This window comes from Pilimelia anulata, from assembly GCF_014647895.1.
Lineage (GTDB): Bacteria > Actinomycetota > Actinomycetes > Mycobacteriales > Micromonosporaceae > Pilimelia > Pilimelia anulata.
The window spans coordinates 114,746-170,061 of sequence record NZ_BMQB01000005.1 but is presented as its reverse complement, the minus strand read 5'-3'; the positions used below and the strand labels follow the sequence as shown (position 1 = coordinate 170,061).

The following is a 55,316-nucleotide window of genomic DNA, read 5'->3' as shown; positions in this document are numbered from 1 at the left end:
GGCCGGGGAGTGCCGCAGAACATCTGGCAGTGGTCGGTGCTGGCCGCGGCGTTCGCGCCGTTCGGCCTGGTGGTGCTGCGCCAGCACCCGGGCCACCGGATCGGCCGCGGCCTGGTCGCCGCGGGCGCGCTGGCGGCCGTCGAGGTCGTGGCGCTGTGCGGCAACGCGTGGGGACCGGCGGCGTGGCTGAGCCAGTTCGCCTGGTTCGCGCCGTACGCGGCGCTCGGCCTGACGCTCCTGGCCTTCCCGGACGGCCGGCTGCCGTCGCCGCGCTGGCGCCCGCTGGCGTGGCTGATCGCCGGAACGGCGGCGGTCGTGACGGTGGCGCTCGCCGGTGCGGCGCTGGACCACCCGCACGACCTGCTCACCGGCGACCCGGCGCTGGCCGGGCGCGCGGGGGTGCTGGTCGACGTCGCCCGGTACGCCGCGATGGCCTTCCTCGCCGGGCTGCTCGGTGCGGTGGCCAGCGTGGGAGTGCGCTGGCGCGGGGCGGCGCCCGAGCTGCGCCGGCAGCTCGCCTGCCTGCTCGCCGGCGGGCTGGTCCTGCTCGCCGGGATCGCGCTGGACATCTTCGCCGTCCCGTGGGCGGGGACCTGCGCCGCCGTCGCGCTGCCGCTGGCGATGACGGTCGCGGTGCTGCGGTACCACCTGTACGCGCTGGACCAGGCGATCAACCGCACCCTGGTCTGGCTGATCATGAGTTTCCTGGTGGTGGTCGGCTTCTTCGCCCTGGTGTACGTCCTGCGCGACGTGCTCCTGCGCGCCTGGGCGCCGACCGCCGCCGGGCAGTCCGACCTGCTCGCCACCGTGGCCGTGGCGCTGTGCTTCGCGCCGGTCCGCCGGCGGGTACAGCGGGGCGTGGACCGGCTCGTGTACGGCGACCGGGACGACCCGTACCACGTGCTCACCCGGCTCGGCGAGGTACTCGGCCGGACCGTCGAGCCGACCGCCCTGCTGCCGATGCTCGCCGACACGATCGGCCGGTCGCTCCAGGTCGGGTACGTCGCCGTCGAGCTGGCCGGCGCGCCCGCCCCGATCGAGTACGGCAGCCGGACCGCGCACGTCGAGGCGTTCCCGATGGTCGTGCACGGCGAGCGGGTGGGCCGGCTCGCCGTGGCCACCCGGCGGCCGGGCAGCCGGTTCACCGCCCGGGAGCGGCACCTGCTCGCCGACGTCGCCACCCAGGCGGCCGTGGCGGCGGAGTCGACCCGGCTGACCCGCGACCTCCAGCGCTCCCGGGAGCGGCTGATCGCCACCCGGGAGGAGGAGCGCCGCCGGCTGCGCCGGGAGCTGCACGACGGGCTCGGGCCGACGCTGACCGGGATGGCGATGCAGGTCCGCGCCGCCAGCCGGCTCGCCGGCCCGGCCGACCGGGTCACCCCGCTGCTCGCCGCGCTGGCCGACGACCTGCGGCTGTGCAGCGCGGAGGTCCGCCAGCTCGTCGACGGGCTGCGCCCGCCCGCGCTGGACCGCGGGCTGATCCGGGCGCTGCGGGCGCAGGCGGCCCGGTTCACCGGGCCGGGCCTGGCCGTGGCGGTCGAGGCGCCGCCGGACGACACCGAGCTGCCGGCGGCCATCGAGGTCGCCGCGTACCGGATCGTCGCCGAGGCGCTGCACAACGTCGCCAAGCACGCCCGGGCGACGCAATGCACGGTGACCGTCCGGTGCGGGCGGGTGCTGGAGCTGACCATTCGCGACGACGGCGCCGGCCTGCCCCCGGCCGGGGGTGACCGGGCGGATTCGGCTCCGGTACCGGCGGCGGCGCGCGACGATACGACCATGGCGCGCAACGACACGACCATGGTCCGCAACGACACGACCATGGGGTACGGCGGCGCGCTGCCCGCCGGCGTCGGGCTCGCCTCGATGTGCGAGCGGGCGACCGAGCTGGGCGGGGACTGCACGGTCACGTCCGGCCCGGCGGGTACGACGGTCGCGGTCCGGCTGCCGACGGTGCTGACGGCGCCGGCGCCGGAGCGGGCCGCCGGGTCGGCGGAGCGGGTCGCGGTACCGGTACCGGAGTGGGGGTAGCGGGATGCTGGCGGCGCGGCGGGTCCTGATCGTCGACGACCACCCGGTCGTCCGCCGCGGTCTCGGCGCGCTGCTCCAGACCGAGCCGTGGGTGGCCAGCGTCGCCGAGGCCGCCACGGTGGCGGAGGCGCTGCGCGAGGCGACGGCCGGCCGGCCGCACGTCGTGGCGATGGACCTGCTGCTGCCCGACGGCGACGGCCTGGACGCCGCCGGGCGGATCCTGCGCCTGGTCCCCGGCGTCCGGATCCTGATCCTGACCATGACCCGCGACGACGGCGCCGCGGCCCGGGCGCTGCGGGCGGGCGTGCACGGGTACGTGGTCAAGGACGCCGACCCCGACCTGGTCGTCGAGGCCCTGCGCACGGTGGCCGGCGGCGGCAGCGTGCTCGGGCCCGGCCTGGGCCCGGCGCTGATGACCGCCCCCGCCGGCCTGCCGCCGCCGCTGGACCGGCTGACCGCCCGCGAGCGGGACATCGTCGGCCGGCTCGCCGCGGGCAGCTCCAACGCGCGGATCGCGCACGCGCTGGGGCTGAGCGAGAAGACGGTCCGCAATCAGCTTTCGGCGATCTTCGCCAAGCTGGGCGTGGGCGACCGGGTGCAGGCGGCGCTGCTCGCCCGCGACGCCGGCCTGGTCGCCGCGCCCCGCTGACCGCCCTCGCCGCCGCCCGCCCGCCCGACCACCGCCGCACCGGACCGCGGTCCGCCGAGGCCGAGGAGCAGGCCCGCGGCGACGACCGCGATGCCGACCCAGACCAGCGGGCGCGGCGCCGGTCCGCCCAGCGCCACCCCCGCCGCCGCGGCCGCCACCGGCGCCACCCCCGTGAGCAGCCCCGCCCGGCCGGCGCCGAGGCCGTGCACGCAGCCGTACCAGAGCACGAACGCCGCCGCCGTCACCCCGACGGCGAGGTACCCGACGGCCAGCAGCTCCGCCCGGCCGAGCCGGGTCACGGCGCCGACCCCCTCGACCGGCAGCGCCAGCGCCCCGAACACCGCCGCCGCCAGCCACGTCGTGTGCACGGACACCCCCCACGGGCCGTGCCGGTCCAGCAGCGGCACGGCGAGCAGCGTGAACGCCGCCTCGCCCGCCAGCACCACCGCGGCCAGCGCCAGCCCCGCGGCGTCCGCCCGCCCGACGCCCTGGACCAGCGCCGCCCCGGCGGTCACCACCGCCGCCGCGACCAGCAGCCGGGCCCGCGGCCGCCGCCGCTCCAGCACCGGGCCGAGGGTGGCGAGCAGCACCGGTACGCAGGCCACCGCCACCCCGAGCACCGCCGGCTCGGCGTGCGCCGCGCCCCGGACCAGCGCCAGGTTGAACACCACCAGCCCCGCCCCGGCCACCCCGAGCAGCCACAGCCACTCGACCCCGCGCGGGGCGACGACCCGCCGGCCGGCGAGCCGGGCGAGGGCGAGCAGGAGCAGGCAGGCCCCGGCGTACCGGACGGCCTGCGCGGTCAGCAGCGGCGCCGCGGCGAGCACGCCGGACACCGCCACGCTGCCGCCGACGAGGACCATGGCCGCGGTACCGGCCAGCGCGGGGGTTGCCCGGCGGGGCACTCTGGGGTTCATGGGCCCATGCTGCGGGGCATGATGGTCCACGGACAGGGCCACTGGACGCGCAAGGAGGCGGACCAATCCGCGGCGCCGACTTCCTCCACCTCGACCCCACCGCGGCCCCCCGCCACGGCCTGGCCGGCTGGCTCGTGGCCGCCCTGCGCGCCGCGATCGCCGACGGCCGGCTCACCTCCGGCGCGCGGCTGCCGGCCAGCCGGGCGCTGGCCGCCGACCTGGGCGTGTCCCGCGGCGTGGTGGTCGAGGCGTACCAGCGGCTCGCCGACGAGGGCCTGGTCCTCGGCCGCACCGGCGACGGCACGATCGTCACCGCCACCCGCCCGACCGCCCGGCCGGTCCGGCCCCCGGCCGCCGTACCGGGCCCGCCGCACCCCGCCGCCGACCTGGACCTGACCCCCGGCGTCCCGGACCTGTCCGCCTTCCCGCGCGCGGCCTGGCTGCGCGCCGAGCGCGCCGTCCTGGCCGCCGCGACCGGCGCCGACCTCGGCTACGGCGACCCGCGCGGCAGCCCCGCCCTGCGCGCGGCCCTGGTCGCCTGGCTGGCCCGGGTCCGCGGTGTCCGGGCCGCCGCCGACGACCTGATCGTGGTCGCGGGCGTCGCCCAGTCGCTCGCCCTGCTCGCGCACACGCTGCGCGCCGCCGGCCGCCCGGCGGTCGCGGTCGAGGACCCCGGCTCGCACGGCGCCAGGGAGGAGCTGCGGTACTGGGGCCTGCGCCCGCAGCCCGTCCCGGTCGACACCGAGGGCGTGGACGTGGCCGCCCTGGCGGCGACCGGCGCCCCGACGGCGCTGCTCACCCCCGCCCACCAGTTCCCCTCCGGCGTGGTGCTCAGCCCCGCCCGCCGGCGCGCGCTGGTCGCCTGGGCCGGCGCCGGCAACCTGCTGATCGAGGACGACTACGACGCCGAGCACCGGTACGACCGCGCCCCCGTCCCGGCGGTGCACGCCTCGGTCCCCGGCCACGTCGCGTACACCGGCAGCGTCTCCAAGACGCTCGCCCCCGGCATGCGGCTGGGCTGGCTGCTCCCGCCCCGCCACCTGCACGACGACCTGCTCGCCGCCAAGTACGCCAGCGACCTGGGCAACCCCGCGCTCCCCCAGCTCGTCCTGGCCCACCTGCTCACCACCGGCGAGTACGAACGCCACCTGCGCCGCGTCCGCACCCGCCAGCGGCACCGCCGGGACGCGCTGCTCGCGGCCCTGCGCGCGCACCTGCCGGCGGCCCGGGTGGCCGGGGTGGCGGCGGGCCTGCACCTGCTGATCCTGCTGCCCGAGGACGGCCCCGACGACCGGACGCTCGCCGACCGGGCCGCCGCGGCCGGCGTGGTGGTGCAGCCGCTGTCCCTGCACCGGCAGCGGCCCGGCCCGCCCGGCCTGGTGCTGGGGTACGCGGCGCACCCGCCGAACCGCCTGCACGAAGCGGCCCGCCGGCTGGCCGCCGCCCTGCCCCGCCGCTGACCGGAGGGTGCCGCCGATCGCGCCGCCGCGTCCACGACCAGCCGCTGCGCCGGGTCGGCGGCCTCAGGTGGTCAGGGCGGCGGGGAGTGGTTCGGTGTGCAGGACGGTCAGCCGCGAGACCGCCCGGGTCAGCACCACGTACAGCCGGTGCAGCCCCCGCGGCTCCGCCGCCACGATCGCCGCCGGCTCCGCCACGACCACGTGGTCGTACTCCAGGCCCTTGGCCACCCCGGCCGGTACGACCGCCACCGGCCCGTCCGTCGCCCCCTCGGCGACCGGCTCCCCCGCCGCGGCCAGCGCCGCCCGCAGCGGCCCGGCGAGCGCGTCCGGGACGATCACGCCGACCGACCCCGGCAGCCCGCGCGCCCGCCGCACCTCGGCCACGACGGCGGCCGGGAGGTCGGTGACGGCGGTGATCGTCAACTCGCCGTCGCGGCGCAGCGACACCCCCGGCGGGACGTCCACGCCGAGCGCGGGCAGCAGCCGGTTGGCCAGCCGAACGACGGCGTCCGGCACCCGGAAGCCGGTGGTCAGCGGGATCACGCCGGCGTCCGGCTTGCCGAGGTGGGCCATCGTGGCGGACCAGTCCGCGGCGGCCCACGGCGTCGTCCCCTGGGCGAGGTCGCCGAGGACGGTGACCGAGCCGTGCGGGGTGCGCCGGGCGAGCGCCCGGCACTGCATCGGTGACAGGTCCTGCGCCTCGTCCACGATGACGTGGCCGAGGGTCGCCGGCCGCTCGACGAGCCCGGCCAGCTCGTCCAGCAGGACGGCGTCCGCGGCGCTCCACCGGGCGGTCCGCGCGGTGCGCGGCGGCTTCGGCCAGCCGATCGCCGCCTGCTCGGCCGGGGTGAGCACGCCGTCGGCGGCGGCGGCGAGCGCCGCCGGGTCGGCGAGCAGCCGGTACAGCACCGACTCCGGGGTGGCCGCCGGCCAGCAGTGGTCGACCAGCTCGGCGACCGGCTTGCCCCGGCCCATCCGCCGCTGCCACGCCTCGCCCGGCGACTCGCCGCTGCGCGCCTCGGCCTGCCGCTGGAGCAGCCCGACGATCCGGCTGCGGACCCGCTCGCGGCCGATCCCGTACGGCAGGTCCTCCCGCCGGACCTCGTCCACGATGCGGCGCAGCACGCCCTCGTCTATCCGCCACCGGTAGGCGCCGTCCGAGACGCGCAGCGAGCCGGGCGGCCGGGCCACGCCGGCCCACAGGGCGCGGCGCAGCACGTCCGCCATCCGGGCGTCGTGCTTGACGGCCGCGGCGGCCGCCGGGTCGGTACCCCGCACCGGCCCGCGCGCGACGACCTCGTCGATCGTGGCCTGCGCCACCTCCAGCTCGCCCAGCGCGGGCAGCACGGCGGCGATGTAGCCGAGGAAGGCGGCGTTCGGCCCGACGATCAGCACGCCGGCGCGGCGCAGCCGCTCCCGGTGCCCGTACAGCAGGTAGGCCGCCCGGTGCAGCCCCACCGCGGTCTTACCGGTGCCGGGGGCGCCCTGGACGCAGATGCTGACGTCGAGCGGCGCCCGGACCAGCTCGTCCTGCTCGGGCTGGATCGTCGCGACGATGTCCCGCATCGGCCCGACCCGCGGCCGCTCGATCTCCTCGGTCAGCAGCCGGCTGGCGGTGCCCAGCTCCTCGCCGCGGTCCAGCCGCTCGTCCTCGAACCCGGTCAGCTCCCCCTCGTGGAACCCGAACCGCCGCCGCACGGTCACGCCCTGCCGGTCGGCGGCGCTGGCCCGGTAGAACGCGCGGGACAGCGGCGCCCGCCAGTCCAGCACCATCGGCTCCCCGGCGGCGTCGGCGACGTGCCGCCGGCCGAGGTGGAACCGGCCGGCGACGACCTCCCCGTGGTCGGTCCCGGCGTCGTCGGCGACCGCGGCGCCGTCGAGGTCGAGGCGGCCGAAGAACAGCGGCGTACGCGGGTCGTCGGCGAGTTCGGCCACCCGGCGGGCGAGGGCGGTGCCGAGGGTCTCGGCGGCGAACGGGTCCCCGGCGATGAGGTGGCCGGAGTCGTACGCCCGCTCGGCGGCCAGCCGCATGGCGTGCAGGGCGGCGCGGGCGGCGGCGAGGTGGGCGCGCTCGGCGGCGAGTTCGGCATCGAGCGCGGCGGGGTTGGCGGGGTTCATCCGGTGGGCACCTCCCGGTCGGAATGTCCTGACCCGGGCCGCCCGGCCACCCGAGGCGGTACCGGCAGTGCCCGGCGCGGGCGGCGAGCCCGCGCACGAGCCGACCAGCATACGGCGCAGCGCCCGCGCGCTCGACCCGATTCCCCGCGGACCACCGGCTCCGGTCGCCTTGCACGTGCAGTCTGCTTATTAAGGTTTATGCGTTAAGTTTCAACAAGAGGGGGCGGACGTGGGTAGTTACCGGGCGGCAACCTGGCCGGGCGATCCGGCAGGCGGCACGCGCGCCGAGCGCACGCCGTGCCGCTACCGCGCCTACGTGCCCGACCCCATCGCCGACCTCGACCTCGACCTGCCCGCCGCGACCGTGGCCGACCTGGTCGATGTCGAACAGGCGGTCCGCCGCCTGAACGCCGACCACCCCGGGCTGGCGAACCTCGAACCGCTCGCGCGCTTCCTGCTGCGCGCCGAGGCGGTGGCCAGCTCCCGGATCGAGGGCCTGGTGCTCAACGTCCGGCGGCTGGCCCGCAGCGAGGCCGCGGAGCGGGCGGGCCTCGAGGTCGACGACGCCCTGGCCCGGGCGGTACTGGGCAACATCCACGCGCTGGACGCCGCCCTCACCCTGGCCGCGGACCCCGCCCGGGCGGTCACCGTGGACGACCTGGTGGCCATTCACGCCGCGCTGCTGGCCGGAACGCGGGACGCGGCATGGGCGGGCATCGTCCGGACCGAGCAGAACTGGATCGGCGGGATGTCGCCGTGCGCCGCGGCGTTCGTGCCGCCGCCGCCGGACCGGGTGCTGCCGTTGCTGGCCGACCTCGCCGCCTTCCTGTCGCACGATCGGCATCCCGCTCTGCTCCAGGCCGCGCTGGGCCACGCCCAGTTCGAGACGATCCACCCGTTCGCCGACGGCAACGGTCGTACCGGGCGGGCGCTGATCCAACTGGTCCTGCGCCGCCGCGGCCTGGCGACGCGGATGGTGCCCCCGATCAGCCTCGTGCTGGCCACCCGGGCCGATGAGTACATCCGCGCGCTCGACGGCACGCGGTCGACCGCGCCGCCGGCGGCGGGGCTGCTGCCGTGGCTGGAGCTGTTCCTCGCCGCGACCGGGCGGGCTTGCCGCGACGCGGACGAGTTCGCGACCGACCTGGTCGCGCTGGAGCAGCAGTGGCGCGTACGGCTCGGGTCGGTCCGGGCCGGCTCGGCCACGGACCTGCTCCTGCGCGCCCTGCCGACGCTGCCGGTCCTCACCGTCACCACCGCGGCCGCGGCGCTCGGGCGCTCCTTCCCGGCGGTCAACGAGGCCGTCCGGCGCCTGACGGACGCCGGAGTGATCCAGCAGGTCAAGCTGGGTCGGCGCAATCGGGCGTTCGAGGTGGTGGGGCTGTTCGAGGCGTTCACCGGGTTCGAGCGGGCGCTGGCGAGTCCCGCGGCCGACACGGCCGTCGCCGCCCCGACGCGGCAGGTGCCGGCCCGGCCCGCGCGGCGGGAGTAGCGGGCGTACGCGGGTCGCCGGCGAAGCCGCGGGAACGCGGCGGTGTCGCGGCGGTATGGGATGGGTGGCGGATTCGGTGATCGGCCGATCCTGTCGGGGGTCGGTGCCAGGATGCGGTGGGAGGGGCCGGCGGGGACCGGTCCGGCCCGCCGCGCCCCGGCGGGCACCCCCTGCGACCGGGAGCCACCATGACCGCCCGCACCGCCCACCTGCCCATCTGGGTCGACCTCGCCACGCCCGACCCCGCGGCCGCCGCCGACTTCTACGGACCCCTCTTCGGCTGGACGAGCCAGCCCGGCGCCCGGTCGCCGGGGTACCTGGTGTTCCGCAAGGACGGCCGGGCCGTGGCCGGCGCCGGGGCGCTGGCCGCCCACGGCGAGCCGGCCGCCTGGTCGACGTACGTCGGCACCGAGGACATCGACGCCACCGTACGCCGGGCCGAGGCGGCCGGGGCCAAGCTGCTCGCCGCGCCCGAGCCGGTGGCCGGCGAGGGGTCGGCGGCCGCGCTGGCCGACCCGGCGGGGGCGCCGTTCGCGCTGTGGCAGCCGGCCGGGATGGCGGGGGCGGAGCTGTTCAACGCGCCGGGCGCGCTGTGCTGGAACGAGCTGGCCACCCGCGACGCGGCCGGGTCGGCGGAGTTCTACGGCGCGGTGTTCGACTGGGTCGCCGTCGCGCAGCCGATGGGCGCGGGCAGCTACACGACGTTCCGCCGGCGGGGCGAGGAGCGGCCGGTCGCCGGGATGATCGAGATGGCCGGCGAGCAGTGGCCGGCGGAGCTGCCGGCGCACTGGCTGCCGTACTTCGCGGTGCTGGACACCGACGCCGCCGCGCAGCAGGTCGAGGCGCTGGGCGGGATGGTCTGCGTGCCGCCGACCGACATCCCGGAGCAGGGGCGGTTCGCCGTGCTGGCCGACCCGGCCGGCGGCACCTTCTGCGTGATCACCGCGGCGGGCTGACCCCGGCCGCCGCACCGCACGACGAGACCGCACACCGATTCCGAAGGAGCACACCGTACCGATGAGCAGCGTCAACGGCACCCCGATCTGGGCCGACCTCGGCACCTCCGACCCCGCGGCGTCCCGCGAGTTCTACACGAACCTGTTCGGCTGGACGGCCGAGGCCGACCCGGACCCGCAGTTCGGCGGGTACACCACGCTGCTCAAGGACGGCAAGCGGGTGGCCGCGCTCGGCCCGCTGAACAGCCCGGAGCAGCCGGTGGTCTGGTCGACGTACTTCGGCAGCGACGACCTCGACGGCACCGGCAAGGCGGTGGAGGCCGCGGGCGGCAGCGTCGTGGTCCCGCCGATGGCGATCCGGGACCTGGGCCGGATGGCGTTCTTCGCCGACCCGAGCGGCGCGGTGTTCGGCGCCTGGGAGCCGGGCACGCACACCGGTTTCGAGCTGACCGAGGCCGACGGCTCGTACTGCTGGACGGAGCTGTCCACGACCGACCCGGCCGGCGCCCGCGCCTTCTACCCGGCGGTGTTCGGCTGGGCCACGCACGACAACCCGATGGCGGGCGGCGGCACGTACACCGAGTTCAAGGCCGGCGGGAAGTCGCTCGCCGGGCTGATGGACGGGCCCGACGGGCCGCCGGCACCGCCGCACTGGCTGGTGCACTTCGCGGTGGTCGACGTGGACGGCGCCACCGGGCGGGCGCAGGGGCTGGGCGCGGCGACGATCGTCCCGCCGACCGACTTCCCCGGCGGCCGGTTCTCGATCCTGGCCGACCCGCAGGGGGCCGCGTTCGCGCTGGTCTGGATGGACGAGGCGCCGAGCGCGCACGCCTGAGCACGCGCGTGGGGCGGGCGCCGCGGCGCCCGCCCCACGACCGGCGTCACTTGCAGTACTGGTCCTGCTTGTTGATCGCCCGGTACGGGCAGTCGGCCAGGTCGCCGAGGATCAGCGCCGACTCCCGGTTGCGGGCCGTCTCCTTGTCGATGTACGTGTCGGCCGGGTAGAAGCCGCCCGAGCCGCCCCACATCTCGAACGTGTAGCCGAAGATCTTGTGCTCGGCCCACAGCCAGTCGAGGCTCGACCCGTCGGTGATGTACAGGCCGGACGCCTGCTTCGGGTCGTACTTGTTCGTCGCCGCCATCTTCTTGCCGATGGTGGAGAACGTGCTGACGTCGTCCTGGGTCATGCCCGGCTCGACGGTCTTGTTGGTGTAGCCGTACGGCCAGAGGATCAGCTCGCCGTACGTGTGGAAGTCCAGGTTCACCGTGATCTGCTGCTTGCCGTTGATCTTCCGGCTGTTCACGAAGTCGCGGATCCGCTGCGTCTCCGGGGACGAGAACGCCGCCGTGCCGCGGTACGTCTCCGAGCCGGTGCTGCCGGACGAGCCGTTGCAGCAGCCCCACTTGTAGCCGTAGTTGCGGTTCAGGTCGGTGCCCGCCTGGCCGCCCTGGTTGGGCTGCCGGTTCTTGCGCCACATCGCCAGCTTGCTGCCGGAGATGTCGAACTCGCTGCCGTCCGGGTTCAGCGACGGGATGACCCAGATCTCGCGCTCGTTGACGAGCTTGGTGACCCGCTCGTCCTTGCCGTACTCGTTGATGAACATGTTCAGCAGGTACAGCGCCATCTCGACCGTGAGGTGCTCGCGGGCGTGGTGGTGCGCGCTGATCAGGTACTCGGGCTCCTGCTCGTCGTCCTTGACGTTGTCCGAGATCTTGATCAGGGGCAGGTCCCGGCCCTCGTACGACTTGCCGATGCTGAGCTTCTGCGCGATCTCCGGCTTGCTGGCGACCAGCTTGTTGATCGCGTCGGTCATCTCGGCGTAGTCGTGGTACTTCTGCATGTTCGCCGGGAAGCCGGTGAGGAACGCGTCCATGCCCGGTTCGGCCGGCGGCGCCTCGACCTTGGTGGTGAGGCCCAGCCCGTGCACGGCCGCCAGCTCGGCGGGCGTGGCGGAGATGTAGATCTTGCCGTGCTCGACGTAGTCCACGGCGGCGCCGGTGGCGGCGACGGCGTTGGTCTCCTCCCAGGTCTGCGCGCCGAAGACGACGTACCGCTGGGTGGTCTCGGTGGGGGTTCCGGTGGCGGCGACGGGACCGACGGCGGTGAGGGTACCGCCGAGCGCCAGGCTCAGGGCCAGCGCGATCACGACCCGACGCCCCGGGTGGGTGGGGAGTCTCATGAGGGACCTCCGGACTGGGCACGGCCGGAAAGTGAGCAAGCTCACGCCTGTGCCGGGAGGGCTCAATATAGATGTCGGTCGCTGTACTGCCAAGCATCGAACAGGTTCGATACTCGACTCGGCGCGACATCACCGCAGGTCAACGGCGGTACGGCGGGAAAATCCACGCCGCCGGGAAGCTAAACGCCGAACGGGCGTTAAGGTCGGTCCCCCGCGGCCGCGCGGGCCGGCGGCTCCTCGCCGGCCAGCGCGGCCCGCAGGTCGGCCTTCTGCGCCCGCCGGCGCTCGACGCCCGCGGCCAGGCTCGTGGCCATCGCGTCGCGCAGGCGGCGCAGGAGGAAGTAGGACAGACCGCCGGAGATCGCCACGGCCAGCAGCAGCGTGACGAACAGGTTCAGCCCCAGCGGCAGCAGCGCGGCCGTGATCGCCACGAGCAGGCCCAGCCGGGCCAGGGTGTACTTGACCGACGCGCTCATCCGTTGACCCTCTCGCCGTCGCGGGCGCTCGCCGCCCGGACCCCGTGGAACCACAGCGGCGCGTACACCGCCGCCGCGACCGCCGCGCCGAGCGCCCCGCCGGGCAGCGGCGGCCAGTCGACCAGCCCGGTGGCCAGGATCCCCGCGCCGACGCCGACGACCGCGGCGCCGGTCGCGGCCAGCACCCGGCCCCAGCCGGACCACGCGCGGAACTCCTCGACCGCGACCATCACCGGCAGGATCAGCGCCAGCCAGCCGTTCAGCCGGCCGAACTCGCCCAGCCCGGCCACCGCGAACAGCCCGTCGAACAGCACCAGCGCCGCCACGCCGGCCACCACCCCGGCCGCGAACAGCCCGGCCAGGTCGGGCAGGGCCACGATGCGGCGCCGGTCGTCGCGGCGCGGGAACGGCTCGCTCACGCCCACACCCGCTGCGGCTCGGCCCGCCGCTCGGCCAGCGGCTGCGGCGGGTCGTACTCGCGGACCACCTCGTACCGGGTGTTGCGCTCGACCGGCTGGAAGCCGGCGTCCCGGATGAGTTCGAGCAGGTCGTCGCGGTGCATGGTGGCCGGGGTGCCGTACTCGTCGGCGTCGTGGGTGATCTTGTACTCGACCACCGAGCCGTCCAGGTCGTCGACGCCGAAGTTCAGCGAGAGCTGGGCGACCGACAGGCCGTGCATGACCCAGAAGCACTTCACGTGCGGCACGTTGTCGAACATCAGCCGGGACACCGCGAACGTCTTCAGCGACTCCGCCGGCGACGCCATCGTGGTGCGCGCCTGGATCCGGTTGCGCACCTTGCCGTCGCGGGCGTCGTGGAAGTCGTGCTGGTACCGCAGCGGGATGAACACCGCGAACCCGCCCGTCTCGTCCTGCATCTCGCGCAGCCGCATCACGTGGTCGACCCGGTGCCGGGGCTCCTCGATGTGCCCGTACAGCATCGTCGCCGGCGTCCGCAGCCCCTTGGCGTGGGCGAGCCGGTGGATCCGCGACCAGTCCTCCCAGTGGCAGTGGTGGTCGACGATGTGCTGCCGGACCTCCCAGTCGAAGATCTCCGCGCCGCCGCCGGTGAGCGAGCCCAGGCCGGCGTCGATCAGCTCGTCCAGGATCTCGTCCGCGGACAGCCCGCTGATCTTCTCGAACCACTGCACCTCGGTCGCGGTGAACGCCTTGAGCGTGACCCCCGGCAGGACCGCCCTCAGCTCGCGCAGCACCCGCGGGTAGTACCGCCAGGGCAGGGTCGGGTGCAGGCCGTTGACGATGTGCAGCTCGGTGAGCTGCTCGCCCTCCATCTCCCGGGCCTTCTGCACCGCCTGCTCGATCCGCATCGTGTAGGCGTCCTTCTCCCCCGGCTTGCGCTGGAAGGAGCAGTACGCGCAGCTCGCCGCGCAGACGTTGGTCAGGTTGAGGTGGCGGTTGACGTTGAACATCACCCGCTCGCCGTTGTCGGCCACCCGCTTGTGGTGCGCCAGCCGGCCGAGCCAGGCCAGGTCGTCGGCGGCGTACAGCGCCTCGCCGTCGGCGCGGTCCAGCCGCTCGCCGGCGTACACCTTCGCCTCGATCTCGCGCTTGAGCCCGGGGTCGATGCCGCCCGGCGCGGTGGTCACCGTCATCCGTGGAGCCTCCTGCCTGCCGCCCGCGCGGGGCGGCGCGCCCGCGGGCCGGCGCCCGCGCCGCGGCGGTCCGCCGGGCCGCCGCCGGGTACGAGCGTACGTCGCCGGTACGACCGTCCCCGCACGCCGTCCCGGTCGACGGACAAACCTCGATTTCCGGACAATCACCGGTCGCCTGTGGACGGGCGCACCCGGCTTTCCCCATAGTGTCAGTGACCCGGCCCCGCTCCTGCCTCCTCGGGCACCCCGCGGCAGGGGTGAGGTTGCGAGAGTGGGGAATGCAACGGCGCGCGATCGGGCGGGGTCGCCGGCGGGTCGATCCGGGCGAAAGACGGCACCGGGGAACCGCGGCGGCGATCGGCGCGTCGCAGCGGGTACCGGACAGCGAGGGGGTTTGCGCAGTGGCGAGGCGAGGCAGGCAGCCGTGGCGACGGCTCCACCCGTACCCCGTCGGCATCGCGCTCGGCGCGCTCGCGCTGGCGCTGCCGGCGGTCGCCGCGCCCGTCCGGCCGCCCGACCGCATCCCCGACACCGGCAGCCGGCCCAGCTCCACCGGGACCGTCCAGTTCCCCGGCGGCACCGACGCCGGGCTCGCCACCAACCCGCCCGGCGCCCAGCTCGGCCCGCTCGCGGCCCAGCTCGTCAGGGCCGAGGCGGACATCCAGCGGCTCGGCCAGCGGCTCACCGCCGTCACCCTGGACCGGGACCAGGCCGCCCAGGAGATCGCCACGCTGACCGCCACCGTCCGGGACACCCGGCGCGCGCTCGACGCCGCCCGCCGGACCGGGCAGGTGGTGGCCGACCGGGCGTACAAGAACGCCGCCGGCCTGCCGCCGGGCATGCGCGACAACGACCTGCGCGACCTGGGCACGCTCAGCGGGCCGCGCGGGGCCGCACCGGGCTCGCTGGCCGCGGCCGGGCAGCTCTCCCGGACCCTGCGGACCGCGACCGCCGCCGAGGCCGCGCTCGCCGACGCGACCGCGCGGCACCGGACGGCGAGCCACCGGTACGTCCGGCTCACCGCCGACCTGGGCCGGGCGGGGGCCGCGCTGGCGGCGCTGCGCCGGGACAACGCCGCCCGGATCGCCGCCGCCGACCGCCAGCGCGAGCAGCGGGACCGGGTGATCGGGCAGACCGGGTACCGGGACGCCGCCGGCCTGTCCCCGCACGCCCGGGTCCGGGCCGTGCTCGGGTACGCGATGGCCCAGCTCGGCAAGCCGTACGAGCTGGGCGCCGAGGGGCCCGACCGGTTCGACTGCTCGGGGCTGGTGATGATGGCGTTGCGCGCCGGCGGCTACACGCTGCCCCGGGTCGCCAACCAGCAGTACGCGGCCACCTCCGGCCTCCGCGTCGACCGGATGGCGCTGCTCCCCGGCGACCTGCTGTTCTTCAACCTCACCACCAACCCGGCGGACGTGCACCACGTCGCGCTGTACGTCGGCGGCGGCCGGATGCTGCACGCGCCCCAGCCGGGTGAGGTGGTGAAGGTCTCACCGGTGTCCTGGGGCACCCTGTACGCCGCGACCCGGGTCTTCACCGGCGTCACCGGCAGCGGCGCCAAGCCGCACAAGCCGTGGGAGCCGTCCACGCCGGCGACGATCCGGCCGACCGTCATCCCCACCGCGAAGCCGGGCGGCGACAAGCCCGGCGGTACCAACCCGGGCGGCACCAACCCCGGCGGGACCAAGCCGCCGGGCGGGACGACCAAGCCCCCCGGCGGGACCAAGCCGCCGGGCGGTACCAACCCGGGCGGCACCAACCCCGGCGGCGACAAGCCCGGCGGCCCCACGAGCCAGCCCTCGACGCCGTCCGGACCCGGCCAGGGCTCGCCCGGCGGGTCCGCCACGCCGACGCCGACGGCCGCGCCGACGGCCGGGCGCTCCGCCCGCGATGCCCGGTACGCCACCCCTTCGGTTGGCGGATAGCGCCGGGTGTCACACAGCACAGGGGCGAAAATCCACCCTTGACCCGACCCAGCGCCCGATTGACGTGGCACGGTACAAAGAGCAGGCATCGGCGGGGCAACCGTCGGACGGGCGGCGGCCATGGGAGGGCGCATGCAGCAGCAGGACGGCACGGCCGGCGGACGGAACCCCACCTCCCTGGCCGAGCCGCCCGCCCCGGCGGATCGGCCGGCGTCGGGGCCACCGAACCGCGGACGGGCCACAGTCGACCAACCCACCCCACCGCGCCAGGGCCGCGTGTACGGCGGCCCCGCCGGCACCACTGACGGCAGCGGCGCGAACAGCCCGAACGGCGGCGCGGCCAGCGCCGTGAACAGCAGCCCGAACGGCGGCCCGGCAGGCGGCGGCGGCAGCGCGAGTGCCGAGCCGCGCTCGCCCGAGCCGCCGGAGCCCGCCGAACCGCCCGCCCCCGCCGAACCGCCGAGGCCCGCGGAGCCGCCGGAGCCGGCCGAGCCCCGCAAGCCCGCCGAGCCGCCGGAGCCGGCCGAGCCGCCGTCCCCCGGCCCGGGCCCCGCCCCGGCCCCGCCCATCCCGACGCCCCCGCCGCCCGGACCGGCCCCCACGCCGCCCCCCGGCCCCGGCCCCACGCCGCCCGGCCCCACGCCGCCCGGCCCCACGCCGCCCGGCCCCACGCCGCCCGGCCCCACGCCGCCCGGCCCCGGACCGACGCCGCCCGGACCGCCGACCCCGCCGGGGCCGCCGTCGCCGATCCCGCCGTCGCCCGTACCGAGCCCGCCGCCCTCGCCGATCCCGCCCGGGCCCGCGCCCGTGCCGCCGGGGCCCGGCCCGATGCCGGCGCCGCCGTTCCCGCCGCCCCCGCCGACGATGAACCTGCCGCCGCGGCCGCGCGGCCGCGGCACCATGTACGGCGGGACGACCGGCGTCAACCCGCGGCTGCCGGTGTTCGGCAACCCCGCGGTGGAGAACACCGGCTCGCTGACCGGGCACATCCTCGCCCACGGCAAGCTGGACCTGCCGACGCCCGAGCGGCAGACCCGCAAGGTGGTCATCGTCGGCCTGAGCATGCTCGGCGCGATGATCGTCATCGGGCTGATCGTCGGGCTGCTGGCCGGCAACCAGGTGGCCGATTTGATCAACGCCGTCATCAGCGGTTAGGCGCTGCGCGGGTTCCGCCCGTACACTCGCGGGGTTGTTCGTGTGCGGACCCGCCCCGGCGGCGCCGCCGCCCGGCGACCGCGCCGCGCGCGGGGTCGCCCGGGGCACCCGCCGCCCGGCGGTCGCCCGGCGGTGACGCCCGACCCCCGGTACCGGTGTGGCCGCGCCACCGCGCCCGGCCCGCCGCCGGCACTGCGCGCCCTGCCCCGAGAGGTTCCCGTGTCGACGTTCGCTGCTGCCTGCGCGTACCCGTCCGTGCTGACGCCCACCGAGGCCCAGCTCGGCGCGGTCGCCGAGCCCGCCGCCGCCCCCGCCGACTTCGCGGCGCTCGGGCTGCCCCGGCGGCTGGTCCGCGCGCTGGCCGGCGAGGGGATCGACCGGCCGTTCCCGATCCAGGCCGCCACCATCCCGGACGCGCTCGTCGGCCGGGACGTGCTCGGCCGCGGACAGACCGGCTCCGGCAAGACGCTGGCGTTCGGGCTGCCGCTGCTGGCCCGGCTGGCGACGTTCGGGCGGTCGCTGCCGAACCGGCCGTTCGGGCTGGTCCTGGTGCCGACCCGGGAGCTGGCGTTCCAGGTCGCCGACGCGCTGCGGCCGCTGGCCCGGCAGCTCGGCGTGTACGTCACGACGCTGATCGGCGGCGTGCCGTACGACCGCCAGGTGGCCGCACTGGAGCACGGCGTGCACCTGGTCGTGGCCACGCCCGGCCGGCTCGGCGACCTCGCCGAGCGGGGCGCCTGCGAGCTGGACCGGATCGAGATCACCGTGCTCGACGAGGCCGACCAGATGGCGGACATGGGCTTCCTGCCGGACGTGACCAAGCTGCTGGAGCGCACCCCGGCGGTCGGCCAGCGGCTGCTGTTCTCGGCCACGCTGGACGGTGACGTGGACGCGCTGGTCCAGCGGTTCATGGTCGACCCGGTCACGCACTCGCTGGACCCGGCCACCGCGGCCGTCGACACGATGGACCACCACCTGTTCGTGATCCCGCCGCAGGAGAAGTTCGCGGTCACCGCGTCGATCGCCGCGCGGCACGGCCGGACGATCCTGTTCGCCCGGACCCAGGCCGCCGTGGACCGGCTGGTCGGCCAGCTCGCCGAGGTGGGCGTGACGGCCGGCGCGCTGCACGGCGGCAAGACCCAGCGGATGCGCACCCGGACGCTGGCGGAGTTCCGCGAGGGCCGGACCAGCGTGCTGGTCGCCACGGACGTCGCCGCCCGGGGCATCCACGTGGACGGGGTGTCGCTGGTCCTGCACGTCGACCCGCCGCGGGACCCGAAGGACTACCTGCACCGCGCGGGCCGGACGGCGCGCGCGGGCGAGGCCGGCGCGGTGGCGACGCTGGTGCTGCCGAAGCAGCGGGCCTCGACGCTGCGGATGATGACCACGGCCGGCGTGGCGCCGACGGAGACGAAGGTGCGGCCGGGCGACGCGGCGCTGGCGACGATCACCGGCGCCCGGCCCCGGCCGGCGGCCCGCACGTCGGCCGCCGCGGCGGCCGACCGGGACGGCCGGACCGGCGGCGACCGGGCCGGCGGCGCCCCGCGGGGCGAGCGGAACGGCCGCCCGGAGCGGGACGGCCGTCCGGACCGGGCCGGGCGGGGCCAGCGGCCCGGCCGGGCCGAGCGCGCACAGGCGGGCGACCGGGCCAACGCCGGCGCCGGCGGGTGGCGCGGCGGCCACCGGGCCGAGCGGGCGGACGTGCGGCCCGGCGCCGACGCGACGCGCGACGCCGCTGCCGGCCGGCGCGGCCGGGACGCCGGCGGACGGCGGCCGCGGCACCGCGCGGGCGCCCACCCGGTCGGCCGCGGCTGACCGGAATTCTCCCGACCCGACCCGCCCGACCCGCTCCATCCCGGCTCGGTTCAGCCCGGCCCGGCTCGACTGGTGACGACGGCGCGGTCGATGCCCGTTGCGCCCGGCGGGGTCCGGGTCGTCGCCTCCGGCGGGGCTAGGTCGTCGCCTCCGGCGGGGGCGGCGGCTCCCGGGGCGGGCGGGGGCGGTACTCCCACTTGGTGGACAGGGCGATCGTCGTCTTCGTGGACGCGACGCCCGGTACCCGGTTGATCCGGCCGATGAGCTGCTCCAGCTCGGCGATCGTCCCGAGCCGGGCGAGCAGCAGGAAGCTCTCGTGCCCGGCCATGAACCAGCACGCCTCGATCTCGGGCTGCGCGCGGAACCGGTGCGCCATGTCCTCGATCTCGTGCCCCGACTCCTGCACGATCATGATCATCGCGGTGACCCCGAGGCCGATGGCCTCCGGGTCGACGTCGGTCCGGTAGCCGCGGATCACGCCGCTCGCCTCGAGCTTGCCGACCCGGTCGTGGACCGAGGGTGCGGAGAGGCCCACCTGACGGGCCAGCTCGGCGTACGAGAGGCGGGCGTTGGCGCGCAGGAGATCGAGCAGCGCGCGGTCGATGGCGTCCACGGAGTGTGACCCTATCGGGACGGGGAAATCCGCTTCGAGCGCCCCGAGCAGAGGCGAATAAAGCTCACAAATGATACACAGCGATAGTACAAGATAGTCGTTTTCTGCGTTTGTCGGACATCTACTAATCCCGGTGCTCTAATGGGCGTACATGCCTATGGACGGCCCGTGTCATCACCCGAACGGGCGTACCTGACTTCTGACAGACCTCATCGACGCGAGGAGGGGACCGTGGACACGGGAGATCGTCTGCTGACGCCTGGCGAAGTGGCCGCGTTGTTCCGCGTCGATCCGAAGACGGTGACGCGGTGGGCGGCTGCCGGCAGGATCGGCAGCATTCGCACGCCGGGCGGGCACCGGCGCTTTCGGGAGTCCGAGGTACGCGCGCTCCTCGAGGGCGAGGCCGACTTCGACGCGCTCGACACCGACTTCAGCGCCAACGGCACGTACTGACGCACCGGGCGCCGCCTCCGACGGCCGCGCCCCCGGCACCACCCCGCCCGCGGCCCCCGACCGCGCTCAGGCCGGGCCGGCGCCCAACCCGCCGCGCCAGCGTTCCAGCAGGTCGTGCGGCACGCCGAGCGCGTCCAGCACCTTGCCGGCCACGAAGTCCACGAGCTGCGCCGCGCTCGCCCGCGCCCCGATGCCGTAGAAGCCGGGGCTCGCCGGCAGGACCACCGCCCCCGCGTCGTGCAGCGCCAGCAGGTGCTCCAGGTGGCTGCGGGTCACCGGCGTCTCCCGCGGTACGACGACCAGCGGCCGCCGCTCCTTCAGCGTGACCTCGGCCGCCCGCTGGAGCAGGTCCTTGGACAGCCCGATCGCGATCCCCGCGCAGGCCGCCGTGCTCGCCGGGACCACCACCATGCCGCGGGTCGGGTACGTGCCGCTGCTCGGCCCGGCGGCGAGATCCCCGGCGGGCCAGTAGCGCAGGTCGCCGTCCGCCGGCGCACCCAGCCAGGCGGCGAGGTCGGCCCGCCAGTGCCCGTCCCGGAACGCGCCGCCGGTCTCGTCCAGGATCGTCAGCCGGGCCGCCCGGGACACGACGAGGTCGACCGGCAGGCCGGCGGCGAGCAGGGCGCGCAGCACGGCGGCGGCGTACGGGGTACCGGACGCCCCGGACACCCCCACCACCCACGGCCGCCGCTCACCCACCCCGCCATCCTGCCACCGCCCCGCCCGCCCGCGAGCGGCGGCGGCCGGTCGGCGGCGCGGGCCGTCGGGTCGGGTCGGGCGGAGCCCGGCCGACCCGCCGGGCAGCGCTCGCCGCGCACCGCCGCCGGCCGGGGCCGAGCGGTCAGGACAGTCGGGTGACGCCGTCCACGCCGATCAGCGGCCGGCCGGCCGGCGACGAGTTGACGATCTTGATCGTGTGCCGGCCCGCGGTCGGCCAGGTGCGGGCGAAGACCTGCTGCCGGACCTGCGACGACGCCGCGTACAGGTTGACCGTCCCCGCGCTGACCCCGTCCACGTACACCGTCGCCGTGCCCCGGGTCGGGCCCTTCGCCGCGACCCAGGCCAGCGACCGGGCCGTCGCGGTGTAGGTGAAGGCGCCGCCGCGGACCCGGCTCTGCCACTCGGTCCCGCCGAGGTACGCCGAGCTGCGCGCCACCGCCCACCGCCCGCCGTACCGGGTGCCGAGGCTGCTCTGGTAGTCCAGCGTCGCGGTCGCCGCGGTACCGGCGGCCGTCCGGACGTTGTACCGGCAGTCGTACGCCGCCAGCGACCACGCCGTCGCCTCGCCCACCTTCACCGTGCCGCTCGTCGACCGGGCGCTCACCGTCGGCCAGGTGCTCACGCCGGGCAGCCGGGTCAGCGTCTGCTGGCAGATCCCGCCGGTGTCGGTCGCGCCCCAGCCCACGGCCACCGGCACGCCGGCGGTGCTGACCGTACCGGCGCGCAGCGAGACCCGCGGCGCGGTGACGGTCGGCGGCAGCGCGTCCACGGCGATCGGCACGTCCGCGCTGGTCGCGGTGTTGCCGGCGCCGTCCTCGGCCCGGACCCGCAGCGTGTGCGCGCCGCTGGCCACGCCGCTGACGGCGACCGAGGTGGGCATCGTCGCGCCGTCGCGCACGACCTCCTCGACCGGCTGCCCGTCCACCTCGACGGTCACCTTCTCCACACCGGAGTCGTCGCTGGCCGACCAGCTCGCGGTGAAGGAGCCGCTGAGCTGGGCGTTCGCCGTCGGGTACGTCACCGCGACGCTCGGCCCGGTGACGTCGGCGGGCCGCAGCACCGTGACGGTCGCGCCGGTGGCGTCGGCGGCGTCGACCCGGAAGCCGAGGCCGCCGTCCGGCGACAGCCACATCTCGCCGAGGCCGAGGCCGCGGACGTCGGCGGACCAGAGCGGGTGGAAGTGCAGGACGGCGTACATCTCGTCCTCGGGGTCGGTCAGCGCGGTGTCGGTGCGCCGGACCACCAGACCGCCGCCCGGGTACCGGGAGCCCTGGCCGGCGCCGCTGCCGAGGTACTGGAGGTCGTCGGTCCACGCGTCCAGGCCGGTCGGGGTGCGGTACTCCAGGTGGTACGTGCTGGTCCCGATCGGCACGGTCACGCTGCGCACGCCGGCGACCGCGCTGACCGGCGCGAGCTGCACCTGCGCCCCCACCGTCACCTGCCGCTGCGCGGCCGACGGCAGCGCGCCGAGCTGGGCCAGCCGGGCGGTGGACAGGTGGCCCACGTGCCCGTACGGGGAGCTGCCCATGATGTCCCACGGGTCGTCGTACGCGTCGATCGAGCAGTCGGCGGAGAGCGTGACCTCGATGCCGTCCTCGTCCTGGCAGCGCAGCCCGCCCGAGTGGTGCAGGCCCATGTTGTGCCCCAGCTCGTGCGCGAACACCCGGACGTCGCTGTAGCTGTTCAGCCACATCATCCCGTACGAGCCCCAGCCGGACCCGATGGTCGCGAGCCCGGCCCAGCCGCAGCCGGCCGCGGGCGGGAAGTAGGCGACGAGGTGGTGCAGCGGGCTGCTCGTCATGCTGCCGGCCAGCCGCAGCGCCTCGGTCTGGGTCCGGCCGATCTGGGTGTTGCAGTTGGCCCCGTCCGGCATGGTGATCTTGGTCCAGGGCAGCGTGCGGTGCGCGTTGACCCGGATCGCGCCGTGGCTGACCTCGTCGTAGTACGCGTCCACGTCCCCGACCGCGGCGGTCAGCTCGGCGGTGGTCGGCTCGCCCCCCGGCACGGACGCGGTGGCCCAGTACATCGGCACCAGCGTGATCTGGTGGGTCCCGGTGGCGCCGGTCGCGGCCGCCGCGGCGACGACCCGCACGCCGGTCACCCGGGCCGAACCGGTGGCGACCGCGGCGGCGAGCGCCCCGCCCGTCCGGCCGGCGCCGGCGCGCACGGTGACCTCGACGGTGCTGGCGGCCGGCACGCCGGCGACGGCGGCGGACGGGACCGGGACGTCGGCGCCGTCGACCCGGACGGTCGCCTGCTCCCGCGCGTGCCCGCCGTCGAACGCGTCGGCGACGGTCCGCTGGAGCGGGCCGCGGGCGGTGACCTCGGCCGCCGCGGCCGCGGCGGCCGGCGGGGCGGCGGCGAGCACGCAGAGGGCCGCCGTCCCGAGCGCCATCGCCAGCCGTACCGCACCCATCGCCCGCTCCCTCCGGTCGTGCCGGGGGACGGGATCGGCGCGGAGCGGTGGATCCCTGAGGGGGCTGAGTCAGCCGCGCAGGAGGATGTCCGCGAGGGCGAAGACAAAAAGGGCAATAGCTACGAAGCCGTTGGCGGTGAAGAAGGCCCGGTTCACCCGGGACAGGTCGGTCGGGGTGACGACCACGTGCTGGTACGCGAACGCCGCCCCCGCCAGCGCCAGCCCGATCCACCACAGCCAGCCCAGCCCGGCCAGCGCGCCGAACCAGACGAACAGCGCGAACGTCACCACGTGCGCCACCGCGGACGCGACCAGCGCGAACCGGACGCCGTACCGCGCCGGGACGCTGCGCACGCCGATCCGCCGGTCCACCTCGGCGTCCTGGCAGGCGTAGATGAGGTCGAAGCCGCCGATCCACAGCGCCACCGCGAGCCCGAGCACCCAGGCCGGGCCGGAGCCGGCGAACGTACCGGTCACCGCCAGCCACGCGCCGACCGGCGCGACGAGCTGGGCCAGCGCGAGAATGGCGTGCGGCCAGTCGGTGAACCGCTTGCCGTACGGGTAGACGACCAGCGGCGCCACCGCCAGCGGGGCCAGCACCAGGCAGAGCGGGTTCAGCGCGGCGGCCGCGCCGAGCAGGACGAGCAGCGACGCCCCGGCGCCGAGCCACGCCGTCCGGACGCTCACCGCGCCGGTCACCAGCTCCCGCCCGGCCGTGCGCGGGTTGCGGGCGTCGATGTGCCGGTCGATGATCCGGTTCGCCGCCATCGCGAACGTCCGGCCGCCCACCATCGCCAGCGTGACCAGGGCGAGCACCCCCCAGTCGACCCCGGGCCGCATGGCCGTCACCGCCGCCAGGTACGCGAACGGCAGCGCGAACACCGAGTGCTCGATCGCCACCAAACGCAGGAACGCCCTCACCGCTGTCACGCCCCTCAGTCTTCCGTGCGGGACCCGCCGCGCCCGGACGGGGTACCGCGGGCGCTCAGCGGGCCGGGGTGTAGGTGTACGGGCGGGTGCCGCCGACCTCGCGGAACCCGCGGCGCAGCAGCGTCGGCGCGGACGTCGGCAGCGCGTCCACCACGGCGTACCGCCGGCCGCGCGCCAGCGCCTCGGCCAGCCGCGCCCCGACAAGGGCGGTGAAGCAGCCCCGCCGCCGGTACGCCGGCACGGTCCGGCCGCCGGCCAGCTCGACCAGCGCCGAGCCGGGCGGGTAGTGCGCCCGGGCGCTCGCGGCGGGCGCGCCGCCGACCCGGTCGACCCAGACGCTGAGGGCGGCGGGGTCGGCGCGCAGCAGCGCGGCGAGCCGCTCGGCCTCGGCCCGGGCGTCGGCCCGCCCGACGGCGACGGCCACCGCCACGACCTCCGCGAGCCCGGCGGCGGGCGCGGGCGGTGCGGGGTCGGGCGGGAGGGTGAGGCGGTGCGGGTCGTGGCCGGCCGTCGGGAAGGCGGCCGGCGCCGCCGGGGTCAGCGGCAGCGCCAGCAGCCGCTCCGGCTCCCCCGCCGCGAAGCCGGCCGCCAGCAGCGCCGGCCCCGGCTCGACCGGGTCGTGGCCGTACGCCTTCCACTCCAGCGCGTACCCGCCCGCGTCCGCCCGCCGCGCCTCGGCCGCGATCAGGGCGGGCAGCCCGGCGGCCGGTACGGCGGCGTACGTGATCCGGCAGTCCCCGGCGGCGTCGACCTCGCGCACGACCGGCCCGTCCGCCCGGCCGGCGGCCCGCCGGTCGGCGTCGACCAGCGCCAGCACCTCTGCCGTCCAGTCGGGCGGGGCGGCCGTCACCGGCGGGCCGGCGGGCTCGGGTCGCGCGGGTGCGCCGGGGCGGTCAACGGCGGTCCGGGATGCCGTACTCGCGCCAGCGCTTGTCCACCAGCGCCGCCACCTCCGGCGCCATCGCCATCGGCTCCGGCCAGCCCCGGCCGTACCCCTCGGTGGGCAGCTTGCGGGTCGCGTCCACGCCGGCCTTGCCGCCCCAGAACTGCTGGTACGAGGCGTGGTCCAGGTGGTCCACCGGACCCTCGGTGAGCAGCAGGTCGCGGGCGTAGTCCACGTTGCCGAACGCGCGGAACGCCACCTCGGCGTAGTCGTGCACGTCGCAGTCCTCGTCGACGACCACGATCAGCTTGGACAGCGACAGCAGGTGCGCGCCCCAGATCGCGTTCATCACCTTCTGCGCGTGCTTCGGGTACCGCTTGCGGATCGACACGATCACGCAGTTGTGGAACACCCCGGCCGCCGGCAGGTCGTAGTCGACGATGTCCGGGATCAGCAGCTTGAGCAGCGGCAGGAAGATCCGCTCGGTGGCCTTGCCGAGCCCGTGGTCCTCCTGCGGCGGCTGCGAGGTGACGATCGAGTGGTAGATCGGCCGCTTGCGGGTGGTCATCGCCTCGACGTGCAGGACCGGGAACGGCTCCACCGGGGTGTAGAAGCCGGTGTGGTCGCCGAACGGGCCCTCGGGCAGCCGCTCGCCCGGCTCCAGGTACCCCTCCAGCACGACCTGCGCCGACGCCGGCACCTGCAGCGGCACGGTCAGGCAGTCGACCATCTCCACCCGCTCGCCGCGCAGGAAGCCGGCGAACAGGTACTCGTCGATGTCGCTGGGCAGCGGCGCCGTCGCCGCGTACGTCACCACCGGGTCGGCGCCGAACGCCACCGCCACCGGCAGCCGCTGCCCCAGCCGCTCGGCGACGGCGTGGTGCGCGGTCGAGTCCTTGTGGATCTGCCAGTGCATGCCGAGGGTGTTCCGGGAGTGCTGCTGGAGCCGGTACAGGCCCAGGTTGCGCTTGCCGGTCTCGGGGTGCTTGGTGTGGGTCAGGCCGAAGTTGTGGAAGATCCCGCCGTCGCCGGGCCACACCTGCAGGCCGGGCAGCCGGTCCAGGTCGACGTCGCCGCCGCGGTAGACGACCTCCTGGCAGGCCGCCCCCTTCACCTTGCGCGGCGGCACCGCCTTGAGTTGCAGGACCTTGCCCAGCCCCTCGCGGATGCCGGACCAGCCGACCGGCAGCTCCGGCTTGACCAGCGCCCCGATCCGGTCGCCGACCTCGTCGAGCGAGTCCACGCCCAGCGCCAGCGCCATCCGCCGCTCGGTACCGAACAGGTTGATCGCCACCGGCATGTCGCCCCGGGTCGGCTTCTCGAACAGCAGCGCGGGGCCGCCGGCGCGGACGGTCCGGGTGACGACCTCGCTGATCTCCAGCGTGGGGTCGACGGGGACGCGGACCCGGTGCAGCTCGCCGGCGGTGTCCAGGGCGCGGAGGAACTCGGGCAGGTCGGCGTACGGGAAACCACGGGCCATCCACCCATCCTCCCGCACCGACGCACCCACCCGACCCCGACCCCGTCGCAGCGGCAGTGCCAGCCCGGACCGGTCGCTACAGGTCGCCCAGGCCGGGGGCGGCGGCGATGACGGGGGAGCCGGAATCCGGGGTCGCCAGCGGGCGGCAGGCCGCCGCCGCGTCACACACCACGTACCGCCCCGCCGCCCGCCGCACCAGGTACCGCTCCGCGTCCACCCACTGCACCACCTCGTCCCCCGCCGACAGCGCCGCCACCGGCTGCCACCGCCCCGCCCGCACGTCCGCCACCCGCAGCAGCACCGGCCCGGGCGGCCCCGCCCCCGCGTCGTCCGCCGCCGGCGCGGTCAGCCAGCGGGCGTCCGGGGACAGCCGCAGCGGCGCCCCCGCGACCCGCAGCCGCGGATGGCACAGGCCCGAGCCGGGCTCGACGGCCGCCACCGGGACGACCTGGAGGCAGGCGCCGTCCGCCGGCCACGCCGGGCCGTCGATCCGGCGGGCGATCCAGCCGGCGGCCAGGTCGAACGCGGCGCTCGCGCCGCCGTCGCGGACCACGCCGGTCCGGTAGTTCCACAGCCGGACGGCGACCGCGCCGCCGCCGGCCGGGCTGCGCAGGGCGAGCCAGTCGCCGGCGAACCGGGCCAGCTCCACCGGCGCGGCCGGCGCGGGCCGGACGACCAGGTTCGCCACCGGCGCGAGGTCGCTCAGCCGCAGCACCCGGACCGGGCCGGCCGGGCCGAGCAGGGCCACGTGCGCGCCGTCGGCGCTGGCCCGGGCGTCGCGCACCGCGCCGAGCGCGGTCAGGGTGCCCGCCGCGGACAGCCGGGCCAGCTCGTCGGCGCCGGCGCCGTCCGGCCGGTACCGCACCAGCCAGCCGCCGGCCGGCAGCCGGGTCAGCGCGCGCACCGCCGCGCCGGCCGGCAGCGGCACCGGCGGCCCGCCGGCCGGCTCGATCGCGCCGCCGCGGACCACGTCCAGCCGCACCGGCGCGGTGCCGCCCGCGCCGCGCAGCTCGTGCGCGACCACGCCGACGCCGGCCGCGGCGACGCCCAGCGCGGCGACGCCGGCCGCCGCGGCGGCCGCCCGGCGGCGCACGGCCAGCTTGCGGCCGGCGGCGATCACGCGGTCCGCGGACAGCACCACCGGGCCCGGCCAGGCCGCGGCGCGCCGGGCCAGCGTGCCCGCCACGTCGACGCCGATCCCCCGCTCGTCGTTCACGCCGCCACCTCCGGACAGGGCTCGGTCAGCTTCGCGCGCAGCGCGGCGATGGCGCGCGAGGCGTGGCTCTTGACGGTGCCGCGGGAGACCTGGAGGACGTCGGCGATCTCCGCCTCGGTCAGCCCCTCGTAGTAGCGCAGGACCAGGACGGCCCGCTGCTTGACCGGCAGGCGCAGCAGCTCCCGCCAGAGCGCGTCCCGCTCGGCCACGGCCTCCACGGCGTCCGGGACGACCGCGGCGGGTGCGTCCGGGACGGGCTGCTCCCGGTACCGGCGGCCGCGCCACCACGACGTCGCCGTCGTGACCATCGTCCGGCGCACCTGCGCTTCGAGCGCGCCGGTGTCGCGCGAGCGCGGCCCGGCGGCGTACGTCTTCACCAGTGCCGTCTGCACCAGGTCCTCGGCCCGGCCGCGGTCGCCGACGAGCAGGTACGCGCTGCGCAGCAGGGCCCCCGACCGGGCCGCCACGAACTCCCGGAACCGCTCTTCGTCGGCCGGTTGCACGGCCCTCCCCTCCGGCGCTCCGGGTGCGGGCGGGTCAGCCCGCGTCGGCGTAGGAGTGGAGGCCGGAGAAGAAGAGGTTGACGCCGTACAGGTTCATCAGCATCGTCGCGAAGCCCAGGACGGCGATCCAGGTGGCGGTGCGGCGGCGGACGTACGGGGTGGCCCGGGCGTGCAGGTACCCGGCGTACACGACCCAGGAGATGAACGCCCAGGTCTCCTTCGGGTCCCAGCCCCAGTACCGGCCCCAGGCCGACTCGGCCCAGATCGCCCCGGCGGCGACGGCGAACGTCCAGATCGGGAACGCGAACGCGTGCAGCCGGAAGGTCAGCCGCTCCAGGTCCGCCGCGCGCGGCAGCCGCGGCCCGAGCGAGTACGGGAACCGGTACCGGCCCTTCTCGTACCCGTCGCGGATCAGGTACATCGCCGCCGGCACCACGCCCAGCATGAGCAGCCCGGAGGCGACGATGATCGTCGAGACGTGCACCACGTACCAGGCCGACTGCAACGCCGGGACCAGCGGCTTCACCGCGGTGTACGCGGCCATCCCGGCGGCGCCGAGCAGCAGCACGTTGGCCAGCGCGACGAACAGGCCCAGGTGCCGCAGGCCGGGGCGGCGGGCCAGCGCGACCAGCCAGCAGACCGCGCCGACGAGCGTGGTGGCGACCGCGAACTCGTACATGTTGCCCCAGGGCAGCCGGCCGGCGGCCAGGCCGCGGGTGACCAGCACGCCGGCGTGGGCGAGCACCGCGCCGACGGTCAGCAGCACCGCGGCGTGCCCGGCCCACTTCTCGGCCCGGGCCGGCGGGAGGCCGCGCCGTTCGGCGGGCGGCGCCGGCGGCGCTTCGAGGACGGCGGTCGCGGCGCCGCCGCCGGCCGTCGCGCTCGGGGCGGGGGCCGGGGCGGCCGCCCGGTTGGCGGCCCGGCCGACGGCGCTGCGGTGGCCGAACGCGTACTCGGTCGCGTGCGCGATCATCGCGGCCAGGTACGCGAGGATCGTCGCCACGAGCAGTTGGTCGGACAGTTCGGCCATCAGTCGGCCCCTCCCCGGCCGCCCCGCCCCGGGTCCGGTGACCCGACGGCGCCGGCAACCACCTGTGCGAACTCGTCGGCGAAGCCAGGGTAGTCGGTGCGGGGCAGCCCGCCGGCCTCGACCCGGCTGCCGCCCGCGCCCGGCGTGACCCGCAGGAACACCCGGCGCCGCCGGCCGAACAGCGAGCCCATCAGCCCGACCAGGACCACCCCGACGCCGACCAGCACCGGGACCTGGCCGGGGTCGTGCCGGACGGAGACGGTCACCCAGCGCCGGCTGCCGAGGAACTCGACCCGGCTGCCGTCGTCCAGCGTCCACGCCTCGCCGCGGCGCAGCAGCTTCGGCTCGCCGACCTGCTTGAGGCCGCCGTTGGCGACGACCTTCTTGTCCAGCCGGTACACCGAGCCCGGGATGCCCGCGTCCTCGCCGAGATTGCCCCGGTACGCCCACAGCATCACGCCCGGCGCCCGCTCCTCCGGGAACGCCGACCGGACGAACGGCGGCTGCTCGGGCACCGTCGGCAGGAACAGCCCCTCGAACGCCACCTGCAACCGCGGGTCCCGGGCGCCGGTGCGCGGGTCGACGTTGGCGTCCGGGAACTTGGCCGCGCCCTCGCCGGTGGAGTTGTCGTCGATCGGCAGGAACGGCGCCGCGGTGGTCTGCGCCCGGCCGTACCGGTCGGTGTACCGCAGGACCGGGGCGAAGCCGTGGCCGAGCAGGTAGACGTTCGCGCCGCGCAGCCGCAGCGGGTCGTTGACCGCCACCCGCTCCTCCCGGCGCGGCCCGCCGTCGCCGTCGACCGCGAGCGTCGCCCGGAACGTCGCCGGCAGCCCGGTGTCGTGGTACCGCGCGGTGAAGCCGGTCAGCTCGACGCAGAACGGCGGCAGCGCCGCCGGGTCGACGCGCGGGCCGCGGGCGAACTCGTCGTACTGCTGCACGGTGTCGCAGAAGGCGTGGTCCGGGCCGACGACGAGCAGCCGGTTGCCGTGCCAGCCGTACCAGGAGCCGACGGCCACGCCGGCCAGCACCGCGATCAGCGCGGTGTGGAACAGCAGGTTCCCGGTCTCCTTCAGGTACCCCTTCTCCGCGCTGACCCCGACCGACCCGTCGTCGCCGGGCCGCACGGCGACCCGCCACCGGCCGCGGCGCAGCGCCCGGCGCAGCCGGTCGGCGACGTCCGCGGGCGCGCCGGGCACGTCGGCCGGCGCGGCGTGCGCGGCCAGCCGGTCCAGGTGCCGGGGCACGGCCGGCGGCGCCGCCCGCAGCGCCCGCCAGTGCTCGGCGGCCCGGGGCAGGATGCAGCCGACCAGCGAGGCGAACAGCAGCAGGTAGATCGCGGCGAACCAGGGCGAGGTGAACACCTCGAACCCCCACACCCGGTCCAGCCAGCGGGCGGCGTCGGGGTTCCGCCGGGCGAACCCCTCGACGTCCTCGATCTTGACGCTCTTCTGCGGCAGCAGCGAGCCCGGCACGGCCGCGAGGGCGAGCAGGAACAGCAGGATCAGCGCCGTCCGCATGCTGGTGAGCTGGCGCCAGGTGTGGCGCAGGAACGGGATCACAGCCCGACCCCGCCCACCCCGAACGCCCCGCGCAGCCAGATCACGAACGCGCCCCAGCCGCCGGTGACCAGCGCCAGCCCGACCAGGATGAGCAGCCCGCCGCCGACCCGGGTGACGGTCCGGGCGTGCCGGCGGAACGCGCCGAGCACCCGCCGGAAGCCCAGCCCGAACGCGACGAACGGCAGGCCCAGCCCGAGGCAGTACGCGACCGCCAGCAGCGCCGCCCGGTCGGCCGCGCCGGTGGTGGTGGCCAGCCCGAGCACGGCGCCGAGCGTCGGCCCGACGCACGGGGTCCAGGACAGCGCGAACACCGCCCCGAACACCGGCGCGCCCAGCAGCCCCGCCGCCGGCAGCCGGGTCAGCCGCCACTGCCCGCCGGTGCCGGGCAGCAGGCCGAGGAAGGCGACGCCGAGCAGCACGATCAGCGCGCCGACGCCGACCTCCAGCGCCCGCTGGTGCGCGGCGAGGAACCGGCCGACCGCGCTGAACACCACGGCCAGCGGCACGAACACCGCCGCGAAGCCGGCCACGAACAGCCCCGTCCCGAGCAGCACCCGGCCGCGGCGGGGCGCGGCGTCGAGGTCGGCGCCGGCCAGCCCGGTGACGTACGACAGGTAGCCGGGGACCAGCGGCAGGATGCACGGCGACAGGAAGCTGACCAGCCCGGCCAGGGCCGCCGCGGCGAGCGCGAGCAGCAGCGGGCCGCCCTGGACGGTACCGGCGAACGTCTCGCCCATCAGGCCGCCTCGGCGGCGATCTCGCGGACCACCGGTTCCAGCGCCGCCCGCTGCACGCCGGTGCGCAGCAGCCGGGCGACCCGGCCGCGCCGGTCCAGCACGACGGTGGCCGGTACGGCGTTGGGCGGCAGGTCGAAGCCGATCGCCAGCCGCCCGGCCGGGTCGTACCGGCTCGGGTAGGTGACCCGGCCCAGCTCGAACGCGCGCGCCTTGTCCCGCTCGTCCCGGACGTTGATGCCGAGGAAGGCCACCCCGGCGCCGCGGACGGCCCGGTACGTCTGTTCGAGGTCGTCGGCCTCGGCCCGGCAGGGGGCGCACCAGGATCCCCAGAAGTTCACGACGACGACCTTCCCGGCCACCGCGGCGGGGTCGAACGTGCCGCCGCCGACCAGCTCGCCGCGCAGGTCCGGCGCGGGCGTCCGGGCGTCGGCCGCGCAGCGGACCCAGCCGCCGGGGTCGGTGGCGCAGCGGGCCTCGGCGGGCGTACCGCCGCACCCGGCCAGGCCCGCGACCACCGCGAGTGCCGCCCCGGCCGCGACCGCCCGCCGCCGCCCCGCGGGCGCCGCGCGACGCGGGGCGGACCGGGGTGGTGCGGCCGCCGCGGCGCGGACCGGCCCGGCGGCGGGCGCCGCGGGGTGGGTCCGGGTCGGGGCGGCCACGGGGCTCAGGCGCCCTTGGCCGAGGGGGCCGCCGACAGCGCGACCAGGTGCGCGGCCGGCTCGGCGTAGTCGACGCCGGCCAGCGCGGTGCCGGTGAACCGGAACGTCGTCAGCGACGCCAGCGCGCACTGCCGGCGGCGCGGGTCGTGCCACAGCCGGCGGCGCTGCATCCGGCGGCGCAGGATCTCGATCGGCAACTGGTGCGAGACCAGCACCGCCTCGTGGCCGTTGGCGGCGTCCCGGGCGGCGAACAGCGCGGCGGCCATCCGGTCGGCGATGTCGGCGTACGGCTCGCCCCAGCTCGGGGTGGCCGGGTTGCGCAGCACCCACCAGTTGCGCGGGTCGCGCAGCGCGCCGTCGCCGACGGAGACGCGCTTGCCCTCGAACCAGTTCGCGCTCTCGATCAGCCGGTCGTCGACCGTGATGTCCCGGGCGAAGGCGGCCGCGAACGGCTCGGCCGTCTGCCGGGCCCGCTCCAGCGGGCTGGCCACGACGTACGTGACGTCCCGCCCGCCCAGGTGCTCGGCGGCCGCCCGGGCCATCTGCACGCCCAGCTCGGAGAGGTGGAAGCCGGGCAGCCGGCCGTACAGGATCTTCTCCGGGTTGTGCACCTCGCCGTGGCGCAGCACGTGCACGAGCGTGGTCGTCATGCGCCGACCACCGCCGCGGCGGCCCGGGCGGCGGCGGGCAGGGCGGCCGCGTACGCGTCCAGCGCCTCCTCCCCCATCGCCGCGGAGACGAACCAGGACTCGAACGCGCTCGGCGGCAGGTACACCCCGCCGGCGAGCATCGCGTGGAAGAAGGCCCGGAACGCGTCGGCCCGCTGCCCGCGGGCGCCGGCGTAGTCGGTGACCGGGTCGGCGGTGAAGAAGACCGAGAACATGCTCCCGGCCCGGGACACGGTGTGCGGCACGCCCTCTTTCGTCAGCGCCTCGCCGGCCAGCCGGCCGGTGATCGTGGCCAGCTCGTCCAGGGCGCCGTACACCGCGGCGTCGGCCAGCCGCAGCGTGGCCAGGCCGGCGGCGCAGGCCAGCGGGTTCCCGGACAGCGTCCCCGCCTGGTACACCGGGCCGGCCGGGGCGAGCCGGTCCAGCAGGTCGGCCCGGCCGCCGAACGCCGCCGCGGGCAGGCCGCCGCCCATGACCTTGCCGTACGTCCACAGGTCCGCGTCCACCGGCTCCAGGCCGGCCCAGCCGGAGCGGTGGACCCGGAACCCGGTCATCACCTCGTCGACGATGAGCAGCGCCCCGTGCGCGTGCGCGAGCCGGGCCAGCCCGGCGTTGAACCCCGGCAGCGGCCGGATCACGCCCATGTTGCCCGGCGCCGCCTCGGTGATCACGGCGGCGATGGCGTCGCCGTGCGCCGCGAACGCCGCCTCGACGGCCGGCAGGTCGTTGTACGGCAGCACGATCGTCTCGGCCGCGGCCGCGCCCGTCACGCCGGGGGTGTCCGGCAGGCCGAGGGTGGCCACGCCGGAGCCGGCGGCGGCGAGCAGCGCGTCGACGTGCCCGTGGTAGCAGCCGGCGAACTTCACGACCTTGGTACGGCCGGTGCAGCCGCGGGCCAGCCGGATCGCCGACATCGTCGCCTCGGTACCGGAGGAGACCAGCCGGACCCGCTCCATCGGCGTCCGCTCGACCAGCTCGGCGGCCAGCTCGACCTCGGCCGGGGTGGGGGCGCCGAAGCTCGTCCCGTCCCCGGCGGCGGCGCGCACGGCCTCGACCACGGCCGGGTGGGCGTGGCCGAGCAGCAGCGGGCCCCACGAGTTGACGAAGTCGACGTATCGACGCCCGTCCGCGTCGTACAGCCACGGCCCGGCCCCCCGGACCATGAAACGGGGCGTCCCGCCGACCGCCGCGAAGGCGCGCACCGGCGAGTTCACCCCGCCCGGCACCAGGGCGCGGGCGCGGTCGAACAGGTCCCGGGAAACGGGCGCATCGGCCGGGTACGGCGGCGCCGCGACGCGTGTCTCACTCACAGTCCGGCCATTCTGACAGCGCCGCCCGGGGGCCGGTACAGCGCCCCGGGCGGCCCCCTCTCGCCGCGCGGTCCGCCGCGACCCCGGTTACCGTGGGGTGGATGAACCGCCCCGGGCTGCATATCGCTACCGCGCGTGACGAATCCGGTGCGCTGACCCTCCGCATCGTCGGTGAACTCGACATGCTGTCGGCGCCCGAGTTGTCCCGCGTGGTGGAGGAGGGACTGCGCGAACGGCCGGGCCGGATCGTGCTGGACCTCGGCGGGGTCACGTTCTGCGACTCCCTCGGCCTCGGCACGCTGATGCTGCTGAACCGCCGGATCACCGCCGCCCGCTCGGTGCTCGTGCTGACGAACGTCAGCGGCAACCTGCTCCGCACCCTGGACATCACCGGCCTGCGCAGCCTGCTCACCGTCCGCTGACCGACCGCCCGCCGCTCGCTGCGGGGCGCGGCGGGGTCACGCCGGCGGCAGGAGGACCACCTTGCCGCGGCCGTGGCCGGCCTCGACCAGCGCGTGCGCCGCCGCGGCCTCGGCCAGCGGGAACGTCGCCCGGATCGCCACCCGCAGCTCCCCGGCCGCCGCCAGCGCCGCCAGCCTCGCCAGCCGGGCGCCGGTGCGCGCGCCGCGCAGCGTCCGCACGCCCAGCTCGGCCGCGCCGGCGAAGTCGGCGATCGTCAGCACCCGGTCCCGGTCGGCGACCAGTTCGAGCGAGGGCGCCAGCGCGCCCCGCCCGGCCGCGTCCAGCGCGGCGTCCACCCCGCCGGGCGCGGCCGCGCGCACCCGCTCGGCCAGCCCCTCGCCGTACGCGACCGGGGTGGCGCCCAGCGCGCGCAGGTGGTCGTGGTTGGCCGGGCCGGCGGTGCCGATCACGGCGGCGCCGCGGGCGACGGCGAGCTGCACCGCCATCGTCCCGACCCCGCCGGCCGCCGCGTGCACGAGCACGGTCTCGCCCGGGCCCACGCCGAGGGCGTCCAGCGCCAGGTCGGCGGTCTGCCCGGACGCCGACAGCGCGCCGGCGGCGACCGGGTCCAGCCCGGCCGGGCGGGCGGCCAGCCGGTCGGCGGGCACGAGGGCGTGGCTGGCGTACCCGCCGCTGTCGACGAAGCCGAGCACCTCGTCCCCGACGGCCCACCCGGCCGCGTCCGGGCCGACCGCGGCGACGGTGCCGGCGAGGTCGTTGCCGGGGCAGTACGGCAGCGGCACGGCGAGGTCGCCGCGGCGGACCTTCACGTCGTACGGCTGCACCCCCGCCGCCCGCACCCGGACCAGCACCGCGCCCGGCCCCGGTACCGGCGTCGGCGCATCGACCAGCCGCAGCACCGACGGCGGCCCGACCCGGGCGAACTCGACGCGCTCCATGCCGCCACCCTACGGGCCGCCGCGGGCGCCACCGGTCGTCCGGCCGGACTCCGCCGACCGGGTAGCCGAAACATTCTCATACGTGACGTTGCTCACGGCCGTCCACTGGGGACGGCCCTACGTTGGGCCGGCGGCCGCGCAGGGGATGCGGCCGCGCCTGCCACAAGTGCGTCTGCCACAAGGAGGCACCACGTGATCGCTCCGACCACCCGCATCGCCGCCGCGGCCGCCCTCGCCGCCGGGGTCGCCCTCGCCCCCGCCGCCGCGGCGCCCGCCGCGCCGCGGCTCACCCTGCTCGGCACGTTCGACTTCGGCAAGGCCGCCGAGGCCGGCAGCAACGGCCGCGCGGCCGGGCTGTGGTCCCGGCACAGCGTCCGGTCCGGCTTCACCGGCGACGACCTGGAGATCCAGTTCACGCCCACGGGCACCGCCCGGCCGTCCTGGATCTACCTCACCACGCAGGACTTCAACGGCCGCTGCGCCACCGTCGGCGACCGCGGCAAGGAGCTGCGGGTGTGGGTGCAGTACCGGTGCGCCGGCTTCGCCGGGGACTCGCTGGAGGTCCGCTGACCCACCGCCGGGGCGCCCGCGCGCGGGCGCCCCGGCGCGCGCGGGCGCGCGCCGGCAACCGGCCGGGGCCGGGCGCGGTGTACGGGTAACGTGCACAGGGTGACCAGCAGTCGAGAGGCCGCCACCCCGCCCGTGGCGCACCGCGAACCGTCCATCCGCGAGTACCACGGCGACCGGGTCGAGGACGAGTACACCTGGCTCGCCGCCAAGGAGCGCCCCGAGACCCGGGCGTACCTGGAGGCGGAGAACGCGTACACCGACGCCGCCACCGCCCACCTCGCCGGCCTGCGCGAGACCCTGTTCGGCGAGCTGAAGGCCCGGACCCGGGAGACCGACCTGTCGGTCCCGGCGCGGATCGGCAACTGGTGGTACTACAGCCGCACCGAGGAGGGCAAGCAGTACGGCATCCACTGCCGCCGCGCGGTCGCCGCCGGCGAGGTGGACCCGCCGCTGACCGACGGCGGCCCGCTGGCCGGCGAGGAGATCCTGCTGGACGGCAACGTGCTCGCCGCCGGGCAGGAGTTCTTCGCCCTCGGCACGTACGACGTCTCGCCCGACGGCAACCGGCTCGCCTACTCCACCGACTTCGTCGGCAACGAGCGGTTCACCCTGCGGATCAAGGACCTGGCCACCGGCGAGGTGCTGCCCGACGAGATCCCCGGCGCCGCGTACGGGTCGGCCTGGTCGGCGGACGGCGGCACGCTGTTCTACCTGACCGTGGACGAGCAGTGGCGCCCGTACCGGGTGTGGCGGCACGAGGTCGGCACCAAGAACGACGCCGACGCGCTGGTGTACGAGGAGGCGGACGAGCGGTTCTGGGCCGGGGTCGGCCTGACCCGGTCGGAGAAGTTCATCCTCATCGACCTGCACAGCAAGACCACCAGCGAGGTCCGGGCCATCCCGGCGCACGCCCCCGCCTCGCCGCCCACCGTGATCGCGCCGCGGCGGCAGGGCATCGAGTACAGCGTCGACCACCACGGCCACCGCTTCCTCATCCTGCACAACGACGGCGCCGAGGACTTCGCGCTCGCCTACACCTCCGCCGACGCGCCGGCCGACTGGACCGAGCTGATCCCGCACCACCCCGGCACCCGGCTGGAGGGCGTCGACGCATTCCACGACCACCTGGTCGTCTCGCTGCGCGCCGACGGCCTGACCGGCCTGCGCGTGCTGCCGGTCGACGGCACCGCGAGCTGGGACATCACGTTCCCGGAGCCGCTGTACAGCGTCGGCCTGACCAGCAACCCCGAGTACCGCACCGGCGCGATCCGGCTCAGCTACACCTCGCTGGTCACGCCGGCGTCGGTGTACGACTACGACCTGGCCGAGCGCGAGCTGACCCTGCGCAAGCGCACCCCGGTCCTCGGCGACTTCGACCCGACCGCGTACGAGCAGCACCGCGAGTGGGCCACCGCCGACGACGGCACCCGGGTCCCGATCTCGATCGTCGCCCGCCGCGGCGTCGCCCGGGACGGCTCGGCGCCCGCGGTGCTCTACGGCTACGGCGCCTACGAGTCGTCCGTCGACCCGTGGTTCTCCATCGCCCGGCTCTCCCTGCTCGACCGCGGGGTGGTCTGGGCGGTCGCGCACGTGCGCGGCGGCGGCGAGCTGGGTCGGCACTGGTACACCGACGGCAAGCTGCTGGCCAAGAAGAACACCTTCACCGACTTCGTCGCCTGCGCCCGGCACCTGACCGACGCCGGCTGGACGTCGCCGTCCCGGCTGGTCGCCCGCGGCGGGTCGGCCGGCGGGCTGCTGATGGGCGCGGTGGCGAACCTGGCGCCCGAGGCGTTCGCCGGGATCCTCGCGCAGGTCCCGTTCGTGGACCCGCTGACCTCGATCCTGGACCCGTCGCTGCCGCTGACCGTCGTCGAGTGGGAGGAGTGGGGCAACCCGCTGGCCGACCCCGAGGTGTACGCGTACATGAAGTCGTACTCGCCGTACGAGAACGTGGCGGCCCGGCGGTACCCGCCGATCCTGGCGATGAGCGGGCTGAACGACACCCGGGTGCTGTACACGGAGCCGACCAAGTGGATCGCCCGGCTGCGGGCCCGGGCCCCGGAGGGCTCGTACCTGCTCCGGACGGAGATGGGCGCGGGCCACGGCGGTCCGTCGGGCCGGTACGACGCGTGGCGCGAGGAGGCCTTCATGTCGGCCTGGACCCTGGACCGCCTCGACCTCGCCTGACCCCACGCCGCGGCCGCTGGTCAGCGGGGCGGCGGGGTGGTGCGGCCCAGGAGGGTGGCCACGCGGGCCGTCAGGGCGGGTGGGTCGGACAGGTCCAGCGGAGTGCAGCGGAGGATCGTCCAGCCGGCGACCCGGAGGGCGTTCAGGCGCTCCGGGTCGCCGCGGAGCGTCGCGCGCGCCCGGTGGTGGCCGCCGTCGTACTCCACGCCGAGGCGCTCGCGCGGGTACGCCAGGTCCAGCCGACCGAGCAGCCGGCCGCCCGGGTCGCGCACCTCGTACTGCACCCGCGGGCGTGGCAGCCCGCCGGCCCGCAGCAGCAGCCGCAGCCGGGTCTCCATCGGCGACCCGACCCCCGGGTACGCCTGCGCGCACACCCAGCGCAGCCGGCCCGCGCCCGGCCACCCGCGCCGCCGCGCGGCCAGCTCCCGCAGCTCGCCGAGGCGCACCACCCGCCGGTACGCCAGCGCCTCGACCGCCGCCAGCGCCCCGACGGCGGGCTCCTCCCGGCCCAGGTCGAACGCCGTCCGCAGCCCGGTGGTCACCGGCAGCCCGGCGAACGTGGTCACCTCGCCGGGTTCGAGCCGGCGCTGCCACTCCCGCACCCGCTCGGCCGGCAGCCCGCGCGGCACGGGCACGATCACGGTCACCGGCTCGCCGGCCGGGCGCGGCGGTCGGGGCAGGACGTCGACGCCCCAGAGGTGGGCGGCGCTGTACCCGGCGACGGCGCTGCCGGCGGGCAGCAGCAGCGCGGCGGCCTCGATCCAGGTGCGGTGGTCGAGGACGGCGTCCCGGTGCAGGTACACGTCCGGCAGCAGCCGGCGCCAGCTCCCGCCGCCCAGCATCCGCCGCGTCAGCAGCCCCGCCGCCACCGCGTCCCGCCCCCGAAACGGCCGCCCGCGCAACCCCGCGGGTACCCGCGCCCCCCTGACCACGCCCCCACGCTGCCGCCCCCCGCGCGGCGCCGCAGTCACCTTTCCGACATCCCCGCGCGACCGCCAAGACCAACAAGGGGTGGGGTACCGAATAAGGGCCTGATTCGGTACCCCACCCCTTGTTGACCGGTCGGCGCGCCGCGCCTCCCCCTCCCACCTCCCGGCGTGGTGGGTGGGGTGGGTCAGGCGGCGCGGGGATAGGCCTGGGAGATGGCGTGACGGAGTTCCACCTCGTCCCGGACGACCGCGCGGCGGCCCCCCGGCAGGCGCAGGTGCAGCGCCAGGTCGAGTTGGCCGGCATCCTCGGCGGCCTGGGCGAGTACCTCGACCACGGCGGTGTCGATCGCCGTCACGCGGACGAGGTCGATGACCAAGGGCGAGACGCCCTCGTCGAGCAGGTTCTGCAGCGCGGTATCGAGCTGCCGGCTCACAGCGGCACCCAGTGGACGGTCGGCCCAGATCAGCGCCGCCTCGCTCAATCGGATCACGGTGAGGACTGCCATTACCATCACCCCCCGGACCTCACGCCGGGTACGTCAGCTCACTGCCTCGCGGTGCCCGCAGCACCCTCGCTGCGGTTCCCGTTCACCAAGCGCGGCCAGGCTCAGCGACTCTTCAGGGGCGGTGGAGTAACTCCCCGGAGTTGGTAGGTATTCACAACGTTACGGCACACGCCCCTGCCAGGTAAATCCCCTGATCGTCATCACATCCCGAACTCTCCGGTGATACACCCGGACGTCGACCACCGTCCATCCGCGACCGCCGCCGGCCGGAGCCGGGCCGGGCGGCGTCCCCAACGGGCAGCGACCAGGCAATTCCCCGATGGTCGTAGCCACCGCTACCCCTCCCCGCCGACGCGTTCGGGGTTCATCTCGGCGGCGAGGTCGGCGAGGTGGGCCGTCGTGTGCTGGATCCAGCGCAGGTCCGCGTCCAGGTGGAGGATGGCGTGGTCGACGGCCATCCGCTCCCCCGGCCCCGTCGCCGGGTCGCCCCGGCGGGCGGTCAGCTCGCGGAGCCGGGCGCTGTGCGCGGCCCGCTGCCGCCCCAGGTGGGCGCGGGCCCGGGCCGGGTCGGTGGTGAGCAGCGCCACGACGACCCGGGCCAGCAGTGCCCCGGCGGCGTACGGGGCCGGCGGCTCGACGTCGTCCAGCCACGCGGCGAGCGCGGCCCGGCCGGCGTCGGTGACGGCGTACGTGGTGCGCTCCGGCCCGGCCCCCCGCCCGGTGCCGGCGGCCCGGACCAGGCCGTCCCGGGTGAGCCGGCCGAGGGTGGCATAGACCTGCCCGTACGCGAGGGGCCTGGTCCGGGGCAGCCGGGCGTCGTACGCCCGCTTGAGGTCGTACCCGTGCGCCGGGCCGGTCGCGAGCAGGCCCAGCAGGACGTGCGGCGTGGACATGGGTCGACTATTCATCGGGTGAATAGCCCGGGTCAAGGCGGTAGGGTGACGCCGGGAAGACCGTGCGCGTGGACAAGTGCCGACCGCGCCCGCCCATCACGGCGGGTGGAGTAGGTTCTGGGCTGGGAGGTGGACCGATGTCATTGACAGTGGAGTCCCGGGTGGAGCAGGACGCCGCGGTGATCGCGGTGGCGGGCGAGCTGGACATGGCCACCGCGCCCCAGCTTCAGGAGGCCGTGACCGGCCTGGTGGACGGCGGTACGAGCCGGCTGGTGTTCGACCTGGGCGGGACGTCGTTCTGCGATTCGACCGGCCTGTCCGTGTTCGTCCGGGCGAAGAACGCCTGCGAGGCGGCCGGCGGCGACATCCGGCTGGCGGCGCCGCAGCGCGGGGTGCAGCGGATCCTCGAGGTCAGCGGGCTGCACGAGGTGCTGCCGACGTACCCGACCGTGGACGAGGCGCTCGCCGCCGGGGCCTGATCCCGCTGCGGGGGGCGTTCCGCCGGGCGACCGGGACCCCTAGCCTGTACGCATGATCAAGGGTTTCAAAGAGTTCATCATGCGCGGCAACGTCGTCGACCTGGCGGTCGGCGTCGTCATCGGCGCGGCGTTCACCGGACTGATCAACGCCCTCACCAAGTCGTTCCTGGAGCCGCTGATCCGGTTGCTGACGGTCGTGGTCCTGAACAAGGACAAGATCGAGGGCAAGCCCTGGACCGTCCGCGGTGTCGCGTTCGACTACGTCGCCTTCATCAACGCGACGATCTCGTTCTTCCTCACCGCCGCGGCGCTGTACTTCCTCGTGGTCATGCCGCTGAACAAGCTCGCCGAGCGGCGCAAGCGCGGCGAGGAGCCCGAGCCCGAGGCCCCCAGCGAGGAGGTCCTCCTACTCACCGACATCCGCGACGCCCTGCGCTCGGGCCGCTGACCGCGGCCGCCCGGCGGCGGCGCCGGCCGGGCCGAGAGCCCGGGACCGGCGCCGCCGCGGGGGTCAGTGCGCGTGCCCCTGGTGGAGCTGGCGCTCCGCCTCGGCGATCCGCTGCCAGCTCCGCGGCTCGGCCACCACGCCGGTCCGCAGGCCCGCCGGCGCGGCCGGCTTGCCCCTGGTGAACAGCCAGGTCCGGAACACCGGCGTCAGGTCCTTGCCGGCGTACAGGCTGGCCCCGCGCTGGAACTCCTCGACGGTGCCGACGCCGTACTTGTTGCTCTGCTGCCAGTCGCGCAGGAACCGGAAGAACGCCGCGTCGCCCATCGCCAGCCGCACCTGGTGCACGGCGATGCCGCCGCGGTTGTACACCGCGCCGTGGAACAGGTCGTCCGCGCCCGGGTCACCGGGCAGGACCTGCCAGAACGCCGAGTCCGCCGGCTCCCTGGCGTACGCGTAGTCGGCCAGCTCCTGCGCCGTGCCGTCGCCGTTGCGCTCCGACCACAGCCACTCCAGGTACCGGGCGAAGCCCTCGTTCAGCCAGATGTGCCGCCAGTCCTTGACCGAGACCGAGTCGCCGAACCACTGGTGCGCCAGCTCGTGCACGACCACCGACGTGTTGCTGCCGCGGGCCCAGAAGCCCGGACCGTAGTACGGCCGCCCCTGCACCTCCAGCGCCGAGGTGAAGCCGTCCGGCGGCCCGGCGATCCCGCCGAGGGTGGCGAACGGGTACGGCCCGAGCACCCCCGACTGCCACTCGACGATCTCCGCCGTCCGGCCGATGCTGGCCTTCGCCGCCGGCAGGGCGGCGCCGAGCCCGCGGTGGTACGCGTTCAGCAGCGGGACGCCGTCGAGGTCCTCCTTCTGGATCTCGTAGTCGCCGATCATGAGGAACTGCAGGTAGGTAGCGGTCGGCAGGCTGTTCCGCCAGTTCCACCGCTTCCAGCCGGCGATGGGCTGGGTCGGGTCGCCGCCGGCCTGGATGCCGTTGCTGAGGGCGGCGAGCTTCTCCGGTACCAGCACCGAGACGTCGAACGTCGCCTTGTCCGTGGGGTGGTCGTTGCTCGGGAACCACCACAGCGCCGCCTCGGGCTCGCCGAGCATGGTGACGCCGTCCTTGGTCGTCCGCCAGCCGGTGAAGCCGTCGACGACCTTGCTGCCGGGCTTGTCGTCGTACGTGACGACGACGTTCAGCCGCTCACCCGACCTGATCTCGCGGGCCGGCGTGATCACCAGCTCCCGGCCCTGCTCCCGGACGAACGTCGCCGGGCGCTCGTTGACCCGCACCGACTGCACGTCGAGCGCGAAGTCCAGGTTGAACCGGTTGAGGTCCTGGGTGGCCGTCGCCAGCACCGTCGTCACGCCGGTCAGCCGGCCCGACTCGGGGTAGTAGCGGAGCCGGATGTCGTAGTGGGCGGCGTCGTAGCCGCCGTTTCCGTACAGCGGAAAGTAGCTGTCGCCGATCCCCGCGGCGCCGGGGCCCGCCGCGGGTGGGGTGGCCTGCACCGGAGTGGCGAGCGGCAGCGTGAGTACGGCGGCCAGGGCCGCCGTGAGCGCGCGTCGCAAAGGGGTCCTCCTCGTTGGACTGACACGCTCCCCAATGGAGGAAAAGCGTGCACAACGAGGTGACCGTAACGAACGTTCGGGTGTCCGGCCTCGTCCGTTCGGCGGAGGAATTTCGCGCTTGCCGTTATGGCAGGACAAGCACCCCGCTGCCCTTGGTCAGATTTGCCAACAGCAGCTTGTGCCCGGCCGGCGGGACCTGCACGCAGCCGTCGGAGGTGTTCCCGCCGAAGGTGTCCCGGTACCAGCTGTGGATGCCGATGTGCGCGCCGCGCAGCCCGGCCGGCACCGAGTCGGGGTCGTCCGGGACCGCGCCGAGCGCCAGCACGTCCAGCCCCGCGTACACCTCGCCGGACAGGCTCGACCGGCCGAACACGAACGACCGGCCCAGCGGCGTCGGCGAGGTGTTCGAGCCGACGCTGACCGTCCAGCTCCCGCGCCGCTCGCCGTCGCGCAGCCAGGTCAGCGTGTGCGCCCTCCGCCGGATCACCACCTGGTCCCGGACGCTCGCCCGGCTCCACCCGCCGGGCGGCAGCCAGCCCATCGTCCGGTTGCCGGAGGGCAGCAGGACGGCGATCCAGCCGGTCCGCTCCCGGACCAGCGGCGCGTACACCGGCACGTTGTGGATCTTCTCCGGCAGGAACACCACGGCCTTCCCGCCGGGCCTGTCGTACACCGGCAGCGTCCGCTCCGGGTGCACGACCGTCGTCAGCAGGGCCGCGCTCATCGGCGCCGGGTCGGCGGGCAGGCCCTTCGGCAGCCGGCCGAGGTAGGTGATCGTCGGCAGGTTCGGCCCGGGCGGCGCGGCCCGCGGTACGGCCCCGCGGGTGGCGACGACGACACGCGGCGGGTCGGCGGGCGTGGGCACGGCCACGGGCGCGCCGGTACGGTGCAGGAGCGCGGCGGCGCCGACCGCCGCCGCGGCCAGGACGGCCAGCCCGGCCGCCCACGGCCGCCAGCTCCGCACCGACCACCGCCCCCGGGGCGCCGGCGCCCCGGGGGCCGGTCCGGGGTCCGCCGCCGGCCGGGGCTGCGGCGGCACGGCCGCCTCGGTGGCCGCCGCCGGCGCGGTGCCGGGCGGGCCCGCGATCGGGGCCGCCGCGACCGCGGGGACGGGCGGGGGAACGGCCGTCGATGCGGGGGCGGGTACGGTCGTCGATGCGGCCGCGGCCGACGGGTCCAGCGCGTCGTCGGGGGCGCGTTTGTCCTGGTCAGCCACGGTTCCGAGTGTAGGGCCGGCAGCCCGCCGCGCCCAGCGCCCATCCGTGGGCGGTTGCCGAGAGGGATGGGGTTCCATGACCACCTTGCAGATCATCGTCGCCAGCACCCGGCCCGGCCGGATCGGCCGGCCGATCGCCGACTGGGTCGCCGAACGGGCGGGCGCGCACGGTGCCTTCGACGTCGAGCTGGTCGACCTGGCGGAGTGGAACCTTCCGATGATGGACGAACCGGCGCACCCGCGCCTGCGCCGGTACACCCACCAGCACACGAAGGACTGGAGCGCCAGGATCGACTCCGGCGACGCGTACGCCTTCGTGCTGCCCGAGTACAACTACGGCTACACCGCCCCGCTGAAGAACGCCCTGGACTACCTGTACGGCGAGTGGTCCGACAAGCCCGTCGGCCTGGTCAGCTACGGCGGGATCGCCGCCGGCACCCGGGCCGCCCAGCTCCTGCGGCCGGTGCTGGCCTCGGTGCAGCTCGTCTGCGTACCGGAGATGTGCTCGATCCCGTGGGCCGGCAAGGCCGTCGCGGACGGGGTGTTCACCGCGCCCGAGGGGGCCGAGCACTCGCTGTCCGCGCTACTGGACTCACTGGCCTCCTGGGCCCCCACCCTGGCCGCCCGCCGCGCCGCCCGCTGACGCCGCCCGCCGCACCCGCCCGCCGGTCGCGCCCGGCTGGCCGCGGCCGGCCGGGCGCGGGCGGCGGGGTCAGTGGCGCGGGTGCGGGCCGTACGGCCGGGGCAGGCGGCAGCCGGGGACCGTGAGGTCCACCCGGAAGCCGCCGCGCAGGCAGGTGGTGAACGCCGCCGTCTGCTGCCCGTACCCGCGCCCCGCCAGCACCGCGACCGCCCCGTCCGGCCCGACCTCGCACGGGTTCATCAGCGCGCACGGGGTGCCGCCCTCGTTGCCGGTGTTGTTCACGCCGACCACCTCGCCGCTGGCGTCGACGATCGGCGAGCCGGAGGTGCCGGCCTTGGTGTCGCAGGCGGCGCTGTACCGGACCGCGTCCCGCCACACCCACTGCGCCTCGCGCAGCACCGGCACGGTGGCCTCGGCCGCGCACCGGTACGTCAGCCGCCAGAACCCGGACGGGATCGTGATCGGCGCCCCCGCCGCCGGCCCGCGCTCGGCGAGCACCAGCGGCGCGACGCCGTACCGGCGCTGGATCCCGGCGTAGCTCACCCCGAGCCGGTACAGCGCCACGTCGGTGCCGGTCATCGTCGCGTACAGCAGCCGGTCCGCGGCCAGCGCCGCCGCCGGCTGCCCGTCCGCGGCCAGCAGCGTCACCGGCTGCCGGCTCGGCCGGTCGACGAGCACCACGCCGGCGGCCGGCATCCCGGTCTCGACGCAGTGCCCGTTGGTCAGCACCAGCGCGGGGCGGGCCGGCGGCGCGCCGCGGAACCGCACCACCGCGCCCGAGCAGCCCGGCAGCGCCACCATCCCGGCGAACCCGCCCGCCGGCGGCTCGGCCGCCGCCGCGGGCGCGGCCGGCGCGGCGGCCAGGAGCAGGGCGACCCACAGCACGACCGTACGCATTCCGCACCCCCCGTTGCCCGTACGCCGATCATCGGCGACCGGGCCCGGCCCACGGCGCACGCCCGCGCGGACGGCCCCGGTTTCCTCCGTCCGGGGCGCCCGCGCGGGTGGCTCAGCCGGCCAGGACCCGCTCCAGCTTGGTGAAGGAGCTGGTCCAGCCCTGCCGGGTCATCTCCTCGAACTCCGGCGTGAACGGCCCCTGCCGGATGACCACCCGGGTCTTCGCGCCGCCCTCGTCGTGGAACTCCACCCGCAGCGTCAGGTCGCCGTCGGCCAGCCCCGGTACGCCGGTGACCCGCTGGACGCCGACCAGCAGCCGGTTCTCCTCGACCTCGGTGAAGGTGGCGTCGACCGGGGACTGCTGGGTCGGGTCTTCGTCGCTGACCATGGTCAGCCGCTGGTGGCCGCCGACCCGCGGGTCCACGTCGACCGAGTCGCGCGGCACCGACCAGCCGACCGGGCCGAACCACTGCGCGAGCTGGTCGGGGTCGGTGAACGCCCGGTACACCAGGGCGACGGGGGCGTCGAACGTGCGGTCGATGATCAGCTCACTCATGGTGCTGTCCTCTCCTCGGGTTGCTGCTGCATGCGCTTGAGGTGCGCGTCGAGCCGGTTCAGGTTGGCGTCCCAGTGCCGGCGGTACCGCTCCATCCAGGCCGTCGCCTCGGCGAGCGGGGCGGCCTCCAGCGAGCTGGTCCGCCACTGGGCGCTGCGGCTGCGGGAGATGAGGCCGGCGTGCTCCAGCACCTTCAGGTGCCGGGAGATCGCGGGGAGGCTGATGTCGAACGGCTCGGCCAGCTCGCCGACCGTGGCGTCGCCGTCGGCGAGGCGGGCCAGGATGGCCCGGCGCGTCGGGTCGGCCAGCGCCGAAAAGATCAGACTCAGCCGATCGTCCGCCACCCCAACTCCTTATTTAACGTACCTGCTAATTAACAAGTACGTTAAACATGGCAGCGACGGATGTCAACCCCGGGCACGAGGTCAGCGGTCGACGGCGCGCTCCAGTTCCGCCTTCGTCATCGTCGACCGGCCGCGGATGTTCTTCTTCCGGGCCTCGTTGTAGAGCTGCGCCTTCGTCCGGCCCCCCGCCCCCGAGTGCGACCGCAGCCCCCCGCGCCGCCCCGACGAGATGTCCTCGCGGGACAGTCGGGAACTCTCCTCGGCCTCGCCGTGCCGGGCGCGCTCCTTGTTCACCGTCCGGGCGGCGATCTCCTCCGCGGTGTCGGTGGACGCGCCGCGCTTCTTCGCGCTCGCCCTGATGTGCTCGTACTGCCGCTCGCGCTTGGCGCTCCACGCCTGCTGGGGTGCCATCGTCACCACCTCCCGGGGGCCGGGGTACCCGGGCGAACGCGCGCGAAACCGCGCCCGCCGGGCGAGGATGGGCGCATGCGGCGCTGGCTGTGGTGGAACGGGCTGTCCCTGGTGGTCTTCGGCGTCTTCCTGGCGCTGCTCGTCGGGCAGGCGTACTTCGGCTGGCGGGCGGGCAACGCCGACCTGGCCGACCACGGCCGGGCGGCCGAGTCGCTGCTGGACTACCTCGGCTCCGGGGCGTTCGCCGAGGCGACGTTCGAGAACTGGGAGTCGGAGTTCCTCCAGATGGGCGCGTACGTGCTGCTCACCGCCTGGCTCGTGCAGCGCGGCTCGGCCGAGTCCCGGCCGGTGGACGACGCGGGCGAGGAGCGCGGCGTCGGGCCGGACTCGCCGTGGCCGGCGCGGCGCGGCGGGTGGTGGCGGCGGCTGTACGCGCACAGCCTGTCGATCGCGCTGTTCGGCATGTTCGCGCTGTCGTTCGTCGGGCACCTGGCCGGCGGCACGGCCGCGTACAACGCGGAGCGAACGCTGCTCGGCAAGCCGCCGATCGGGGTGTGGGACTTCGCCGGCGCGCCGGAGTTCTGGTTCCAGTCGCTGCAGAACTGGCAGTCGGAGTTCCTCGCGGTCGGCGCGCTGATCGTGCTCAGCATCGTGCTGCGCGAGCGCAACTCCCCCGAGTCCAAGCAGGTCGCCGCCCCGCACGCCGAGACCGGCACCTAGACCCGCCGGCACCCGCGCCCGCGGGCGCGGGCGGCCGGCCGGCGGCCGGCGCGGCGGGCGTCAGGCGGGGACGCGGGCCGCCACCGGCAGCACCGTCATCCCGTCGGCCACCCGGGCCGGGATGCGGCGCAGCGAGATGCGCAGGTCGTACCCCGGCACCGCGTAGTCCAGCGCGGCCAGGCGCGGCGCCAGCGCCGCGAGCAGCCGGACCACCGCCGGCTCGCCGGGGCAGCGGTGCCCGGTCGCCGGGTCGCCGGCGCCCTGCGGGATCAGGTCGTACTCGCCGGGCTCCCGGTCCAGGAAGCGCTCGGGGTCGAACCGGTACGGGTCCGGCCACAGCTCCGGGTCGTGGTTCTGGCCGAAGACGTCCAGCAGGATCAGCGTGCCGGCGGGGATGCGGTGGCCCTCGCGGTACAGCTCGCGGGCGGCCCGCCCGCCGACGAACGGCGCGAACGGGTAGAAGCGCCGGACCTCGTGCGCGAACGCCGTCGCGTACCGCGGGTCGGCCAGCCGCGGGCGCAGCTCCGGCCAGCGGTGCAGGGCGTGCCCGGCGAACATCACCAGCCAGGACGTCGCCACGGTCGGGCGCAGTAGGTTGAGCAGCTCGACGGCCGCGGTACCGGGGTCGAGCGGCTGCCCGTCCGGCTCGCGGTGGGCGGCGACGGCGGCGAGCGCCGAGTCGGCCGGCGCCGGGACCACGCCGGCGCGCACCTCGGCGACCAGCCCGGCGAGCTGGGCCTCCCGGCGGCGCCGGGCGGCCCGGGCGCGCCAGTGCCGCGGCCCGAGGGTGGCGAAGCCGTCGACCATCGCGACCAGGTCCGCGGCCAGCCGGTCGTCGGTGGCCGGTACGGCGGCCCACAGCGCGGCCGCGCCGGCCAGCGCCGCCGCGGACTCGGTGTGCAGGCTGACCGGGTCGCCGGGCGACCAGGCGGCGACCCGGGCGTCCCAGGCGGCGGTCGCCGCGTCGACCAGCGCGGTCACCCGCTCGGGCGCGAGCACCCGCAGGAACAGGTCCTTGCGGTGCCGGTGGGCCGCGCCGTCCAGCCCGTGCACCGCGCCCTCGCCGAACAGCGTGGCGCGGACCGGCTCGGGGACCACCCCGCCGCGCTGCACGTCCCGGTCGTCGGCGAAGAACTCGGCCGCGCCCGGCCCGCACAGCACCACGGCCCGGCGGCCCAGCACCCGGGTGCGGACGAGGTCGGAGCCGTGCCGGCGGCGGAGGGCGGGCAGCCACGCGTACCCGTCCAGGAGGGCGTCGAGAGTGTGGTCCATGCCCCACCGCGTACCCGTACGTCCGATCCCGAAACGGCCCGGTTGGGGTACCTACCCGGGTGCCCGGGTAGGTACGGGGTGACGGCGGACCACGACGCGAGGAGCTGATCATGCGTGCGGTGACATGGCACGGCAAGCGGGACGTCCGGGTCGACACCGTGCCCGACCCGATCGTCAAGGAGCCCACGGACGCGATCATCCGGGTCACCTCGACCGGCATCTGCGGCTCGGACCTGCACCTGTACGAGGTGCTCGGGCCCTTCATGACCGAGGGCGACATCCTCGGCCACGAGCCGATGGGCGAGGTGGTCGAGGTCGGCGCGGCGGTGTCCGGGCTGAGCGTCGGCGACCGGGTGGTGGTCCCGTTCCAGATCGCCTGCGGGCAGTGCGCGATGTGCGGGCTGGGCCTCCAGACACAGTGCGACACGACCCGGGTGCGCGAGCACGACATGGGCGCGGCCCTGTACGGCTACACCAAGCTGTACGGCCGGGTGCCCGGCGGCCAGGCCGAGTACCTGCGGGTCCTGCACGCCGACTACAACCCGATCACGGTCCCGGCGGACGGCCCGGACGACCGGTACGTGTACCTCTCGGACGTGCTGCCGACCGCCTGGCAGGCCGTCGAGTACGCCGACGTGCCCCCCGGCGGGACCCTCGCCGTGCTGGGCCTCGGCCCGATCGGCGACATGGCGGCGCGGATCGCCGCGCACCGCGACATCAAGGTGATCGGCGTCGACCTGGTGCCCGACCGACTGGCCCGGGTCCGCGGCCGGGGCATCGACGCGATCGACGCGAGCGCCCACGAGGACGTCGCCGAGGTGCTGCGCGACCGCACCGGCGGCCGCGGCCCCGACGGCGTGATCGACGCCGTCGGCATGGAGGCGCACGGCTCACCCGGCGGCGCGGTCGCGCAGGCGGTGACGGGCATGCTGCCGGACGCGCTGGCCCAGCGCATGATGCGCCGGGCGGGCGTGGACCGGCTCAGCGCCCTCCTGCTGGCGATCGACGCGGTCCGCCGCGGCGGCACGATCTCGATCATCGGCGTCTACGGCGGCCAGACCGACCCGCTGCCGATGCTCACCCTGTTCGACAAGCAGATCACGCTCCGCATGGGCCAGGCGAACGTCCGCCGCTGGGTCCCCGACATCCTGCCCCTGCTCACCGACGCCGACCCGCTGGGCGTCGACACCTTCGCCACCCACCGCGTACCGCTGACCGAGGCCCCGACCGCCTACGCCGACTTCCAACACAAGTCCAACGGCACCATCAAGGTCCTCCTCAAGCCGTAACGAGACCCGGGCAACAGACAGACCCCGACCACAACCGCGAGAACGGACGGACCGACCGGAATACGCCCCGCGCACGGCCAGCAAGCAACGTACGGACCGACCGGGAAACGGCCCGCGCACGGCCAGGGAGCAACGTACGGACCGGTCGGGAGGGGCGGCGGGTGCCCCGGCAGGGGATCAAGCCTGACCACCCCTGCCGGGGCACCCGCCGCCCCTCCCGGCCCCACGCACGAGGTCAGCCCCCTGACCCGGCGGGCCGGGTGAGCGGCGGCCCGCGACGGCGTGGCCGGTCAAGTGGCCGGGTCGGTCAGTGGGCGCGGAGGGCAGGGGTCGGGGCGTCGGCGCGCGCCGCCATCCCCGTGACGATCTCCGCCAGCGCCTCCGTCGCCGAGTAGCGCGGCTTCCACCCCAGCTCCAGGTGCGCCCGGGTGGCGTCCATCAGCGGCGTCGACACCGCCATGTCCACCCACCCCGGGTCCGTCGGCTGCAACCGGGCCAGCCACGTCGCCGCCGCGGCCACCCGCAGCAGCAGCGCCGGCACCGGTACCGTGCGGGCGCGGAGCAGGTCGGCCAGCACCCGCGGGTCCAGCACCGGGTCGGCGGCGATGTTGAAGGCGCCGCGGGCGTCGCTGCGCAGCGCGAGCGCGTACGCGTCGGCCAGGTCGTCGGCGTGCACCGCCTGGGCCCGCAGCCGCGGGTCCGTGGGCACCACCGGCAGCCGGCCCGGCCGCAGCAGCCCGCTCGGGACCAGCCCGCCGAGGAAGTACCGGACGATCTCCGCCCCGGCCCGCCGCTGGAACACCAGCGCCTGCCGCAGCCGGACGATCCGCCGGTCGGGGTCGGCCCGCTCCGCGTCGTCGAGCAGGGCCTCGACCACGGCCTTGTCCTCGCTGTACGCCGAGCCGGCCACGCCCGCCACCGGCCACGACTCGTCCACGAACCGGGTCTTCGGGCCGGGCGAGTAGGCGCCGACCGAGGACGCGTACAGCAGCGTCGGCACGCCCGCCGCGGCCACGGCGTCGAGCAGGTGGCGGGTGCCGTCGACGTTGGTCCGGCGCATCGCGGTCCGGTCGTGCGAGGGCTGGATCCGCCAGGCCAGGTGGATCACCGCGTCGGCGCCGGCCAGCCACTCGGTCACCCGCGGTACGCAGGCCGGGTTGCCGAGGTCGGCGGCGTGCCACTGCACGTCGTCGAACGGGGCGCCCGCACCGGCCAGTGGCGGCCGGCGGACGATGCCGGCCAGCTCGACGTCGGGCTCCTCGGCGAGCCGGCGCAGGAGGGCGCTGCCGACGTTGCCGGTCGCCCCGGTGATGACGATACGCATGCGCGCGGACTACCCCGGGTCGGCCGCGTTCAACCACCATGTGTGGCGACTTCCACCTTTAGGCCCGATCGGGATTAGCGGGCCGGGGCCTCGGGTACCGGCGGTTCCATCCACGGTTCATTGAGGAGGGACTCCCCCATGACGGACGCGAGCTTCACCCCGTACGACTACCGCGCCGACAGCGGCTACCAGGCCGGCCAGGAGCTGGTCGGCTACGACGTCGAGGCGACGGACGGCAGCATCGGCTCGATCGACGAGGCGAGCGACGAGGTCGACGCCCGCCGGCTGGTGGTGGACACCGGCCCGTGGATCTTCGGCAAGAAGGTCCTCATCCCCGCGGGGACGATCAACCGGATCGACCACGCCGAGAAGAAGGTGTTCCTGGACCGCACGAAGGACCAGGTCAAGTCGAGTCCCGAGTACGACGAGGACGCGCACCACCGCGCCGACTACCGCGACGAGGTCGGCACGTACTACGACCGGACGTACCGCTCCTCCTGAGCGGCAGCGCGAGTGGGGGCGTGGCGATTGCGCCACGCCCCCACTCGTGTGCGCGGGTTCAGCGGCGGCGGGTGAGGGCGACGCCGGCCAGCACCAGCGCGATGCCGGCCAGCGCCGACGGCGTCAGCGTCTCGCCGAGGACCAGCCAGCCGAGGCCGACGGCGACGACCGGGAGCAGGTACGTCACCGTCGAGGCGACCGCCGGCCCCTCGGCGGCGATGATCCGGTAGTTGAGGACGTACGCCGCCGCCGTGCCCAGCACGCCCAGGCAGGCCAGCGACAGCACCGCGTCGGCCCGCCAGGTCGGCGGGTCGAGGCCGGCGACGGGGAGCGCCAGCGCCAGCAGCGCGCTGCCGGCGAGGAGCTGGCCCGCGGCGAGGACGAGCGGCGGGAGGCCGCGGCCGGTGAGGTACCGGGCCATGTACACGTAGCTGATCCCGTAGCAGAGCGCCGCCGCGAGGATCGCCAGCCCGCCGGGCCCGGCGAACTCGCCGGCATGCTTCCACGGGGCGAACATCACCACGGTCCCGGCGAACCCCAGCGCGAACCCGCCCACCCGGGCCGGCCCCGCCGACCGGTCGGTGCCGGCGGCGAAGGCGAACAGCAGCGTCCACAGCGGGGTGGTCGCGTTGATCAGCCCGGCGACGTTGGAGCCGACGGTCCGCTCGCCGATGCCGAACAGCACGTACGGCACCGCGTTGGCCACCAGCGCCGCCACGGCGAGGTGCCCCCAGGTCCGCCGGTCGCGCGGGAACCGCTGCCGCGCGGCGAGCGCCACGACGCCGAGGATGACCGCCCCGACGAGCAGCCGCACGAACACGATCTGCACGGGCGAGAACCCGCGCAGCGCCAGCTTGATCCACAGGAACCCCGCCCCCCACAGCAGCGAGAGCCCGAGCACCTCCCCGAAGGCCACCACCCGCCGCCGGGCGGGGGGTGGGTCCGCGTGGGGTGGCGGGCGGAGTTCACCGCTCACGCGTCATGTTTGCGGCTGGCGGGCGCACTCGCCCGTGGCGGCGGCGTGGGTGAAGGCGGACCACTCCGCGGGGGTGAAGCGCAGGGAGCGGCCGGCGCGGGTCAGGGTGGTGGTGGTCGGGGTGGGGGTGATGGCCGGGTGGGGGGTGGCGGTGGCGGCGGCGGCGGTCAGGGCGGCCCACTCGGCGTGGGTGAACCGGAGTTCCGGGCCGGCGGGGTCCTTGCTGTCCCGGACGTGGACGCCGTCGCGCTCCACCGCCCACTCCACGCAGTTGCCGTTGCCCGACCTCGTGGCCTTCGCGTACTGGCGCATTACGTCACATACTCCTGGATCGGGGTTGCCTGCTGTTCGATCTGCTCGAATATGGCAGCGTAGTCACGGACATCGGAGTCCTTCTGGAGATATCCCGCGGATGTCACCGTCTCCACGTAAACAACAGGCGGATCCTCGGCCGGATCGGCGAAATCCAGAATCACGAAGGGGTTGTGCATCCCCGGGTGCACGCCGACATCGAAGCGCAGAACGCTGATAACCACGTTCGCCGACTCGCCCATCCGCCGAACCTGCTCGATCTGCCGCCGCATGACCGCCGGGCCGCCGACCGACCGCAGCAGCGTGGCTTCGTTCAGCACGAACCGCGACGCCGGCCCGCCGGGTCGATCAAGGAGTAACTGGCGCTCCATCCGCACGGCCACGCGCTGCTCGACTTGATCAGCGGACAGGCCGGGGTTGTGCACCCGGTGGATCTCCCGCGCGTAGTCGGCCGTCTGCAACAGGCCGGGGACCAGCTCCGCCTCGTAGGTCCGGATCGCGGACGCCGCCGGCTCCAGGTCGAGGTAGAGGCTGAACCACTCCGGCACATTGACGTCGCCCAGCGCATGCCACCAACTGTCCTGCTGGGTGGCGAGGGCCAGGGCGATCAGCTTGTCGGTCTGGCGGTCGCCCACCCGGTAGTACCGGCACAGGACGGCGACGTCCTGCGGCTTGACGGCGTGCTGCCCGCGCTCCAGCCGGTACAGCTTCGCCCGCGACAGGCCCAGCTCCGGGTGGGCGGCGACCTGCTCGACGGTCTCCCCGCCCGCGGCCTCTCTCAGCCGGCGCAACTGCCTGCCCAGCTGGCGCCGCACCACGGTCGGCCCGGCGGCCGGTCCCGGGCGCCGCCGCGCCGGTTCCTGTGCCGCGGCCATCGCTGGACCCCCATCGCAAAGCGGTCCCGGACCGGGACGCCAGCCGCCATTATGCGCCACCGTCGGGGGATCGACGCAGAGCAGCATCCGTGCGCAATCCCATCATCGATCCTTGCGATTTGAGATTCTCACTGGCAATCTGTCCACAGTGGTTGCCGAACACGGGGGGCGACCTCCGGTCCGCAATGGAGGCTCGGTGTATCTCACCTTCTACTGGCCGTACGCCGTCGCCGGCACGGTCGCACTCGTCCTGGTCGGCACGGCGACCGGCTGGTGCCTGCGCGGGGGCGCACACTGGTGCCCGGGCTGCGGGGGGCTGCTGACCTGCCCGACCTGCGACCGGCTGCCCCGGCCGCGGGAAGACCGGTGAGCGGCGCGGTGTACCTGTCCCGGTCCGTCATCGCCATGGTCGTCACCGACCTGGACCGGCACCGCTCCCCGCGCGGCGGCACCCGCTGCCCGGTGTGCCGCACCCCGGCGCCGTGCGCCCGGGCCGCTGCCGCGCAGCGCCTGCTGAACACGTACGCCCGGCTCAGCGACCGGGCCGGCACCGAGGTCACGGACCGGACCCTGCGCTGCCCCGACCCCGTGGCGCCGCTGCGCACCAGGGCGATGCGCCGGTACCTCGACAACCCCGACACCCTCGACACGATCAAGGTGGTACGCAGCGATGGTTCCTGACCTGTTCTTCAGCGCCGACCGCCCGGTGGACGACCGGGACCGGCCCCCGGCCTGCGGCGAGGCCGCCGCGCTCGCGGACGTGCTGGCCGACGGGCGGCTGTCCGGCGGGGCGGCGGTGGTGGCCGCGTACGAGGACGCGCTGGCCGAGTGGTTCGGCGTCGACTTCGCCATCGCGGTCAACTCCGGCAGCTCCGCCCTGCACGCGGCGCTCGCCGGGCTGGGCGTGGGCGACGGCGACGAGGTCCTCGTACCGGCGACCGCGCCGCTGCCCACCGCGATGCCGATCCTCACCACCGGCGCCACGCCGGTCCTGGTCGACACGCTGCCCGGCGCGCTCGCCATGGACCCCGACGCCGTCGCCGGCCGGGTGAGCGGGCGGACGAAGGCGGCGATCAGCCTG

General features: G+C 76.0%; 57 protein-coding genes (2 of these 57 running past the window's edge). 22 read left to right on the top strand and 35 right to left on the bottom strand.

The features are described from left to right. Nucleotides 1-2,031: the 3' portion of a sensor histidine kinase gene (locus tag IEY94_RS13030; protein WP_189170412.1), read on the top strand. Its footprint begins 78 nt before the window's first position; only the last 2,031 of its 2,109 coding nucleotides appear in the window; its start codon lies off the left edge, out of view; it ends in the stop codon at nucleotides 2,029-2,031. A 4-nt stretch (nucleotides 2,032-2,035) separates the two neighbouring features. Next, nucleotides 2,036-2,680 carry a response regulator gene (locus IEY94_RS13025; protein WP_189170411.1) on the top strand — a complete coding sequence of 215 codons (645 nt, stop codon included), beginning with the start codon at nucleotides 2,036-2,038 and terminating at the stop codon, nucleotides 2,678-2,680. Here the strand turns inward: IEY94_RS13025 and IEY94_RS13020 are convergent. Continuing rightward, on the bottom strand, nucleotides 2,584-3,597 hold the full coding sequence (locus IEY94_RS13020) for an EamA family transporter (protein WP_189170410.1): 1,014 nt from the start codon (nucleotides 3,595-3,597) through the stop codon (nucleotides 2,584-2,586). The genes IEY94_RS13025 and IEY94_RS13020 overlap by 97 nt on opposite strands. A 134-nt stretch (nucleotides 3,598-3,731) precedes the next feature. Here IEY94_RS13020 and pdxR point away from each other — a divergent pair, with 134 nt between their 5' ends. Beyond that, nucleotides 3,732-5,057, top strand: coding sequence for a MocR-like pyridoxine biosynthesis transcription factor PdxR (gene pdxR, locus IEY94_RS13015; protein ID WP_229783790.1), 1,326 nt, complete (start codon nucleotides 3,732-3,734; stop codon nucleotides 5,055-5,057). A gap of 63 nt (nucleotides 5,058-5,120) precedes the next feature. Here the strand turns inward: pdxR and IEY94_RS13010 are convergent, their stop codons facing one another. After that, nucleotides 5,121-7,175: a HelD family protein gene (locus tag IEY94_RS13010; protein WP_189170409.1), complete on the bottom strand. Its 2,055-nt coding sequence runs from the start codon at nucleotides 7,173-7,175 to the stop codon at nucleotides 5,121-5,123. 316 nt (nucleotides 7,176-7,491) lie between these two features. Here IEY94_RS13010 and IEY94_RS13005 point away from each other — a divergent pair, with 316 nt between their 5' ends. The 3 genes from IEY94_RS13005 to IEY94_RS12995 all read left to right on the top strand — a co-directional run bounded on the left by IEY94_RS13005 (nucleotide 7,492) and on the right by IEY94_RS12995 (nucleotide 10,458). Next, a complete protein-coding gene (locus tag IEY94_RS13005) occupies nucleotides 7,492-8,667 on the top strand; it encodes a Fic family protein (RefSeq protein ID WP_229783788.1) in 1,176 nt (391 codons plus the stop codon). Nucleotides 8,668-8,855: 188 nt separating this feature from the next. Then, the gene (locus tag IEY94_RS13000) at nucleotides 8,856-9,623 is read left to right on the top strand and encodes a VOC family protein (RefSeq protein ID WP_189170407.1); all 768 of its coding nucleotides are present in this window, start codon (nucleotides 8,856-8,858) and stop codon (nucleotides 9,621-9,623) included. Nucleotides 9,624-9,684: 61 nt separating this feature from the next. Next, on the top strand, nucleotides 9,685-10,458 hold the full coding sequence (locus IEY94_RS12995; RefSeq protein ID WP_189170406.1) for a VOC family protein: 774 nt from the start codon (nucleotides 9,685-9,687) through the stop codon (nucleotides 10,456-10,458). Between the two features lie 46 nt (nucleotides 10,459-10,504). Here the strand turns inward: IEY94_RS12995 and IEY94_RS12990 are convergent, their stop codons facing one another. The 4 genes from IEY94_RS12990 to mqnE form a co-directional block, all read right to left on the bottom strand. Next, nucleotides 10,505-11,803, bottom strand: a complete 1,299-nt coding sequence (locus tag IEY94_RS12990) for a M14 family metallopeptidase (RefSeq protein WP_189170405.1) — start codon at nucleotides 11,801-11,803, stop codon at nucleotides 10,505-10,507. Between the two features lie 197 nt (nucleotides 11,804-12,000). Next, nucleotides 12,001-12,279, bottom strand: a complete 279-nt coding sequence (locus tag IEY94_RS12985; protein ID WP_189170404.1) for a DUF4229 domain-containing protein — start codon at nucleotides 12,277-12,279, stop codon at nucleotides 12,001-12,003. Next, on the bottom strand, nucleotides 12,276-12,698 hold the full coding sequence (locus IEY94_RS12980; RefSeq protein WP_229783778.1) for a hypothetical protein: 423 nt from the start codon (nucleotides 12,696-12,698) through the stop codon (nucleotides 12,276-12,278). The genes IEY94_RS12985 and IEY94_RS12980 overlap by 4 nt, the downstream gene beginning before the upstream one ends. Next, complete coding sequence (gene mqnE / locus IEY94_RS12975; RefSeq protein WP_189170639.1) at nucleotides 12,695-13,864, bottom strand: aminofutalosine synthase MqnE; 1,170 nt, start codon at nucleotides 13,862-13,864, stop codon at nucleotides 12,695-12,697. Before mqnE ends, IEY94_RS12980 begins: the two co-directional genes overlap by 4 nt. A 428-nt stretch (nucleotides 13,865-14,292) precedes the next feature. Between mqnE and IEY94_RS12970 the strand changes: the two genes are divergently transcribed. The 3 genes from IEY94_RS12970 to IEY94_RS12960 all read left to right on the top strand — a co-directional run bounded on the left by IEY94_RS12970 (nucleotide 14,293) and on the right by IEY94_RS12960 (nucleotide 18,786). Continuing rightward, nucleotides 14,293-15,816, top strand: a complete 1,524-nt coding sequence (locus IEY94_RS12970; RefSeq protein ID WP_189170402.1) for a C40 family peptidase — start codon at nucleotides 14,293-14,295, stop codon at nucleotides 15,814-15,816. A gap of 828 nt (nucleotides 15,817-16,644) precedes the next feature. Then, entirely contained in the window at nucleotides 16,645-16,971 is a 327-nt protein-coding gene (locus IEY94_RS12965; RefSeq protein WP_189170401.1) for a hypothetical protein, read from the top strand. A gap of 219 nt (nucleotides 16,972-17,190) precedes the next feature. Next, the gene (locus IEY94_RS12960) at nucleotides 17,191-18,786 is read left to right on the top strand and encodes a DEAD/DEAH box helicase (RefSeq protein ID WP_373291275.1); all 1,596 of its coding nucleotides are present in this window, start codon (nucleotides 17,191-17,193) and stop codon (nucleotides 18,784-18,786) included. Between the two features lie 136 nt (nucleotides 18,787-18,922). Here IEY94_RS12960 and IEY94_RS12955 read toward each other — a convergent pair whose 3' ends face one another. Then, on the bottom strand, nucleotides 18,923-19,399 hold the full coding sequence (locus IEY94_RS12955; RefSeq protein WP_189170400.1) for an Lrp/AsnC family transcriptional regulator: 477 nt from the start codon (nucleotides 19,397-19,399) through the stop codon (nucleotides 18,923-18,925). A 231-nt stretch (nucleotides 19,400-19,630) separates the two neighbouring features. On the opposite strand from IEY94_RS12955, the gene IEY94_RS12950 reads away from it, so the two are divergent. Next, nucleotides 19,631-19,852, top strand: a complete 222-nt coding sequence (locus IEY94_RS12950) for a BldC family transcriptional regulator (RefSeq protein ID WP_189170399.1) — start codon at nucleotides 19,631-19,633, stop codon at nucleotides 19,850-19,852. Between the two features lie 66 nt (nucleotides 19,853-19,918). Here IEY94_RS12950 and IEY94_RS12945 read toward each other — a convergent pair whose 3' ends face one another. The 13 genes from IEY94_RS12945 to hemL form a co-directional block, all read right to left on the bottom strand. Further along, a complete protein-coding gene (locus tag IEY94_RS12945; RefSeq protein ID WP_189170398.1) occupies nucleotides 19,919-20,551 on the bottom strand; it encodes a UbiX family flavin prenyltransferase in 633 nt (210 codons plus the stop codon). Nucleotides 20,552-20,693: 142 nt separating this feature from the next. Continuing rightward, the gene (locus IEY94_RS12940; RefSeq protein WP_189170397.1) at nucleotides 20,694-22,988 is read right to left on the bottom strand and encodes an Ig-like domain-containing protein; all 2,295 of its coding nucleotides are present in this window, start codon (nucleotides 22,986-22,988) and stop codon (nucleotides 20,694-20,696) included. Nucleotides 22,989-23,057: 69 nt separating this feature from the next. Next, on the bottom strand, nucleotides 23,058-23,927 hold the full coding sequence (gene mqnP / locus IEY94_RS12935; RefSeq protein ID WP_189170637.1) for a menaquinone biosynthesis prenyltransferase MqnP: 870 nt from the start codon (nucleotides 23,925-23,927) through the stop codon (nucleotides 23,058-23,060). A gap of 46 nt (nucleotides 23,928-23,973) precedes the next feature. Next, nucleotides 23,974-24,768, bottom strand: a complete 795-nt coding sequence (locus tag IEY94_RS12930) for a GNAT family N-acetyltransferase (RefSeq protein WP_229783774.1) — start codon at nucleotides 24,766-24,768, stop codon at nucleotides 23,974-23,976. 43 nt (nucleotides 24,769-24,811) lie between these two features. Continuing rightward, the gene (locus IEY94_RS12925) at nucleotides 24,812-26,281 is read right to left on the bottom strand and encodes a menaquinone biosynthesis decarboxylase (RefSeq protein WP_189170396.1); all 1,470 of its coding nucleotides are present in this window, start codon (nucleotides 26,279-26,281) and stop codon (nucleotides 24,812-24,814) included. A 76-nt stretch (nucleotides 26,282-26,357) separates the two neighbouring features. Then, nucleotides 26,358-27,497, bottom strand: a complete 1,140-nt coding sequence (locus IEY94_RS12920; RefSeq protein WP_189170395.1) for a hypothetical protein — start codon at nucleotides 27,495-27,497, stop codon at nucleotides 26,358-26,360. Beyond that, nucleotides 27,494-28,000, bottom strand: a complete 507-nt coding sequence (locus IEY94_RS12915) for a SigE family RNA polymerase sigma factor (protein WP_189170394.1) — start codon at nucleotides 27,998-28,000, stop codon at nucleotides 27,494-27,496. The genes IEY94_RS12920 and IEY94_RS12915 overlap by 4 nt, the downstream gene beginning before the upstream one ends. Before the next feature lie 34 nt (nucleotides 28,001-28,034). Further along, a complete protein-coding gene (gene ccsB / locus IEY94_RS12910) occupies nucleotides 28,035-29,030 on the bottom strand; it encodes a c-type cytochrome biogenesis protein CcsB (protein ID WP_189170393.1) in 996 nt (331 codons plus the stop codon). Next, nucleotides 29,030-30,646, bottom strand: a complete 1,617-nt coding sequence (gene resB / locus IEY94_RS12905; protein ID WP_373291286.1) for a cytochrome c biogenesis protein ResB — start codon at nucleotides 30,644-30,646, stop codon at nucleotides 29,030-29,032. The genes ccsB and resB overlap by 1 nt, the downstream gene beginning before the upstream one ends. Beyond that, nucleotides 30,586-31,326, bottom strand: a complete 741-nt coding sequence (locus IEY94_RS12900) for a cytochrome c biogenesis CcdA family protein (RefSeq protein ID WP_189170392.1) — start codon at nucleotides 31,324-31,326, stop codon at nucleotides 30,586-30,588. The genes resB and IEY94_RS12900 overlap by 61 nt, the downstream gene beginning before the upstream one ends. Next, entirely contained in the window at nucleotides 31,326-31,841 is a 516-nt protein-coding gene (locus IEY94_RS12895) for a TlpA family protein disulfide reductase (protein ID WP_189170634.1), read from the bottom strand. Before IEY94_RS12895 ends, IEY94_RS12900 begins: the two co-directional genes overlap by 1 nt. 149 nt (nucleotides 31,842-31,990) lie before the next feature. Next, nucleotides 31,991-32,635 carry a histidine phosphatase family protein gene (locus IEY94_RS12890; protein ID WP_189170391.1) on the bottom strand — a complete coding sequence of 215 codons (645 nt, stop codon included), beginning with the start codon at nucleotides 32,633-32,635 and terminating at the stop codon, nucleotides 31,991-31,993. Continuing rightward, nucleotides 32,632-33,963, bottom strand: coding sequence for a glutamate-1-semialdehyde 2,1-aminomutase (hemL, locus tag IEY94_RS12885; RefSeq protein ID WP_189170390.1), 1,332 nt, complete (start codon nucleotides 33,961-33,963; stop codon nucleotides 32,632-32,634). Before hemL ends, IEY94_RS12890 begins: the two co-directional genes overlap by 4 nt. A gap of 101 nt (nucleotides 33,964-34,064) precedes the next feature. On the opposite strand from hemL, the gene IEY94_RS12880 reads away from it, so the two are divergent. Then, complete coding sequence (locus tag IEY94_RS12880; RefSeq protein WP_189170389.1) at nucleotides 34,065-34,385, top strand: STAS domain-containing protein; 321 nt, start codon at nucleotides 34,065-34,067, stop codon at nucleotides 34,383-34,385. Nucleotides 34,386-34,421: 36 nt separating this feature from the next. On the opposite strand, the gene IEY94_RS12875 is transcribed toward IEY94_RS12880, so the two are convergent. Then, complete coding sequence (locus IEY94_RS12875; RefSeq protein WP_189170388.1) at nucleotides 34,422-35,324, bottom strand: NADP-dependent oxidoreductase; 903 nt, start codon at nucleotides 35,322-35,324, stop codon at nucleotides 34,422-34,424. A 192-nt stretch (nucleotides 35,325-35,516) separates the two neighbouring features. Here IEY94_RS12875 and IEY94_RS12870 point away from each other — a divergent pair, with 192 nt between their 5' ends. Continuing rightward, nucleotides 35,517-35,894: a hypothetical protein gene (locus IEY94_RS12870; RefSeq protein ID WP_189170387.1), complete on the top strand. Its 378-nt coding sequence runs from the start codon at nucleotides 35,517-35,519 to the stop codon at nucleotides 35,892-35,894. 99 nt (nucleotides 35,895-35,993) lie between these two features. Further along, nucleotides 35,994-38,081, top strand: coding sequence for a S9 family peptidase (locus IEY94_RS12865; RefSeq protein WP_189170386.1), 2,088 nt, complete (start codon nucleotides 35,994-35,996; stop codon nucleotides 38,079-38,081). Nucleotides 38,082-38,101: 20 nt separating this feature from the next. Here IEY94_RS12865 and IEY94_RS12860 read toward each other — a convergent pair whose 3' ends face one another. The 3 genes from IEY94_RS12860 to IEY94_RS12850 form a co-directional block, all read right to left on the bottom strand. Then, nucleotides 38,102-38,950, bottom strand: coding sequence for a type IV toxin-antitoxin system AbiEi family antitoxin (locus tag IEY94_RS12860; protein ID WP_189170385.1), 849 nt, complete (start codon nucleotides 38,948-38,950; stop codon nucleotides 38,102-38,104). A 245-nt stretch (nucleotides 38,951-39,195) separates the two neighbouring features. Further along, nucleotides 39,196-39,516 carry an STAS domain-containing protein gene (locus IEY94_RS12855; protein WP_189170384.1) on the bottom strand — a complete coding sequence of 107 codons (321 nt, stop codon included), beginning with the start codon at nucleotides 39,514-39,516 and terminating at the stop codon, nucleotides 39,196-39,198. A gap of 335 nt (nucleotides 39,517-39,851) precedes the next feature. Next, nucleotides 39,852-40,409: a PadR family transcriptional regulator gene (locus IEY94_RS12850; RefSeq protein ID WP_189170383.1), complete on the bottom strand. Its 558-nt coding sequence runs from the start codon at nucleotides 40,407-40,409 to the stop codon at nucleotides 39,852-39,854. A gap of 137 nt (nucleotides 40,410-40,546) precedes the next feature. On the opposite strand from IEY94_RS12850, the gene IEY94_RS12845 reads away from it, so the two are divergent. Beyond that, nucleotides 40,547-40,888 carry an STAS domain-containing protein gene (locus IEY94_RS12845; protein ID WP_189170382.1) on the top strand — a complete coding sequence of 114 codons (342 nt, stop codon included), beginning with the start codon at nucleotides 40,547-40,549 and terminating at the stop codon, nucleotides 40,886-40,888. Nucleotides 40,889-40,940: 52 nt separating this feature from the next. Then, the gene (mscL, locus tag IEY94_RS12840) at nucleotides 40,941-41,336 is read left to right on the top strand and encodes a large conductance mechanosensitive channel protein MscL (protein WP_189170381.1); all 396 of its coding nucleotides are present in this window, start codon (nucleotides 40,941-40,943) and stop codon (nucleotides 41,334-41,336) included. A gap of 63 nt (nucleotides 41,337-41,399) precedes the next feature. Here the strand turns inward: mscL and IEY94_RS12835 are convergent, their stop codons facing one another. Together IEY94_RS12835 and IEY94_RS23995 are read right to left on the bottom strand one after the other, a co-directional pair. Continuing rightward, entirely contained in the window at nucleotides 41,400-42,899 is a 1,500-nt protein-coding gene (locus IEY94_RS12835; RefSeq protein ID WP_189170380.1) for a M1 family metallopeptidase, read from the bottom strand. 124 nt (nucleotides 42,900-43,023) lie between these two features. Next, nucleotides 43,024-44,115 carry a L,D-transpeptidase gene (locus tag IEY94_RS23995; RefSeq protein ID WP_189170379.1) on the bottom strand — a complete coding sequence of 364 codons (1,092 nt, stop codon included), beginning with the start codon at nucleotides 44,113-44,115 and terminating at the stop codon, nucleotides 43,024-43,026. Nucleotides 44,116-44,191: 76 nt separating this feature from the next. On the opposite strand from IEY94_RS23995, the gene IEY94_RS12825 reads away from it, so the two are divergent. Further along, nucleotides 44,192-44,758: an NADPH-dependent FMN reductase gene (locus IEY94_RS12825; RefSeq protein WP_189170378.1), complete on the top strand. Its 567-nt coding sequence runs from the start codon at nucleotides 44,192-44,194 to the stop codon at nucleotides 44,756-44,758. Between the two features lie 69 nt (nucleotides 44,759-44,827). Here IEY94_RS12825 and IEY94_RS12820 read toward each other — a convergent pair whose 3' ends face one another. The 4 genes from IEY94_RS12820 to IEY94_RS12805 form a co-directional block, all read right to left on the bottom strand. After that, entirely contained in the window at nucleotides 44,828-45,655 is an 828-nt protein-coding gene (locus tag IEY94_RS12820) for a S1 family peptidase (protein ID WP_189170377.1), read from the bottom strand. 112 nt (nucleotides 45,656-45,767) lie between these two features. Further along, complete coding sequence (locus IEY94_RS12815) at nucleotides 45,768-46,211, bottom strand: SRPBCC family protein (RefSeq protein WP_189170376.1); 444 nt, start codon at nucleotides 46,209-46,211, stop codon at nucleotides 45,768-45,770. After that, entirely contained in the window at nucleotides 46,208-46,555 is a 348-nt protein-coding gene (locus IEY94_RS12810) for an ArsR/SmtB family transcription factor (protein WP_189170375.1), read from the bottom strand. Before IEY94_RS12810 ends, IEY94_RS12815 begins: the two co-directional genes overlap by 4 nt. 81 nt (nucleotides 46,556-46,636) lie before the next feature. Next, on the bottom strand, nucleotides 46,637-46,966 hold the full coding sequence (locus IEY94_RS12805; RefSeq protein WP_189170374.1) for a plasmid stabilization protein: 330 nt from the start codon (nucleotides 46,964-46,966) through the stop codon (nucleotides 46,637-46,639). A gap of 75 nt (nucleotides 46,967-47,041) precedes the next feature. Between IEY94_RS12805 and IEY94_RS12800 the strand changes: the two genes are divergently transcribed. Beyond that, entirely contained in the window at nucleotides 47,042-47,686 is a 645-nt protein-coding gene (locus IEY94_RS12800) for a DUF6766 family protein (RefSeq protein ID WP_189170373.1), read from the top strand. A gap of 60 nt (nucleotides 47,687-47,746) precedes the next feature. On the opposite strand, the gene IEY94_RS12795 is transcribed toward IEY94_RS12800, so the two are convergent. Continuing rightward, nucleotides 47,747-48,958 carry a cytochrome P450 gene (locus tag IEY94_RS12795; protein ID WP_189170372.1) on the bottom strand — a complete coding sequence of 404 codons (1,212 nt, stop codon included), beginning with the start codon at nucleotides 48,956-48,958 and terminating at the stop codon, nucleotides 47,747-47,749. Nucleotides 48,959-49,068: 110 nt separating this feature from the next. Here IEY94_RS12795 and IEY94_RS12790 point away from each other — a divergent pair, with 110 nt between their 5' ends. Then, on the top strand, nucleotides 49,069-50,247 hold the full coding sequence (locus IEY94_RS12790) for an alcohol dehydrogenase catalytic domain-containing protein (RefSeq protein ID WP_189170371.1): 1,179 nt from the start codon (nucleotides 49,069-49,071) through the stop codon (nucleotides 50,245-50,247). Between the two features lie 307 nt (nucleotides 50,248-50,554). Here the strand turns inward: IEY94_RS12790 and IEY94_RS12785 are convergent, their stop codons facing one another. Continuing rightward, complete coding sequence (locus tag IEY94_RS12785; protein ID WP_189170370.1) at nucleotides 50,555-51,571, bottom strand: NAD-dependent epimerase/dehydratase family protein; 1,017 nt, start codon at nucleotides 51,569-51,571, stop codon at nucleotides 50,555-50,557. A 138-nt stretch (nucleotides 51,572-51,709) separates the two neighbouring features. Here IEY94_RS12785 and IEY94_RS12780 point away from each other — a divergent pair, with 138 nt between their 5' ends. Then, nucleotides 51,710-52,072, top strand: a complete 363-nt coding sequence (locus tag IEY94_RS12780) for a PRC-barrel domain-containing protein (RefSeq protein ID WP_189170369.1) — start codon at nucleotides 51,710-51,712, stop codon at nucleotides 52,070-52,072. 58 nt (nucleotides 52,073-52,130) lie between these two features. Here IEY94_RS12780 and IEY94_RS12775 read toward each other — a convergent pair whose 3' ends face one another. From IEY94_RS12775 to IEY94_RS12765, 3 genes are read right to left on the bottom strand one after another with little or no spacing between them, the layout of a single operon-like run. Continuing rightward, nucleotides 52,131-53,048, bottom strand: a complete 918-nt coding sequence (locus IEY94_RS12775) for a DMT family transporter (RefSeq protein ID WP_229783772.1) — start codon at nucleotides 53,046-53,048, stop codon at nucleotides 52,131-52,133. A gap of 3 nt (nucleotides 53,049-53,051) precedes the next feature. Then, nucleotides 53,052-53,360, bottom strand: a complete 309-nt coding sequence (locus tag IEY94_RS24305; protein WP_189170368.1) for a DUF397 domain-containing protein — start codon at nucleotides 53,358-53,360, stop codon at nucleotides 53,052-53,054. Further along, nucleotides 53,360-54,235 (bottom strand): helix-turn-helix domain-containing protein, encoded by an 876-nt coding sequence (locus tag IEY94_RS12765; protein ID WP_229783770.1) that lies wholly within the window; start codon nucleotides 54,233-54,235, stop codon nucleotides 53,360-53,362. Before IEY94_RS12765 ends, IEY94_RS24305 begins: the two co-directional genes overlap by 1 nt. A gap of 196 nt (nucleotides 54,236-54,431) precedes the next feature. On the opposite strand from IEY94_RS12765, the gene IEY94_RS12760 reads away from it, so the two are divergent. The 3 genes in view from IEY94_RS12760 to IEY94_RS12750 are tightly spaced (each overlapping or abutting the next) and all read left to right on the top strand, a layout consistent with a single transcriptional unit that may run on beyond the window. After that, complete coding sequence (locus IEY94_RS12760) at nucleotides 54,432-54,605, top strand: hypothetical protein (RefSeq protein ID WP_189170367.1); 174 nt, start codon at nucleotides 54,432-54,434, stop codon at nucleotides 54,603-54,605. Further along, nucleotides 54,602-54,916 (top strand): hypothetical protein, encoded by a 315-nt coding sequence (locus IEY94_RS12755; RefSeq protein WP_189170366.1) that lies wholly within the window; start codon nucleotides 54,602-54,604, stop codon nucleotides 54,914-54,916. The genes IEY94_RS12760 and IEY94_RS12755 overlap by 4 nt, the downstream gene beginning before the upstream one ends. Beyond that, on the top strand, nucleotides 54,906-55,316 hold the beginning of the coding sequence (locus tag IEY94_RS12750; RefSeq protein ID WP_189170365.1) for a DegT/DnrJ/EryC1/StrS family aminotransferase. Its footprint extends 690 nt past the window's final position; 411 of the gene's 1,101 nt are visible here — the first part of the coding sequence; it begins with the start codon at nucleotides 54,906-54,908; the stop codon falls past the right edge of the window. Before IEY94_RS12755 ends, IEY94_RS12750 begins: the two co-directional genes overlap by 11 nt.

Bases quoted from the DNA above. Each gene is read 5' to 3' on its own strand.
- IEY94_RS13000 (WP_189170407.1), top strand. From the start codon at position 8,856: ATGACCGCCCGCACCGCCCACCTGCCCATCTGGGTCGACCTCGCCACG.
- IEY94_RS12815 (WP_189170376.1), bottom strand. From the start codon at position 46,211: ATGAGTGAGCTGATCATCGACCGCACGTTCGACGCCCCCGTCGCCCTG.
- IEY94_RS12845 (WP_189170382.1), top strand. From the start codon at position 40,547: ATGTCATTGACAGTGGAGTCCCGGGTGGAGCAGGACGCCGCGGTGATC.
- IEY94_RS12780 (WP_189170369.1), top strand. From the start codon at position 51,710: ATGACGGACGCGAGCTTCACCCCGTACGACTACCGCGCCGACAGCGGC.
- IEY94_RS12900 (WP_189170392.1), bottom strand. From the start codon at position 31,326: ATGGGCGAGACGTTCGCCGGTACCGTCCAGGGCGGCCCGCTGCTGCTC.
- IEY94_RS12790 (WP_189170371.1), top strand. From the start codon at position 49,069: ATGCGTGCGGTGACATGGCACGGCAAGCGGGACGTCCGGGTCGACACC.
- IEY94_RS12965 (WP_189170401.1), top strand. From the start codon at position 16,645: ATGCCGGCGCCGCCGTTCCCGCCGCCCCCGCCGACGATGAACCTGCCG.
- ccsB (WP_189170393.1), bottom strand. From the start codon at position 29,030: ATGGCCGAACTGTCCGACCAACTGCTCGTGGCGACGATCCTCGCGTAC.
- IEY94_RS12995 (WP_189170406.1), top strand. From the start codon at position 9,685: ATGAGCAGCGTCAACGGCACCCCGATCTGGGCCGACCTCGGCACCTCC.
- IEY94_RS13010 (WP_189170409.1), bottom strand. From the start codon at position 7,175: ATGAACCCCGCCAACCCCGCCGCGCTCGATGCCGAACTCGCCGCCGAG.
- mscL (WP_189170381.1), top strand. From the start codon at position 40,941: ATGATCAAGGGTTTCAAAGAGTTCATCATGCGCGGCAACGTCGTCGAC.
- IEY94_RS12990 (WP_189170405.1), bottom strand. From the start codon at position 11,803: ATGAGACTCCCCACCCACCCGGGGCGTCGGGTCGTGATCGCGCTGGCC.
- IEY94_RS12765 (WP_229783770.1), bottom strand. From the start codon at position 54,235: ATGGCCGCGGCACAGGAACCGGCGCGGCGGCGCCCGGGACCGGCCGCC.
- IEY94_RS12985 (WP_189170404.1), bottom strand. From the start codon at position 12,279: ATGAGCGCGTCGGTCAAGTACACCCTGGCCCGGCTGGGCCTGCTCGTG.
- IEY94_RS12825 (WP_189170378.1), top strand. From the start codon at position 44,192: ATGACCACCTTGCAGATCATCGTCGCCAGCACCCGGCCCGGCCGGATC.
- IEY94_RS12875 (WP_189170388.1), bottom strand. From the start codon at position 35,324: ATGGAGCGCGTCGAGTTCGCCCGGGTCGGGCCGCCGTCGGTGCTGCGG.
- IEY94_RS12855 (WP_189170384.1), bottom strand. From the start codon at position 39,516: ATGGCAGTCCTCACCGTGATCCGATTGAGCGAGGCGGCGCTGATCTGG.
- IEY94_RS12800 (WP_189170373.1), top strand. From the start codon at position 47,042: ATGCGGCGCTGGCTGTGGTGGAACGGGCTGTCCCTGGTGGTCTTCGGC.
- IEY94_RS12890 (WP_189170391.1), bottom strand. From the start codon at position 32,635: ATGACGACCACGCTCGTGCACGTGCTGCGCCACGGCGAGGTGCACAAC.
- IEY94_RS12925 (WP_189170396.1), bottom strand. From the start codon at position 26,281: ATGGCCCGTGGTTTCCCGTACGCCGACCTGCCCGAGTTCCTCCGCGCC.
- IEY94_RS12880 (WP_189170389.1), top strand. From the start codon at position 34,065: ATGAACCGCCCCGGGCTGCATATCGCTACCGCGCGTGACGAATCCGGT.
- IEY94_RS12850 (WP_189170383.1), bottom strand. From the start codon at position 40,409: ATGTCCACGCCGCACGTCCTGCTGGGCCTGCTCGCGACCGGCCCGGCG.
- IEY94_RS12785 (WP_189170370.1), bottom strand. From the start codon at position 51,571: ATGCGTATCGTCATCACCGGGGCGACCGGCAACGTCGGCAGCGCCCTC.
- IEY94_RS13025 (WP_189170411.1), top strand. From the start codon at position 2,036: ATGCTGGCGGCGCGGCGGGTCCTGATCGTCGACGACCACCCGGTCGTC.
- IEY94_RS12795 (WP_189170372.1), bottom strand. From the start codon at position 48,958: ATGGACCACACTCTCGACGCCCTCCTGGACGGGTACGCGTGGCTGCCC.
- IEY94_RS12940 (WP_189170397.1), bottom strand. From the start codon at position 22,988: ATGGGTGCGGTACGGCTGGCGATGGCGCTCGGGACGGCGGCCCTCTGC.
- IEY94_RS13020 (WP_189170410.1), bottom strand. From the start codon at position 3,597: ATGAACCCCAGAGTGCCCCGCCGGGCAACCCCCGCGCTGGCCGGTACC.
- IEY94_RS12820 (WP_189170377.1), bottom strand. From the start codon at position 45,655: ATGCGTACGGTCGTGCTGTGGGTCGCCCTGCTCCTGGCCGCCGCGCCG.
- IEY94_RS24305 (WP_189170368.1), bottom strand. From the start codon at position 53,360: ATGCGCCAGTACGCGAAGGCCACGAGGTCGGGCAACGGCAACTGCGTG.
- IEY94_RS12805 (WP_189170374.1), bottom strand. From the start codon at position 46,966: ATGGCACCCCAGCAGGCGTGGAGCGCCAAGCGCGAGCGGCAGTACGAG.